Genomic DNA, 57,671 nt, shown 5'->3' on the forward strand with positions numbered 1-57,671 from the left:
CAACTGCTTGTTACGAGGACCAAACTCCGCAACAATCTTGCCAAAACCATCCCAGAAAGCATCGATGTCAGCCTCCGAGCCCTTTCCGATGGCCGGGAGCAGTTCGGTGTTGATGAACTCTAGGAGAATTGGAGCCACCGACAGGCTTCCAACCTTGATGTAATTTTCTGTAGTCATGTTTTCTCAATATCCTTTCTCATGGGATCGCGAATCAGTTGTGCTGATCTTCCGCTTTGTGGTGAGCGTTGACGCTGGTCAAGCGCATTCAATAGCTCCGCGGAAGACCTAGTACCTGGTGTGATACATAGTTCAGAATCATCTCCTCACTGACTGGTGCAGTCCGGAACAGCCTGGCAGGCCAGTACAGCTCCGACACTTCATAATCTTTGCTGAATCCATTGCCGCCATGAGTTTGGATTGCTCGATCCACGGCTTTTTCAGCTGCCCGAGCAGCAGAAAACTTTGCGTAGTTGGCAAGCTCTCCAGCATGCTCTCCTGTATCAGCCGCAGATGCAGCACGTGCTGTCATGTGACGCGCAAGCTCTACGTCGATCTTGGCTTCGGCAAGCGGATGCGCGACTCCCTGATGGGACCCAATGGGAGCACCCCACACCTCGCGGCTCTTGGAGTAGTCAATGGCCTTACTTAAGGCACGTAGGGCAATGCCGTTACAGAACGCAGCCATAAGAATTCGCTCTGGATTGAGGCCGTTGAACAGTGCCTTAAAACCGTTCGTTCCTCTTCCGACAACATCTGTCGCTTCTACACGAACATTGTCACAGTGCACTAACCACTGAGAGTCAGCACTAAAATCCTCGGTCTCAATCTTTGTCTTTGTGAGACCCGCCGTATCAGTAGGAACCAGGCAACAACACACTTGTCCGTCGTTTGCTTCATAAGCTTCTCGAGCAACAACAAGAACATAGTCAGCCTCATCTACTCCAGATATGAAGCATTTTTCACCATGTAAGCGGTACGTACCATCATTAGTCTTCTCCAGCTTTGTGCGGATTCTATGGGTATTGCTTCCCGCTTCAGGCTCTGTAATCGCGAAGGCACACTTTACCGTTCCACTAGCAATTCCAGGTAGAAACCTCTTCTTCTGATCATGAGTTCCAACTCCCAGTAGAATTGAGCCCACGATGCCCGGCGACATCACCAAGAGAACTGGCAGGTGCCCCTGCTCAGCCAACCGTTCTGCAACAATACTGAGTTCTAGGAGACCAGCCCCACCTCCTCCGTACTCCTCCGGAAGCCCTATTCCCACAAGGCCGGCATCAGCTAGGTCCTTCCACAATTCAGTCGCCGGTTCATCTGCTGCGATTTTCGCCCTTCTGTAATGGCGCCCGTACTTGCTCACTACTGTGTCCACGGTGCTACGCAGTAGATCCTCTGTAAGCCGATCCATTACCGAGCCTCTTCTTCGGTCAACACATTCTGTCCGCGTAAAGTTCCTACGCTCACTAACTCACCTGTGTCAGCACGTTTGATTTCCACTTTCCAGAGCTGCGTCATCCTTCCTTGATGCAAAGGCGTTCCTATCGCCTCAAGAACACCACCGCTCACGCTCTTCAGAAATTCGGTATTGTTCGACATTCCGACGAACACGGTTCGGCGCGAGCGCGTCAGCAAGTACGCAGCACCTCCAGCGGAAGCAACCGATTCAACAATCGAGGCAAACACTCCCCCATGAACGATGCCCGCGGGTTGATGAAGGCTGGTATCTACGTCAAGACTCACGTGTACGCGATTGGCGTCCACATGGACATATGTAAGATTGAGCTTCGCATCGAAGCCATCCTTAACGCTTTTATCAAGCAGATTTTGGAGATCAATGTTGCTGTGCATAATGTGACCTTCGATTTCTTGATCGAACTGTCGCAAAGCTACGACTTCACGCGTTCTAGGAATTGCTCTAATTTCTCACTTCGCTGATTAAGATTGTTCACTGTCCTTTCTTTGTAGAGTTGTCCCGCCTCTGCTGACAGTTGCTGCATCACCCGAGCTGCTTTCATTCTTTTCCGCTGGTAATCCATGAGGCGGTCTTGTATCAAGGCCAAACCTTGACCGCCGTCCAACAAGCAATGTGCTAAGACGTCCACGTCCATGAGAGCTTGGTTTGCTCCTTGCCCCAGGTAGGGCACCATTGCATGGGCAGCATCACCCACTAGGGCAACGTGTCCTCGCGTCCAGTTTTTTAGTGGGCTGAGGTTGGCCAAGCGCCAGCTAAAGCACTCACGCGAGTTCGCCAGCAACCTCAGTAATGCTTCATCCCAGCCTTCAAATTGTTCGAGCAACCATCCGGGATCTACGGGTTGTGACCACTCTGAATCTCCACAGAGCTCTGATTCCACGTAGCACGCAATGTTGAGGAAGTCGCCATGGCGAACGGGATATCCCAGGACAACCTTGCCTTCGCCCAACCATGCTTGGAATCGCTTAAACTTCGTTTCCTCTTCCTCTCGTGGAATCAAAGTTCGAATTGCTACCCCGTGCCCAAGGTCCAGATGATAATCGGGATCAATGAAGTCGCGAACAACGCTCCGGGCTCCGTCAGCCCCTATCACCACGTCGAAAGCATGAGCCACACCCTGGTCTGTTTCAAGGCAGGCTCCATGTTCTTCTTGCCAGACTCGGCTGACTCTCTGCCCTAACAGGAGCTGCACATCTTTCGGCAATCGTTCAAGCAATGCTGCATGAAGATCACCGCGATGGATGGAATAGGATTCTGCACCCTCACTCAGCCTTCCCATAATGTCGACATCGAGTGGTCGGCCATCCCAATGAGAAATTGACGATTCAGATACCCGAGCAGCCGAGACTAGAAGCTGGTCCAAATCCACAACGTGAGCTAAGACTTTCAAACCATTTGGTTGCAAAGTGAATCCCGCACCGATTGGCTCCAGAGAATTTGCCGCATCAAGGATGGTGACATTCAGCCCTCGCTCGCTGAGGATAGCGGCGAGCGTCAGCCCTGCAACACCAGCTCCAACAATCCCGATCCGCATGTCAGGATTCTCCGTGAGCCGCGACGTAGCTGTCACGGGCAAAAAAGGCTCCGATAAGGACCATCACGACAACGCCCAGTGCCATGTACACTCCAGCGCTTTCCAGCCCCTGTGCATCAATGAGGAATCCTCCGGCGAGTGGAACGATGCTGGCACTGGCGTAGGTGCCGAGACTCAAGACCGCCGTGGCTCCCGGAACATTGTCTGGTGTCACTTCTTGGTGAATCAATCCAAAGCTGCCGAGGTTACTGATTCCCTGTCCAGCACCCATCAAGATTGCGCTCAGGATGAGGATAGGAAGGTTATGGCTGGTGACCGCGAAAGCGAAGGAGATCATAGCCAGCACGATGAGCCCCAAAGAGAGGCGAATGTGCGCCATGCTCCGAAGCTTACGAACCATCGATTGTGCAATTGGGCTCATCGCGTACATTCCACCGGCCATCAGTCCTGCGCCTAGTGGACCCGTGGGTCCGCCGAGCCCCATCAGGAGGGTGGGGGATAGCGCCAAGACAATCGCAGCGGCGGTCATGCCTGGGCCGAACGCACCAAGGCCCGCGGCAATCGTCCTCACACTCTTGGATCCCAGGCCGCTAAACGGCAACCAGGATGTGACCTTTTCGCGAGTGGTTTCTGGCTCCGTTGTGATCAAAAGCAGAGACAAGGCCAGCAGGGCGGCCATGAGTACAAACACAGTCTTTGTGGGCCATGGCAACCATTGAGCAATAAATCCGGCGAATAGTGGTCCTCCGGCCAAACCAATGGCGATACCCATCGTCGCAATAAAGGTTGCTTTAGCCTTTTCAGCACTATCAGCCATGGCCTGAACAGCACTAGGCCCATGCACCAAAATCAGACCTGAGCACAACCCGGTGAGCACTCGAGCCACCAACAGCAGCGCGATATTCACACCGAAAACATAGAAGGCACAAGAAAGAATCCCTAAGACACAGGCCAGGATCTGCGTAGTGCGCCGTCCCCACAAGCGGCCCAGACTCGGCGCAAGGAGAAATGCCGGCGCCAAGCCGCCTAAATACATGACGAAGATCAGTGTCAGCATGCCCGAGGAAAAGCCGATGTCCTGCCGCCACAGCTCCATAAGCGGAGTTGCAAGATTTGGCAGCATGAATGCAGCAACCAAGGGCAGGGCATAGATGCTTAAAGGAAGTCTGCGATCATTCATACCTCAAGACTAACCCCCTCAGGAGGTTAGTTCAAGCATGTACACTGAACTTATGAGCAACACGGCCGCCACGACATCGCAGGAGTTGGACTTTGTTTTTCACGGAGCGCGACCCAGCCTGGACTTCGCAAACACACTTCGGAGACGAAAAGACCCCCTCTACCTCACTGTGGATCTTCTGCATGATGACCCAAGCCAGGACCCTTCCAGCCTCGCTCGCTGGATAGAGGCATGCCGAGACAACACAGCGTGGGGTAAAACTCTCCCCGGACTTCAGCACAACACGCCGTGCCCCTCATTCAATGAGATCGAACAGCTTCGACAATCAATTTTTGACCTCGCCGAAGCGACCTTAAGCAGCGGCGAACTAGTAGACCCCGCCCGTGCGAAGAACGCCGTTGACACTCTGAACACGTGGGCGCAGCACCAACCACAGCCTCAGCTGGATACCTTAGCGGACTCACGCACCTTCCGACTGCGGTCCAATATGACCCTCAAGGAAGTCCTGGGCTTCGTCGCCCGCGATGCCATTGAGCTTTTCGGAACATCTGACATAGAACGGCTTAAGGAGTGCGCGCACGAACGCTGCGGAATCCTGTTCGAGGATCGTTCCCAAGGCCGTAGACGACAATGGTGCTCCATGAAAAAATGCGGCAACCGCACGAAAGCAAACCGCTTTAGTCAAAACAAACGAACCCCCTAGCCTCCGCTCATAACGGACGCCAGGGGGTTTCGTTCAATGAAGCTTGTCTAGAGCTTAGGCGATGTTGTTCTTGGCCTTAAACTCCAAACGACGAGCATGCAAAATCGGCTCAGTATAACCAGACGGCGACTGCTCACCCTTCAAAATCAAATCCTTCGCAGATGGAAACGAAATTCCGGGGCGGCAGGATTCACCACTGGAGTTGAGCTCCAGCAGTATCACCTCTACTGGATAGACCTACGCCCGCTACTTAATACCTCTACGTAACACCAGAGGAGCTCCGCCGAGAGATGAGCGAGAAGCACAGCCGTGCACGGACAGCAGTGGCGATAGCATTTACGGAAGGCTACGGCCGAGGACATTTAATGTGAATGCGTCGACACACTTTAAGTCAGCGGGTGCTGGCTTGAGTGCGGGTCATCAATTCAGAATGAATCAGAGACGTGGCCCCGATCAGGATGCAACTTTTCTACCTCGCAGACCCTTTTAAATAGGGTCATGATTTCCTTGTTTGGCGCTCAAGGAAACCTGAAGGAAGGATCAAGGAAGCATTTATAAACTCGATACCGATAACTTTACCATTTTCATCAATGTCTATCTCAATTTCCCCTTCCATCCCTTCGGTAGTTATTGCTGATATCTGGCCTTCTGGAAGGACACCTGGCTGCGCTATAGTTAAATAGGCAGCATCAACTTCTGGGTCATAATCAAACTTCATCATTAGACTTTTGTAACAGTAATCACATTTCCGGTTGCGTCCGCTAGCGTGGCGTATCTGTAACCCACGTTAAGCCACAAGGCGGTACACACGGGAACCATCCTATAGACTCCATCGCCTATCTCGAAGAATTGTGCACCCAAGTCTCCCCGACCTGATGCGACAGATGCTTCGAGACTTCATCAACCAGATCCTGTCCACCCGCAGGGCGAACGACATGGTAGCCGCACTCGACATCAACAGCTTCTCAAAATCCCAGGTCTCAGACATGGCCAAAGAACTCGGGACCATGGTCGACGAGTTCCGAACTAGACCCATGGATTCTGGCCCGTACTACTACCTGTCCTGTGACGCGCTGACCATGAAAGTCCGTGAAGGTGGCCGGGTGGTGAAAACCAGCGTGCGTGTTGCTACTAGCGCCAACAATGATGGGTATCTCCAACTTCTGGGCATGCAGGTAGCCACATCAGAATCCGTTGAATTCTTTTCGAGAATCGCTCCCAAGGCCGTAGACGACAATGGTGCTCCATGAAAAATGTGGCAACTGCACGAAAGCAAACCGCTTCAGCCAAAACAAACGAACCCCCTAGTCTCCGCTCATAACGGACACCTGGGGGTTTCGTTCAATGAAGCTTGTCTAAAGCTTAGGCGATGTTGTTCTTGGTCTTAAACTCCAAACGACGAGCATGCAAAATCGGCTCAGTATAACCAGACGGCGACTGCTCACCCTTCAAAATCAAATCCTTCGCAGCCTGAAACGCCACAGAAGAATCAAAATCAGGCGCCATATCACGATACGCAGCATCCCCAGCATTCTGACCATCAACCTTCACAGCCATACGCTCCAAAGCATCAACAATCTGCTCCTCAGACACCACACCATGCTTACGCCAGTTCGCCAACAACTGCGAAGAAATACGCAACGTCGCACGATCCTCCATCAAATCCACATCATGGATATCCGGCACCTTCGAGCAACCAACACCCTGCTCAACCCAACGCACCACATAACCCAAAATGGACTGACAGTTGTTATCCAACTCCTCCTGAACCTCAGCCTCAGACCACGTCGCAGAACCCTCACCCACAGCAGCACCAGCAACAGGAACCGTCAAAATCTTACCCAAAGAATCCCGACGACCCTGCTCACGCAACTGCTCCTGCACAGCAAACACATCCACCTCGTGATAATGCGTCGCATGCAACGTCGCACCCGTAGGAGAAGGAACCCACGCAGTCGTCGCACCAGCCTTCGGCTGACCCACCTTCTGCTCCAACATCTCAGCCATCAACTCAGTCATAGCCCACATACCCTTACCAATCTGAGCCTTACCAGGCAGAGCATGAGCCAAACCAGCATCCACATTGTTGTCCTCATACGCCAACATCCACGCAGAAGACTTCATATCACCCTTACGAATCATCGGACCCGCAACCATCGACGTATGAATCTCATCACCCGTACGATCCAAGAAACCAGTATTAATAAACGCCAAACGGTTCTTCACCGCAGCAATACACGCATCCAAGTTCGCCGTCGTACGACGCTCCTCATCCATCACACCCACCTTCAAGGTGTAACGCTCCAACCCAAACAAATCCTCAATCGCGTTAAACAAATCATCCGTAAACGCAACCTCCTCAGGACCATGCTGCTTAGGCTTGACAATGTAAATCGAACCATTACGAGAATTCCGACGCTCATTATCCTCAGCCAGGCCAGGAATCGCAGCAGCGGTGGTGATCACACCATCCATAATGCCCTCGAAAATCTCCTCACCATCCTGATCCAAAATCGCCGGATTCTGCATCAAATGACCCACATTACGCACAAACAACAACGAACGACCATGCAAACGCACCTCATCACCATCACGACCCGTGTAAATACGGTCGTCGTTGAGCTTACGGGTGAAGGTCTTGCCGTTCTTCTCCAGCTTCTCCTCCAGGGTGCCGGCGTTCAGGCCGAACCAGTTGCGATAACCCAAGGTCTTATCGGTGGCATCCACTGCGGCAACGGAGTCCTCGAAGTCAATGATCGTGGACACAGCGGACTCCAGAATGATGTCCTTTACTCCGGCCTTGTCGGTGGAGCCGACGGGGGACTCAGGATCAATCTGGATGTCAATGTACAAACCATTGTTACGCAGCAAAATGCTGGATGGGTCAGCCACATCCCCGGCGTAACCCACATACGCCTCAGGAGCCTTCAAACCAACCTGAGCACCCTCAACCTCAGCAACAAACTCACCGGACTCCACCGAGTACTTCGTCACATCAGCGTGAGAACCCTCCGCCAGCGGCACAGCACGATCCAAAAAGTCACGAGCCCACGCAATGACCTTGTCACCACGAACCTTGTTGTAGCCCGTGCCCTTTTCAGCACCGCCCTCTTCAGAAATAGCGTTCGTGCCGTACAACGCGTCATACAGGGAACCCCACCGAGCGTTCGCAGCATTCAGAGCAAAGCGCGAGTTGAGCGACGAGATGACCAGCTGTGGGCCGTTGGTTTCAGAGATCTCTGGGTCAATGTTCTGCGTCTGAATCTCAAAGTCACCCGGCTCATCCACCAGGTAACCAATCTCCTTCAAAAACGCCGTGTACTTCTCAGCATCCTGCTCACCAGGATTCTCCGCGTACCACTTATCCAACGTGGCCTGGAACTCATCACGCTTCGCCAACAACTGCTTGTTACGAGGACCAAACTCCGCAACAATCTTGCCAAAACCATCCCAGAAAGCACTCTGATCAGACTCTGAGGACTTGCCAATTGCTGGCAGTACTTCGTTATTGACGAAATCGTACAGAGTCTTGGCGACTTGAAGGCCGCCGGCAGAAACGCGCTCGGTCTGCTGGGTAGAGGTCATGGTGACTCCTTCATCTCTGGGAAACTTACTCTCTTCAGAGTAGGTGACGGCAGTCACGTTCGGCATGCCCTTGGCTCTACTGGGCCCCATAATCACCCCCACCCCGGGCTAATCTCAGCGCGTTTTGGGGGTAATGAGCGGACAGCTGATTACACCCTGCGGGGGCGTCTCTGAAAACCATTGTCCCAGTAAGATCGGCACCTTGGGCATGCCAAGAGATACTGACATTCATAAGTAGGCCTGTCATTTTCCAGCATGTCAGCAGCGGATTTCTCCCACCCCCACCGCATTTACGCGGATTATCGAAGCATTGACCACGTGGCACAGGTTGGTAAGCTTTGTAAGCGACACCTCAGTCACCTCATTGAGTTAAGGAAGTGAACACTCTATGTCTAACGTAGGCAAGGCACGTACCGCTGCAGAGATCCAGAAGGATTGGGACGAGAACCCACGCTGGGCCAACGTCAAGCGCGATTACACTGCAGAGCAGGTTGCCGAGCTGCAGGGAACCGTTGTTGAGGAGCACACCCTGGCACGCCGCGGCGCTGAGATCCTGTGGGAGGCAGTCAACAAGGGCGACGACTCCTACATCAACGCTCTGGGCGCTCTGACCGGTAACCAGGCTGTTCAGCAGGTCCGTGCAGGCCTGAAGGCTGTGTACCTGTCCGGTTGGCAGGTTGCTGGTGACGCTAACCTCTCCGGCCACACCTACCCAGACCAGTCCCTGTACCCAGCAAACTCCGTTCCATCTGTTGTTCAGCGCATCAACAACGCGCTGTCCCGTGCAGATGAGATCGCTCGCGTTGAGGGCGACGACTCCGTTGAGAACTGGCTGGTTCCAATCGTTGCCGACGGTGAGGCCGGCTTCGGTGGTGCACTGAACGTTTACGAGCTGCAGAAGGCCATGATCAAGGCCGGCGCTGCTGGTACCCACTGGGAGGACCAGCTGGCTTCCGAGAAGAAGTGTGGCCACCTGGGTGGTAAGGTTCTGATCCCAACCCAGCAGCACGTTCGTACCCTGAACTCCGCTCGCCTGGCTGCTGACGTTTCCAACACCCCAACCCTGGTTGTTGCACGTACCGACGCCGAGGCTGCTACCCTGCTGACCTCCGACGTTGACGAGCGTGACCGTCCATTCCTGACCGGCGGCCGCACCTCCGAGGGCTTCTACAACGTTCAGAACGGCATCGAGCCTTGCATCGCACGCGCGAAGGCATACGCTCCATACGCTGACCTGATCTGGATGGAGACCGGTACCCCTGACCTGGAGCTGGCTAAGAAGTTCTCCGAGGCTGTTCGCTCTGAGTTCCCAGACCAGCTGCTGGCCTACAACTGCTCCCCATCCTTCAACTGGTCCGCACACCTGGAGGACGAGGAGATCGCTAAGTTCCAGAACGAGCTGGGCGCAATGGGCTTCAAGTTCCAGTTCATCACCCTGGCTGGCTTCCACTCCCTCAACTACTCCATGTTCGACCTGGCTCACGGCTACGCACGTCGCCAGATGTCCGCATTCGTGGAGCTGCAGAACAAGGAGTTCAAGGCTGCCGAGGAGCGCGGCTTCACCGCTGTGAAGCACCAGCGCGAGGTTGGTGCAGGCTACTTCGACAAGATCGCCACCACCGTGGATCCAAACTCCTCCACCACCGCTCTGAAGGGCTCCACCGAGGAAGGCCAGTTCCACTAAGAACTGCCTAGCCCCTCATCGTTAGGCTCTACCCGGCCACAGGCCGAGGCGAGAGCGTAACGGGAGAGCTCTTAAACAGGCGCCCTGCCTTGTCGAGTTGATGAGACTCGTCAGGCAGGGCGCTTCTGCATGTGAAGCCCCCTGCAGATTTGTGATGTGTCAACTATATTGGGATGCATGAGCAACCTCGAGTCCCAGCCCATCCAACGGGTCTGTACCTCCGGCGGCGAACCGGACACTCAGCGCGCCACTGAAAAACTCACCGCTGAGAGGCACACCACTGAGGGACAAACTACTAAGGGCCGCACTACGTCGACGAGCGACACCTATGCGGATGTGGAGATCATCACCCACCGGGAGGTTCCCCTCGGAGGACCTCGGGCGATGCCGGTACGCAGGACGCTTCCCCAGAAGAAGCGATCCCTCATTGGAGCATGGTGCTTCGCAGACCACTATGGCCCCTCCGATGTGTCCTCGACGGGCGGCATGGACGTAGCACCCCACCCTCACACGGGCCTGCAGACCGTCAGTTGGCTTTTTGAGGGGAAGATCGAACATATCGATTCCGGGGACAACCGTGGAATGGTGCTGCCGGGTGAAGTGAACCTGATGACCTCCGGGGCAGGCATTTGCCACTCCGAAACCTCTCCCTCTGACGTCACAACCCTGCACGGCGTGCAGCTTTGGTTGGCGCTGCCCAACAGCGTACGTTCAACGGCACCGCGCGCCCTGGACCACTATGCACCCACGCCAGTCCCTCTAGAGGGTGGCTCCGCGCTGGTCTTCATTGGTTCCCTCGCAGGGGCCACCAGCCCCATCGAGACCCACACCCCACTCCTGGGCGCGGAACTCACGGTAGATCCCCACAGCACCATCACTCTGGACGTAGACCCTGACTTCGAACATGGACTCCTGGTCGACGAGGGCAACATCGTACTGGAAAACACTCCCATCCCCGTCTCTGCGATCGGCTACACCGGAATCGGCGCCACGCGCTTAAGGATCCGCAATGATTCGGACTCCCCCGCACGCCTTGTGCTCCTGGGCGGCGAGCCGTTCCCCGAGGACATCGTTATGTGGTGGAACTTCGTAGGCCGCTCCAGCGAAGAAATCACCGAGTTCAGGGAGCAATGGCAGGCGCGCACCGAGCGCTTCGGTGAGGTGAAAAATTACGTGGGTCACGGAGGACCAGGCAAAAATGCGGATGGTCTCAGCTGGCTGCCTGCACCGAAGCTTCCCAACGGGAATATTAAACCCCGGACAAACCCAGTACCCCATGCGCGTGCAGGTATGCCAGAACCGGGCGAGCACACCGAGACAGTAACAACGAAAGAAAGCAGGTAACCCTTTGTCCCCTACAGATCGTCCTTACCTAGACAAGAGCCAGCCGGCCACCTACAAGGCAATGGTTGGGGTAACCAAGGAAGTAGGAAAGGCCAGCAAGGCTGCGGGCATCGACCGCGCACTCAGCGAGCTCATCAACATCCGTGTGTCCCAGATCAATGGCTGCGTGGCGTGCTTGAGCGTTCACGTCCCCGCTGCCCGGCGCGCCGGAGTATCCCCACTGAAACTGGACCTGCTTCCCGCATGGCGCGATGCGGAGGTGTTCACCGAGCGGGAGCGCGCGTGCCTCACGGTCGCTGAGGCTCTCACCGTCCCTTCAGCGGGCAGCGGCACGTTGAGTGGTCCGGCCTTAGACTCCGCACTCGCGGACGCAGCACAGGTGCTCAACGACGACGAGCTCGCCGCCGCGCAGTGGACGGCCATCGCGATCAACGCGTTCAACCGTATTTCTATCGCCAGCGGCCACCCGCCGTACACTGCCAATTACGGCGAGTAACCACCGGCGAGCAAGAAGCTGCTCATGCTACGCAGGGCCACCGCGCAGAAGCGGTACGTGCGATGCAGAAGCACTCCGTGTGATGCAGACGCGGACCGCACTTTTTAGAAGCGGATCTTACGATCGGACACCAGCTTGGAGTTCACAAAGCGCGTCATGAACGCTGGTGAGAAGTGGGACGCGGCGAACATCACCTTCGCCTGCAGGCCCACGGGGTGGTGCACCTTGGTAGGCGTCGAGCGCGACGCCTCCACCAGGTTCGCGACCTCCAAGGCAATATCATCAGCGGTCAGGCGAACACCCAGGCGCTTGGTTCCGCTGGTTTCCACACCGTCGAGCATGCCCGTCTGGGCGTACAACGGCCACAGGGACGTGACAGTGATGTCATCCTGATCCCACTCCAAATCCAGAGCTTCAGTGATGCCGCGAACCGCAAACTTCGTTGCGGAGTACACCGCCATGTCCGGGGTGCCGTAAATAGCTGCAGCAGAGGCAATGTTCACAAGCTTCGAACCAGCCTGCGCCTTCAAGTATGGGTGCGCCGCACGAGCGCCGTACAGCACGCCCTTCACGTTCACGTCCACCAAGGCGCTATCGCGCTTGTAGGAGCCCTCCTCCATGAACGGGCCTCCATAGAGAATTCCGGCGTTGTTCACGAGCACGTCCAAGTGTCCGCCGTGGGCGGAAACGAACTCCTCGAGGGCCGTGGACCAGGCGTCGGGATCGGTCACGTCCAGCGTGCCGGTGTGGATGTTTGGGTGGGTCGCCCAGGAAAAGTCGTCGGAAATGTCGAAGGCGCCGACGGTCCAGCCTCGATCTGCGAGGAGCTGTGCCGTCGCGCGCCCAATTCCCTGCGCCGCACCGGTGATAAATACGTTCTGTGTCATGACTATGAGTCTAGTATTCACACCAAAATTACGCGGCGACTATGGAAAACTTTTCCCGTTATTTCTCTGTGGCTCCCCAGCTAGAAGCGGAACAGGCGAGCCAGGAGATCGCCCAGTGGCCCGAGCAGGGAGAAGAACTGCGCCAGCAGGCCCTGCGAGCTACCCAGAGCAGTGGAGCCATCGGCCTTCTGCTGAGCGCCGGCCACGTCAACCATCAGCTCTCCGGCGGGCGAGCGCTCGCCGTCGACGGTTTCCGCCACGGAGATGGTGCGCCCCGTACCGGCAGGCAGGTAGCCAAGGTTGCACTCGAAGTGTCCCTGCTCATCAGCGGTGGCTACGCAGCGCGTACCACCTGGGCCCAGGGCCTCGATCCGCGCTTCGGGGGTGGCGGTTCCGGAAACGACCGCGTGCCGAGCGTTCGTCAGCTTCTCCGGGGACACGCTGAGGTCCTTCGGTGCCTTGGGGAGAGCTCGAACAATCTTCACTAGCTGGGCCTCGGTATCCGCGGCAAATAGGTCGTCGCTCTGAGCAAAGCGAGCGCTGATGTTCGCCGTTCCAGGAGCAGCGGGAGTCCAGGTACAGGTGGCTGTTCCGGATTCGTCGGTCTGCGCGGAGCAGACCTCCTCCCGGCCATTGAAGAAAGTGATGGTGTTGCCGGCCAAGGTAGCTGGTACCTCTTGGCCTTCCCTTGGTGTGGCTGCCAGCGTGGCTGCCAGGGGAACCTCCGCGCCAGCTTCCACTAGCCTGTCCACGGCTCCGAGGCTCAGGGAGGTCTTCACACGGTGGCCGTCCTGCACCACCGCGACCGGTCCGCCCGTGAAGAGGTTGGGGGCGTAGTTCTTATTGCCTGCTGACCAGCCAGTGCCGTATTCGTACCAGAATCCGGACTGTAGCTGCGCACCAGGCTTGCACGAACTCGTGACCTCATAGCTCACAGCCAGGGTGTACGGGGTGGCCTGGTTATAGGTCCAGATACCATTCGGCGATGTGGAACGAATGGTGGTGCTGCCAGCGGCTGCGGTCACGTTCGCATCGGGGACTGCCACCGCGTCCCGCGCACCCACCTGCACCCTGGCAGATCCAGGGATGTAGCGCAGGCAGGTATCGTGATTGTTGCGCCAAGTACGGATCGTCTCATTACCGATGGTGGTGACAAATCGCTGGGCATAGGTGAGGGTGTCGCCCACCACGGGGGTCGTGTTGCTGACGGCGCGAGTAAACACAGCCCTGCTATCCCTGTGAGATGCGGAGGCAGACTCCGCAGTGGCGGCTGGGCTGAGTACCACGGGCACAGCCGCCAGGAGTGCCGTTGCTGCGGCAAGAGTGGTGTTACGCATGAGTTATTCCTTGTGCTGATGGGCGCACCATGACGGTGCGCGAAGAAGTGTTGTGACGGTCACAGCAAGAGCAAGCGCCCTCTATAGGCGCCCCAGGGATCCGAAGGCATTCATTCCTGAGGAGCCGCCCGCACCTGCCGGGCTGCCCTGACCGGAGGACCCAGCGCTGCCCAACGTGCCATGGGTCTGCACTGTCGGCGCGGTGGTTCCCTCTTCGTAGCCCACGAACAGGTGAGGTTGCTTCGTGTCATCCTTAGTGCACATGATGAAGGCCGCGGCGTCGAAGTCCGTGCGGGCACCGGAGGTGGGCTGCGGCAGCGCCACGGAGAACTCCTGGGTCTCCTCTGGTGCCAGGGTGAAGGTGGGGATCTGACCGGCATGCCCTGCCACGCGGGCTTGGCTGTATCCCTCGGAGATCTCGGAACGGGCCTTGTTCGCCTGACCGGCAAGGCCACCGAACTCCTGGAAGATCGATGCCACCGATCCCAGGCCAAGATCCCCCAGCTTCCAGTTGCCGATGAGCGGAAGGCCCGAGATGTTCAGCGGCAGCGACGGCAGCTCCCGGTAGAGATTGTTTTTGTAGTACGTCTGAGACTTCAACACCACATCGGCTGGAGCAATGTCCCCGGCGCTTGGACCTCCAGCGTTGGGATCCGCAGCACCGATTCCAGAGCAGGTAAACGTATCGGAGGACGTGTTGGTGACGGAGCCGGTGATGGCGGTCGCGGCGGCGTCGGCAGCATGGACAGTCACCTGCAGGGCGGTGGAATCGCTCACGACAACCTTGCCGGAGTTGTTGGCCCCGGGGACAACATTCGCAGCAGCGGCAGTTCCGGCAAGTGGCCCGGCTGCGCTCAGGACGGCCGTTGCCGCGATGACGGTGGCGAGGGTACGGCGGGTGGTTTTCTGGCCGATGGTTAGGGTTGTGATCCTCATGGATGGCACCTCGTGTGTGTGATGAGCCCGCAGGCTCGTATGTGTGAGCCGGCAGGCTCAGGGCGGAAAAGATCGGAAGAAGTGGCTAGCAAGAAAGCCCAGGGGAAGACGGGCTGACGCGCTTAGGACGATCCCAGCGAGCTCAAGGAGCCCAGGGACCCCAGCGAACCGAAGGGGTTCTGAGGCTGACCATTCCCGGCCGGTTCGCGCGGGGTCAAGGCTCCCAGCGACCCCTGGGACCCCTGCGGAGCCTTCGGCGGCTCGGTCTTTTCATAGCCCGCGAACACGTAAGCCTGCTGCGGGGTGCTGGTGGTGTCCACGCAGTACAGCAAGGCGGCTGCCTGGAAGTCGGTGCGCGGCCCGGAAGCTGGCGCGTCCAGCGGGACGGTGATCTCCTTGGTTTCATCTGGGGCCAGGGTGAATGGCGTGATTTCCGCAGCCTGGCCAGCCAGGCGGGCCTTCTCCCAGTTGCGGAACAGCTCGGCGCGGGAATTGATGTCCTCGCCCAGGAGCCGGCCGATGAGCCCTTCCGGCACGAACTGCAGGAACTCGCCGATCGGGAGCGCGCCGATGAATGGGACGGTCAGGTTGTCCTTCGGAACGAAGGGCTTGGAGCGGTAGTACGCCACGGACTTGGACACGATGTCTGCCGTGGTCAGCACGTTCGGCACTTCGGCGGGCTTCTTCGCCGCATCCTTGATGGCGCCTGGGGCTGCGCAGCGGAAGGAGCTGTCGTAGTTGTTCTTGACGGTGACGGTGACGTTCTGGTCCTCTGCCGTGTTCGGGCCCACGGTGACGGTCACGCGGGGGCTGTCCGTGACGACGATTGTTCCTTCTGCGGATGCGCCGGGGAGCTGGCTCACGAGGTTGGCTGCGGAGGCGGCGGGCATACTGAGTCCAACAGCTGCGAGCACGGCAAGAGCCGCGCTGGCGATGCGGCGTGCTGTGAGGGTGGTGAGTCGCATAGAGTCCTCTTTCGGTCGGGGTGTCCACGCTTCGCGGCGTACGGTCAGCTGCGGGGCCGTGCTCTGCGAAGGTAGATGGGCGACACCAACGTTATAGTTTCTTGACACAATGTAAGTGTCCGCCACATTTCCCAACAATTATCTGTGTGTTTTTACCCCCTAAATAATCCCCCGTTGCCGCCCCTACCTGCATGTTTTATCCGACGCCGCCGCTCCACCGTTCCACGAAAACTCACCCGATACATGCGGATATAGATAAAAATACATAAAGAAACCGCCCCCACAGGAGGGAGGCGGTAGGGCGCACGGTGCGCGCGGTAATATCACCGCCCGGCGCTCACGGCATCACATGCTTAGAGGTTGATCATGTGACCCATGATGCCCTCGGCGGCTTCCTTCATAGCCTCGGACAGGGTTGGGTGGGTGTGCACGTTGCGGCCGATTTCCTCGGCGGTGAGGTCGAAGCGCTGTGCCAGGGTGAGCTCCGGCAGCAGCTCGGACACGTTCGCGCCGACCATGTGTGCGCCTAGCAGTTCGCCGAACTCGGCGTCGGCCACGATCTTCACGAAGCCAGCCGTTTCGGCCAGACCTGCGGCCTTGCCGTTGGCGGTGAAGGGGAAGCTGGCGGTCTTGATCTCGCGGCCTTCGAATTTCTCCTTGGCCTGGTCCTCAGTGTAGCCGAAGGAGGCCACCTGTGGGTTGCAGAAGGTGGCGCGGGGCATCATCATGTAGTCGCCCAGCAGCTCGGTCTCGGCGCCGGCGATCACTTCCGCTGCCACAACACCCTGAGCCTCCGCGACGTGCGCGAGCTGCAGCTTGGCGGTCACGTCGCCGATGGCGAAGATGTGGTCCACGCTGGTGCGCATCTCGTCGTCGATGTCGATGGCGCCGCGCTCGGTGAGCTTTACGCCGGTGTTCTCCAGGCCGTAGCCCTCGGTGCGGGGCGCGAAGCCGATGGAGACCATGACGCGCTCGGCCTTGAGCGTTTCGGACTTGGAGCCGTCGGCGGATTCGATATCCACCTCCACGCCCTTGGAGTCTCCCAGGTCGCGCACGGCGGTGGTCTTGTGGCCGGTCTTGAGGGTCACGCCCAGCTTCTTGTACTGCTTGGCGATTTCCTTGGAGACGTCCTTGTCCTCGTTGGGGAGCACGCGGTCCATGAACTCCACGACCGTGACGTCCACTCCGTAGTTCGCCAGCACGTAGGCGAACTCCATGCCGATGGCGCCCGCGCCGATGATGACCATAGACTCGGGGGCTTCTTCCTTCAGGATCTGCTCTTCGAAGGAAAGGATATTGCCGCCAATTTCCACGTCCGGCAGGGAACGGACAACGGAACCGGTGGCGATGATGGCGTTGTCGAAGGTGACGGTGGAGCCGGCGTCGTCCCCATCGGTGATCTCGATGGTGTGGTCGTCGGTGAAGGAGCCAAGACCATTGATTTCGGTGATCTTGTTCTTCTTCATCAGGTAGTGCACACCCTTGACGATGCTGGCGGAGACCTTGCGGGAACGCTTGTGGGCTACGCCGAAGTCGAAGGATACGTCGCCGGAGATGCCGAAGGTCTTGGCTTCGTGGTTGAAGATGTGGGCAACTTCGGCGTTTTTCAGCAGGGCCTTGGAGGGGATGCAGCCTACGTTGAGGCAGATTCCACCCCAGTACTGCTTTTCAATCACGGCAACTTTCTTGCCGAGCTGGGCTGCGCGGATGGCGGAGACGTAGCCACCTGGGCCCGCTCCGAGTACTACTACGTCATAATGTTCACTCACGCTTAACCAGCGTACGCGCCTGGGCGTTTATTGTCCTCCCTGGGAGGATCAAGGAAAACATTTCACCCCTCCCATCTATTTTGCCCCCGTAAGAGAAAAAAGCTGACAGAATACTGAATGCGCGGTAATATCACCGCCTGAGCAGTCGTTAAGGCTGTAGACAACGCTGTTGCTTACGCGGCTTAGGCCTCCACTGGAGCCAGCGTTACTGACACTCTTCATAGAGGACATCCCACATATAAATATAAGGACCTACACGATGAAGCGAAGCATTTTCCGCGTAACCGCAGCCACCCTGGCTGCGCTGGCACCAGTTTCCATCGCCTCCGTTGCACCTGCCACGGCCGGCACGCCTGTCGACCAGATCGCTGGCGATCAGTACTCCGGTACCGTTCCTGCCGGTGAGATCGTGGCCAAGGACGACGAGTTCTTCGCCGGCAAGTTCGAGGGCAATGACTCCATGAAGTGGGTTGACTCGAAAGGCGCAGAAAAGCCTATCCAGGCAGCCCCGTGGGTGGAGAAGATCAAGCAGTTCCGGAATATCCTTGCTCACACCGAGGACGAGAAATACGAATTCCGGCCGTTCGATAACGTCCACGTGTACGTCATCAAGTCCCACACGATGAATCGCCTGGTGCCGGTGGCCGTCATTCAGCCTCGCAACCCGGCTCAGCGGGATAACGCCCCCACCCAGTACCTGCTCAATGGCGCTGACGGCGGCGAGGGCGGAGCCAACTGGATCGTCCAGACGGACGTCATCGAGTACTTTGGCGGAAACCCCTACGAGAATCTCTACGGAGACCAGGGCCTGAAGTCCGGCACCCTTAAAGCCACCAAGTCCCCCGGCATCGGCGCGAACATCGTGATTCCTATGTCCGGAGCGTTCTCCTACTACACGGACTGGGTGAACGAAGAGCCAGAGTTGGGCGGAAAGCAACTGTGGGAAACCTTCATGACCCAAGAGCTACCGAAGGCCATTGAGCCCGCGCTGAAGGCCAACGGCAAGCGCGGTATCGCGGGTCTGTCCATGTCCGGCAGCACCGTCCTGAACTACGCCCAGCACCACAAGGGCCTGTACGACACGATCGGTTCCTTCTCCGGCTGCGCCTCCGCAACCACCGGCCTGGGCCCTGCCTTCATCGACATCACCCTGAACCGTGGCAACACCAACATGCAGACGATGTGGGGCGGCCCGTTCTCCGAGAGGGCTCGCTACAACGACGCTCTGCTGAATGCCGAGAAGCTCCGCGGCCAGGAAAACATCTACGTGTCCAACGCCACCGGCTTGGCTGGGCCGTATGACATCCTGTCCGCCCCGCGCATCCACAACGAACTTAGGGCCACCGCCACGGTCCTCGTGGAAGGTGGCGCAATCGAGGCAGCAACCAACGGTTGCACCCACGAGCTGGCGGCCAAGACGAACGCCCTGGGAATCCCTGTGACCTACAACTTCCGCCCACAGGGCACCCACCAGTGGGGCTACTGGCAGGATGACATGCGCGCCTACTGGCCAGTCATGACCAAGGGTCTGGGCACCGCCGAGTCCCACCCACAGCCGGAGAATGATCCTTACCAGGATGCTCAGGCTGGAACGCTGGTGGGCTCCGCCACGGAGCTGGGTCGTCAGTTCGGCTTGAGTTCTTAGGCCCTGCGGCAATCCCCTGCGGCTGGCCGCCACCCCACCAGCCCTCATGACTTCCGCTGTTTTCGGGCATGATAGTTGGTCTGCAGCGGAGAGCCCACTAGGCTGCGATGTGTGACTTATTCCCGTCCGCATCGCAGCTCTTCCATTTCTGGACCCCGGGACCCCTACACGGGGATTGACTACAACCTGGGTTTCCACGTCCTGCATTACTCCCTGGACCTGGATTACAACGTGGGCCCCAACCACCTCCAGGCCACCGCTGTGCTGACGGTCGAGAACTACCGGGCGCTCACCACGCTCAGCCTGGACTTAGCAAGCACGCTGAAGGTATCCAAGGTCAGCCTCCGTGTCTACGGAGGCGGACCGCGGGCGTCGGTTAAACGTTTCCGCCACAGCAACAACAAGCTACACATCACGATGGACGCGGAATTACCGGAGGACACGAGTTTCGACCTCAGCATCCGCTACAGCGGCACCCCTCGCCCCCTGCCCTCCCAGTGGGGCGACGTGGGCTGGGAGGAAACCACCCACGGCGCGCTGGTCGCCGGCCAACCCACCGGCGCCGCCTCCTGGTTCCCCTGCGATGACACCCCGGATGAGAAAGCGACCTACCGGATCGCGATCACGGCCAGCCGGGACACCACCGCCCTTGCCACGGGCCAGCTCAGCAGCGAACGCTCCCGGGGCGCGTCCACCACGCGCGTGTTCGAGGTGAACTACCCCATGTCCACCTACCTCGCCGCCGTGTACGTGGGCCCCTTCCAGCGCCACGAGCTGCCCGCCGCGACGATCGGCCGCAAGACCGTGCCGGTGTACGCGTGGCTTCCCGCCGGCACGCCGGAAGCCCGAAACATACGCGAAAAAGTCCAGAAGGACTTCGCCCAGCAGACCACCATGGTGGAGGCCTTCAGTCAGATGTTCGGCCCCTACCCTTTCCCGGAGTACGGGGTGGTCATCGCGGACGAGGAGCTGGAGATCCCTCTGGAGGCCCAGGCGTTGAGCATGTTCGGCTGCAACCACGCGGACGGCCAGGGCACATACGAGCGCCTCATCGCCCACGAGCTGGCGCACCAATGGTTCGGCAATTCCGTGGGTCTGGTGGAGTGGTCAGATATTTGGCTCAACGAGGGCTTCGCGTGCTACTCGGAGTGGCTGTGGTTCGAGCATTCCCGCGGCATCCCCGCTGCTCATCACGCGTGGGCTCACTACCAGGGACTGCGGGCCAAGCCGCAGGATATGGTGCTGGTGGATCCCGGCGCGCAGGACATGTTCGATGATCGCGTGTACAAGCGGGGTGCGCTGGCGGTGCATGCTGTGCGTGTACTGCTGGGCGACGAGGTCTTCTTCGATCTGCTGACACAGTGGACCAGCGACCACCGCACGGGACTGGTGGAAACCAGCGATTGGGAGAACATGGTGCGCCGCACGGTCGCTGGCCTACGCGACGTGTCGGATAATGCTGCCGATATGATATTCGACGCCTGGCTTCACTCCCCCCAGCTTCCCGCCTTCCCAGAGTCCCCGGATCATCCGCGCCCTGAGCTGGATGAGCAGGCGTTGCGTGATTTGCCGGCGGGGGAGTCCTGCAGCCTATGAAAGCGATGACGCTCGCCACGGTGTTCGTGGCACTTGCCGGCTATGCCGTGCTGACAGTTGCTGGCCGCGCGATGGATACCGCGGGCTACGAGGCCTTCATGGTCTATTGGAGCCTCTTCTTCGCGCTGACTGGTGTGCTGGACGGGTTGATGCAGGAGACCACGCGCGCGGTGACTGCGGCGCAGGATGCGCAGCGTCGCAGCGCGCAGGGCCAGTCCGCACAAGAGCGCAACGCGCAGACTCACGGTGCGCAGGCCTCCCCCGCCGCGCGCCCGCTCGTGGTGACGGCCATCATTGCTGGCGTGACGGGACTCTTGGCGTTGGCCACGGGGCCGTTGTGGGCGTCGGATATCAGTCCCCACCTCGAAGGATGGGGAGTGGGCCTGCTGGCGCTCGGCCTGCTCAGCTATGCCTTCCAGGCCACGGTCTGCGGCCTGCTGTCCGCGGCCCAGGCCTGGACGGCCTTCGCGGTGCTCATCAGCGTGGATTCCGGCATCCGCTTGGCGCTGGCGGCCGTGGCCTGGTGGATGGGGTGGGATCTGCTGGCGTTCCTCATCGTCACGGTGCTGGGCGCGGCGACGTGGCTCGCTGTCCTTGCGCTGTCTCCAGCCACGCGCACGTTGCTGCCGCGTAGGGCCGACGTGAGTTTCCGCCCTTTCCTCAGCCGCGTGCTGCAGGCCATGGTCGCCTCCGGTGCGAACGCGGTCATGATCACCGGATTCAGCGTGTTGTTGAAGTTCACCACGGATGCCTCCGTGGCCGGCGGCGCACTGGCCGCCACCATCACCGCTGTCACGCTGACCCGTGCCCCGATCCTGGTGCCTCTCCAACGCTTCCAGCCGGCGCTGATTGTGCACTTCACGAAGAATCGCTACACCATCCTCTCGGCGGCCGTGAAGCCCATTGCGGCTGTTCTTCTGCTGGGTGGTGTGGGCAGCGTGGCCGCCTACTTTTTGGCCCAGCCGATCATGCGCCTGTTCTTCCGGGAGGAGCTGATCTCTGACCAGTGGGTCCTGGCCGCCCTCACCCTGGCCTCCGCGTCCACCGCAGTGCTGATGATCACCGGCAGCGCCGCCCTTGCCGCGGATAAGCATGCGCTCTACTCCCTGGGCTGGATCATCTCCACCGTCGCTGCCGTGATGGTGCTGAGCTGGGACGGCACACCAGAGTGGCGCTCCATCCTGGCACTCGGCGTGGCCCCGCTGATCGGAGTGATCGTTCACCTCACGGTGCTCACGCTCTCAGCGCGGCGCGCAGCAGCGCACGCCACAGCACCCGCCCGCGGCGCAAACACACCTGCAGCAGCACCCGCACCCACCCCCACGACCACCCAGGACCTCACACAACCATGACCACTCTCGCCCCCGTCTCCGTCCTCCTCACCACCTACCACCGCACCCGCCCCGAAGACCTCACCTGGGCCTTGCGCAGCCTGCAGGAACAAACGCTGCCCGCCGCCCAGGTAGTCATCGTCGCAGACGGCCCCATCGGAGAGGACCTGCGCCACATCATCGAGGACTTCACCACCACCTACTCCGCCACCGGCGGCACCGCCCACAGCGTATTCACTCCCCGCAACCAGGGCAGCGCCGCCGCTTCCAACGAAGGACTGCCCCACTGCACCGAAGAGTTCATCGCGCGCCTAGACTCCGACGACCTCGCCGCCCCCACCCGCTTCGAGAAGCAGATCCAGTTCCTGCGCGGTAACCCCACCATCGATGTCCTGGGAACATCGGTGGCTGAGTTTGATGACGCGCTGTGGGCGTCGTGGATAAAAAATAAAGACGCACACACCGCAATCCACACGCTCACGCAGATGGGCACCACGTCCCGCGTCCTTCCGGAAACGCACCGGCAGATCGTGCGCTACGCCCGGATCAACTCGCCGCTGAACCACCCCTCGGTGATGATGCGGCGCGAGGCGCTGGAGGAGGTCGGCGGTTACCAGCCCGTCCACCTGATGGAGGATTACGACCTGTGGGCGCGCATGATCGCCGCCGGGAAAACCCTGCACAATCTGCCTGAGCCGCTGACGTACTTCCGGGCGTCGGAGGCCATGTTTGACCGCCGCACCGGCAAGGATATGTTCGCGGCAGAACGCGTCATGCAAGCCAACCTGCGTCGCTACGGACTCATCAGCCGGCCACGGGCTATATTGAACCTACTTGCCAGAAGCCTGTACCGCGCGCTCCCCAGAACAACACTGACACGCGTGTACAGCATCCTCTTCCACCGCTGAAACATGACACACACTGACACACACTCCCATGAGCAGCCCGCCGCGGGGCGCAGCAACGTCCAGGGCAACCACGCCCGGCGCGACAACCGCGACGTGTGGCTGATCATTCCCTGCTACAACGAAGCAACCGTGATCGGCGACGTCATCCGCAACGCCCTGCCCACCTTCCCCAACATCGTGGCCGTCAACGACGGATCCGCCGACCACTCCGCCACAGAGATTCACCGCGCCGGCGCCCACCTCACCAACCACCCCGTGAACCTCGGCCAGGGCGCAGCGATCCAAACAGGTGTGGAATACGCGCGAAGTCAACCGGGTGCCCGTTACTTCGTTACCTTCGACGCCGACGGCCAGCACCAAGTCAAAGACGTCGTCCGCATGCTGGAACGCCTGCGCACCGAAGAGGTGGACATCATCACCGGCACCCGTTTTGGCGGGCAGGACAACTCCCAAGTACCGCTGCTGAAGCGGATCGTGCTGAAGACCGTGGTGCTGCTGTCCCCCACCACGCGCAAGCTGGGACTCTCCGATGCCCACAACGGGCTGCGCGTGTTCAACAAGCGCGTGGCGGACGACCTGAACCTGCGTATGAACGGCATGAGCCACGCCTCCGAATTCGTCACGGCGATGGTGGACAATCAGTGGCGGGTCTCGGAGGAGCCGGTCGATATTCTGTACACGGAATACTCCATGTCCAAGGGGCAAAGCCTCCTCAACGGTGTGAACATCGTGGCCGATGGGTTTATCGCAAGAAAGTTGCCGTGATCGAGAAAAAGCTATGAGCATTGGAACAACCCTCATTCAGCTGATCCTGCTGGTGGCCGTGATCGGCCTGGTCCTGTACTTCCTCCAAAACCGACGCAAGGCGCGCGCCAAGGCAGGCGTGAAGATTGGCTTTGTGCTGTTTCTTCTGGCCAGCGTGTGGGCTATCATCCGTCCCGACGACTTGACCGTGGTGGCGCGCTGGATGGGGGTGTCCCGCGGGACGGATCTGCTGCTCTACGGACTGATTGTGGCGTTCATGTTCGTCACGATGTCCACGTACATTCGGCTGCGCGAGCAGGAGCTGCGCTACGCGCGGCTCGCGCGCTCCATTGCGCTGCAGAACGCCATCCCGCCAGAGGCTGGCGCGGTCAGCACTGTCCCGCCAGAGGCTGGCGCTACTGGGAATCCTGAGGATTCTCCGGCAGAAACTTCTTCGAGTTAGCCGTCACCACCACGAAGAACAGGGCCGCCATCACAGCACCGAAGCCCAGCATCATCGGGTAGGTGAACCAGTCGTTCAGGCGGCGCAGGATCATCGGGAAGAAGAAGCCGATGTAGGTCACCGTGTAGAAAATAGCTGTCAGTCCACCCAGGTCATCTGGGCCGGCGAGGCGCTGGACCTCACCCAACCCGGAGATCAGGCAGATACCGTAGGCCAGTCCCAGGAGAACAGCCACGGCCAGCACACCCCAGCTGGTGACGTTCTCGGACACATAGGCCGCCAGGGCCATGCCGATAAAGGCCAGCACGAGTCCGAGCTGCGGACCGCGGGCATCCCGCGGGCTGGTGTAGAGGTGCACGAACTGCTGCACGATAAAACCGGTGGCCAGGGACAACGCCGTCACCAGAGCGGAGAAGGCGATGGGGTACTCCACGCCCTTCTGGGCCAGGGACGGCATGATGGCGTAGGCCACGCCGGCGGAACCGAACACCCATGGGGCGATGGGCAGAACCACCAGCAGGAAGCGAGGGTGGCGAGCAGTGGGTACCAGCAGGTCAGACCACAGGGAGCCCTTGACCTTCAGGTGCGCGCTCTGCCTGGTTTCTGGCACGGACAGCAAACCGAACATCGCCACGGCGGCAAGAATGGCGTGGATGACGTAGGTGGTCTGGCCCGGCGCTGGCCCCCATTCCGCCAGGGATCCGGCCAACGCCGCGCCCAGGGCGAAGCCACCGGTCAGGGACATGGTGGCGCGCTTAGCACCGGAGTTGGGGCGCGCGGAGGGATCCAGCCGGGGGTTGGATAGCTCCTTGATCCACGAGCCACCGGCAGTCATGGCCGAACCGATGGCGATACCGGACAGCACGCGGCCGGTGAAAATCAACGGCTCATTAACCTCACCGACGGCGATCAGCAGGCTGGCGACCAGTGCGATAAGCGGCGCTGGCAGCATCACGATCTTGCGGCCGAAGCGGTCCGAGAGCGGACCGGACAGCAGCAGGGACACTGCGATTCCGGCTGCGTAGCACGCCAGGAGGGACTCCACGAACACGGCTCCGAAGACATGTTCCTGGCGGTAAAACACCATCATGGGTGTGAATTCGTTGCCTCCCCAGGCCACAATGAAGACCGCGAAGGCCACCAAGATCCAGTAATTCTTGGGGCGCCGCTGCTGCTTCGCAGTGGTCGTGTGCTGGCTCGCATTCTGGGGCGTGTCATGTGCCGCAGCAGTGTTGTTTCTGCTGCTGTTGTCACTCTGTTCGTGGTGTTGTGTCATAAATCTTTGCTCCCACCTCGTCAACTAAATTTTAGTCAGGCCTTCCTCACTGTAGTGTTTCGCATGTAACCTTGTGCCATGACTCACAATAATAATGTCACTAGTTCTTCACCACAGACCCCTTTGGGGGAGAAAAGCACTAGCGCCTCCACCCGCGGCAACCAGTCGAAGGGCTCTGTGCGTCGCTCCCAGAAGGCTCCCGCCAAGCTGAATGTCCAGGAGGATCCGCAGCTGCTGGCGCAGGTCACCCAGGACCTGCAGACCGTGTTGGACGGCAGCTTCCCCGAAGCTCGCGCGATCATGCGTGACACCCTCAGTGATCCAGACATGCTGCCCCGCGTGGACCTGAACCTGGAAGACTCTCGCGCCTACATCACGGACAAGCTGCCGGCAATCTTGGAGTCCGGCCTTCCGCAGGATTCCTTCCGCAAGGACCAGGGCGGCACGGGCGAGACCGGCCGCTGCCTGACCTCCATCGAGATGCTGGGGCACGTGGATCTGTCCCTGATGGTGAAGTCTGGGGTGCAGTGGGGCCTGTGGGGTGGCGCCGTGGGCAACTTGGGCACGGAGCGCCACAAGCAGCTCGTGGAGGATCTGATCAATCTGAAGGCGTTGGGTTGTTTCGCGATGACGGAGCGCGGCCACGGTTCGGATGTGCAGTCGCTGGAAACCACGGCGCACTATGACCCGGACACTCAGGAGTTCATCATCAACTCCCCCACCTGGTCCGCGGAGAAGGCCTACATCGGTAACGCTGCCCGCGATGGCCGTTTCGCTGCGGTGTTCTGCCAGCTGTTCACCCCGGGTGTGGAGGAGTCCCACGGCGTGCACTGCATCGTGGTGCGTATCCGCGAGGATGATGGCTCGGCCGTGGAGGGCGTGCGCATTGGCGACCATGGCTACAAGGGTGGCCTGAAGGGCGTGGATAATGGCACGTTGTTCTTCGAGAATGTGCGTGTGCCGCGTGAGAATCTGCTGAACCGTTTCGGTGATGTGGATGAGCAGGGTAACTATTCTTCCCCGATCGAGAACCCGAATCGTCGTTTCTTTACGATGTTGGGCGCGTTGGTGCGTGGACGTGTGACCGTGGGTGCTGCTGCGGGTGCTGCTGCCCGTTCCGCGTTGGCGATTGGTGTGACCTATGCAAACCGACGCCGACAGTTCGCTCCCGATGACAGCCTCCCAGAAACGCGCCTGATTGAATACCGCCAGCATCGCCTGCGTCTGATTCCACGCGTGGCGCGCGCGTATGCGCTGCAGTTGGCGACGAACCACTTGATTGCGCGTATACATGAGCTGGAACAGTTGGGACTGGATCCTGCGACGGCCGATAAGGAGCAGCAGAGCAACCAGCGTGAGGTGGAGGCGCACGCAGCGGCGTTGAAGGTGGCGAACACGGCGCATGCCACGGACACCATCCAGGAGATGCGTGAGGCGTGTGGTGGTGCCGGCTACATGGCGGAGAACCTTCTGACTACGTTTAAGGCGGACTCGGATGTGTTCACCACCTTCGAGGGCGACAATGTGGTGATGCTTCAGCTGGCCGCGAAGGAGCTGATGACGGGCTTCGCCAAGGAGCTGAGCTCCATGTCCAACCTAGAGATGGTGCGTTTCGGCTTGGATAACTTCAGCTCGTTGTTACGCCGCCGCACGGCTGCGGACAAGATTGTGCAGAACTTGATGGATACGTTCTCCGATTCGGAGGAGACGTCCCTGTTTGACCCAGCGACGCAGGTTAAGCTGCTCACCGAGCGTGAGGACCGCTTGATGCTGTCCCTGGCGCGCCGTCTGCGTGCGGCGAAGAAGGCGCCAGTGGACGAGGCGGCGAAGATTGTGGACCGCGCCCAGGATCACCTGCTGACGGTGGCTCAGGCGCACATCGACCGCATCTTGTTCGAGGCACTGCTGGAGGCGGAGTCCAACCTGGACACGGAGGAAGCCACCGAGGTGTTCGAACAGGTTCGTGACGTGTACTTCATGGATCTGGTGGTGAGGAATGCCGCCTGGTACTTGGAGCAGGGCATGCTGTCGGCTCAGCGCACGAAGCAGGCTCGCGCGTCTCTGAACGATCTGGTGGATTCTTTGGGACCGTGGTCCCAGGTGTTGGTGGACGCGTTTGGTGTTCCCGCTCCTGTGCTGGATCTGAACCTGCAGCAGACCGATGAGAACGCCGTTCCACGGTGGAAGTCCCACCCAGCGCAGGGCCAGGAGCAGTAGCGCGCTGAGCGCCGCCGAGCCAGCACACCGCAGACTCTGCGCAGCCAGCACAGCGACGCGGCAGCGCAGCGCGGGGCGTGTGTCTGCCGCCCCCGCGCTGTTCGAGCAGGTAGATTAAAGCGCGATGACCGCGAAAGATTCCGATGTAAGCTCCTTCATCCTGCCGGCCGAGGGCGGCTCCACCATTGCCACGCTGTCGCCTCAGGAGTATTACCGGCAGGTCAGCAAGCCTCAGCGTCGGCTTCAATGGAAAGCCTGGCCGCTGATCGCCCGCAGATTATTCGTGGAGACCTTCTTTAACGGCTTAATGGACCGCGGCGCCACGCTGAGCTTCTTCACACTGCTGACCACCGTGCCCACCCTCACGGCGTTTTATTCCATCGTCACCCTGGTGCTCTCCCACAATAAGGAGCAGGTCACGGACATCACGAACGACTTCATCAGCACCAACGTGCCGGATAATTTCGAGGGCAATGCCCACCGCGCCATTTCCCTGATCATCGGATCCACGCAGCAATCGCTCATTGCGCTGGTTGTGTCCGTACTCTTCGCGCTGTTTTCCTCTTCGGCCTATGTGCGCGCATTTTCTCGCAATGCCAATGGCCTCTATGGGCGGGCCGAGGGGCGCAGCATTGTCCGGACGTGGCTGACCATGTGGGGACTGACCATTGCCCTGGTGATCGGGTTGGTGATGATCGCCATCGCGTTTTTCTTCAGTCAAGATATTCTGCAGCCGCTGCTGGGAAGGTTCTCCGAGCCGTTGCATATTGAAAGCGCCAGCGCCTTCATCCTGGATACGTTCCTGCCGGTATGGGTGTATGTGCGCTGGCCTGTGATTTTCGGCGCCTCGATCATCTTGATCGCCCTGCTGTACCACTTCGCACCCAATGTCCGTTACGGGCGCGTGCGTTGGCTGACCAGCGGTTCTGTGTTCGCGTTGGTGTCCATCACCGCAGTGGGACTGCTGGTGCGGGTGTACTGGCAGAACTTTTATAACGTGGGGTCCTATGGAGCGCTGGGTGGCCTTATTGCCGGCTTCATCGGCCTGGTGATCGCGAACACTCTCCTTCTCCTGGGATTGAAGTTGGATGCGGAGATCACCCGGGCCCGGGAACTTCAGGCGGGGTTAGACTCCTCGGTCATGATCGTGGCGCCGCCGCGATCCGAGGCGGCGCTGCAGGACCTGGTGAAACTCGAAGAGTCTTTGAAGGAGTCCGCCGAGACGTTCCAGAAGGAGCTGTGACGCGCGAAGCCTCGGCCGCCTAGCCCATGTCCGTGGCGACGGGGCACACCACGGGTGTGCCTTCATCATCGAGCACGCGGGCCCGCAGGCCGTAGACCTGTTCTAGCAGGTCGGCCCGCAGAACCTGGGCGGGAGTGCCGTGCTCAACCACCTGGCCATCGGCAAGCACAAGCAATTGGTCGCAGTACCGCGCAGCCAGGTTGAGGTCGTGCAAGACCACCAGAGCCACGGCGTCACGCTTGCGGACTTCCTGGCGGGTGAGCTGCAGCAGCTCAACCTGGTGGCGCAGGTCCAGGGCGGAGGTGGGCTCATCCAGCAGCAGCACGTGGGGGCGTCGCACCAACATCTGGGCCACGGCCACGAGCTGGCGCTGTCCACCGGAGAGCTCACGCACACTGCGCTGCGCCAGGCCGGCTATGCCCAGCCGTTCCAGGGCCTCGGCACTGGCGGTCAAGGGGTCCTCGACGGCACCGCGGGCAGAAATGACCACGGACTCAAAAACCGTAAGGCTCGCGCTGGAAAGCACATCCTGGGGCACATAGCCCAGCGCGCGTTGGCGAGCCCGGCCCTTCAAAACAGTGCCGTCGAGCTCCACCTGGGCCTGGCCTGAGGCAACGGGGCACACCCCTGCAACGGCTTTAACCAGGGTGGACTTGCCGGCAGCATTGGGTCCCACAAGGCCGGTGACCGTCCCGGGCTCACCACAGTCAGCGCTGATCCCGCGGAGAACTTGGCGTCGACCATAAGAGACATGCAGATCTGTAATGGTTAACATCGACTACCCCCAGGCTCCGCGCTTGCGGAAGAGCACCAGCCCCACGAAGAAGGGCACACCCACCAGGGCGGTAATAATGCCAATCGGGATCGCTATGCCCGGAACCATGCTGATAGACACTGCGTGCGCCCCGGCCAACAATATGGCGCCACTAGCCATGGCAGCTGGGGCAAAGTAGCGCTGGTCCTCACCCACCAACATGCGCGCAACATGCGGGCCGACCAGGCCCACAAAGCCGATGATGCCGGCAAAGGCCACCGCGCTGGCCGCCAGCAGAGAGGCGACCACCAGCGTGGATACCCGGAGGCGAGTGACATTAACGCCCAGTGCCGCGGCGCGAGCATCACCCAGACGCAGCGCGGTGAGCTTCCAGCCGTTAATCACCGTGAACGGGATGGCCAGGGCTAGGGATGCCGCAATAATCCCATTGGCCGCCCAGTTCGCGCGCTGCAGCGACCCCATGGTCCAAAACACAATTTGTTGCAGTGCCTCGGTGGTGGCGCGGTATTGCAGCAACGAGAGCATGGCCTGGAAAAGGAAGACCAGAGCGATGCCCAGCAGGATCATCGACTCTGCACTAGCGGACTTCCACACCGCCGCACCTGCCACGATGGCCACAGCCAGCAGGGCCGATGCCCACGCCACTGCCGCCAGATTAAACTGCGGGTGCGACACTAAGGACCACCCCAGCACGATGGAGGCAGCGCCTCCGAAGGCTGCGGCCGCCGAGATGCCCAGGGTAAATGGCTCCGCCAGCGGGTTGTCCAAAATAGTTTGCATGTGGGCGCCGGATAGCGACAGCGATGCTCCGATGAGTACCGCCATGGCCGATGCCGGTAGACGCAAAGTCCACAGCACCGTGCGGGTGGTGCTATCCACGCTATCCGGACGGAAGATGCCCTGGGCGACATCACGCACGCTTAAGTCCACTGGGCCAATGATTGTAGCCACCACAAAGGCCACCACTGCTCCCAGAGTCAGCGTCACAATGATGGCCACCTTGCGGGCACTGGCTCGTCGATACTGCGCAATAATCGCGTCTTGATTAAGCGTTTGAGTCATTGCTGCCTCCTTTTGTGCAGGCCAGTGAGCAGGCCTGCGCATTAGCTGTGGGAGCCGTTCAGGGTGGCAAAGAAGGTGCCGGAGAGCTCAAATGGCAGCCACTGCTTGTGGAAGGCGGCAAAGTCCGCCTCCGGGTCCAGGTCCTTAAACTCCTCCGGGTGCAGCCACACGGCAAATTGCTCCAGGGCAAAGACGTTGAACGGGGAGTCATAGAACTGGTGGTAGACCGCGTGCAGGTCGCCTTCCTTCGGTGCGCGCAGCTCGTTAAAGCCAGGGGTAGCCAGCAGGCCCTTCAAGGTCTTAGTGGCCGTCTCTGGGGAAGCGCCGTAACCGAGTTCCACGTGTGGCAGGACCTCTGGCTTATCCGGATCCTTGGCCCAGGATCCACCGGTAGCAATGATGTGCTCAGGGTTTTGCTCAACGACCTTCTCTGGGGTGAGGTCACCGGATTCGGTGTCCAAGAGAGAATCGGCAAGGTTGGTGCCACCTGCAGCCACCACCAGGTCGCCGAGGTTGGATTCCTTGACCGTGGCACAGCAGTCCTTCAGGCCAGCAGCACGCCACAGGAAGGTGGTGGGCTTGTCCTTGAGCTTCGCCGCACGCTGGGAAATCTCTTCGACCTTCTTGGTGTAGAACTCCGTGTACTCCGCGGCCTTGTCCTCGCGGTCAAAGAGCTTGCCGTAGACCTCAATGGACTTCGGGGTGTTCTCCAGAGGCTTTTGCCTAAAGTCCGTGAACACGTACTTCAGGCCTGCCTGGTCCATCTTGTCCAAAAAGCCGTTGGATTCTGCGGCCTTCTTGTGGTCGAGGGTCATCACCACTACGTCCGGCTTGAAGGACAGCAGGTTTTCGACCGTGACATCCCCCTTGGCGATGTGACCCACCCGTGGCAGGTCCTTGTAACCGGCGTTTTCTTCCGCAAACTTGGCCTCGTAGCTCGGTGCGGCACTGTGGAAGTCATTACCCACCGCAACCACGTTGTGCAGCGGCTCATCCTTATTCAGCAGCGAGGTGGCAAACAGTCCGCGACCTTCTGCCAGCAAGATACGCTCTGGGCGCTTCTCAAAAGCCACGTCGCGCCCGGCCACGTCCGTGACGTGGAAGCCTGCCTTGGTGTCACTTCCGGACATAGCCTCACTGCTTGCAGGGTCCGAACCCGTCCCACCTGAGCAGGCGGCCAGGGACACCGCAAACAACAATGAACACAATGCTGCAGTCCATCGTCGCGGACTGCTTACTAAACGCAAAGACATACGTGCGTACTCCATCCTGTGTACTTCAACATGGCCCATCTGCGGACCAAACAAAGCCAAACGTCAATTTAGGGCAGGGTTAGCTTACAGAACAGAGTGCGTGGTGGGAATAGGTACCAAAATTTGGGGGTGATCCGTCGTGAAGGTTATGAACAAGGTTTCATTTGCAATAGGAATTATCCTTATACGGAGACATCCTTTTCCGCCCTGTGACTACTGGACCGCGTCACTGACGCAATTTTTTCAAAGAATCGCTCAGTGAGCGCCGCCGGAATCGATGCACATCAAGGGAGGGCTACTTATTATTTGTTTGGCGCGCCACGCTGAGGAGGCATGTGAAGAAGAAAAACAAACGAAAACCCCGCCACGGAAGCAGAAATGCCACCACTAACTCCGTCTTGAACCCCTAAAAAATGAAGGCACAGATAGACAACAAACGACAGGGCTACAGAAATCGCTAATTTTGTAAAAAATTGTGTCAGCGTGTTATCTTTTATCATTCTGAAACTCCTTGGTTTACACTCTCAACGACCGCCATAATCACACTCATACCTGCTCCACTATGCTTTCACATACAAAGTGCACGCTTTTAGAACTTGATACTACTGCCCTAAAGAAGTTGCATAAATTAAGTGTACCCTAAGCTAGCCGTCCCAACAACCAAAGGATGATAGTGGCCTCTCGTTAGTAGAGCACCAGAACATCAAGTTTGATCGCTACAGACTTTTAGCGTTCTCCCGACCGTGGTCTTCGGCGATAGCGCTATGCCACCGGCGGACGCTTCATCATCACCGGCTGGTGACGTTGTCAGCCATGCTGGCAGTAAGCACTCATAACCCGCATAGCCCCCGTGATCCATGCCTCACATGCACGAAGGCCACGTCCTTGGACGTGGCCTTCAACGGAGCCGCTTGCGAGAATCGAACTCGCGACCTTTTCATTACGAGTGAAACGCTCTGCCGACTGAGCTAAAGCGGCGTGCCAGCATAGTCTAGCCGAAACACTCCCCTACGTACAAAACCAGCCGTCACCACCCGGGTCACGGACATCCACAGCCACAGAAACCCCTGGTAGACACCTACAAAGAACAGCACTCACGCAGACGCCCCGCCAGCGCATTCAGCGCCACCACGGCGGGAACGTTCACGCCGGAGTTCAGCGTCTCCCGGCATTCCATCACCGCATCAATACAGTGCAGCAACGCCTCCGGGGAGTTCCGGCGCGCCAGCTCCCGCGAGGTGCCCTCCATATCCGGGTGTTGGAAACCGCCCACCGGCTGCACCTTTCCGTCCTGTGCAGCACCGCCAGCGCTGGAAACGTCCGCTCCGCCGTCTGGCGCCACGCCATCAGCGCCAGCGCCAACAACCGCCCCTACCGCCAACATCATCGCGTCCCGATACAACCCCGCCACATCAATCAGCGCCAGATCCAAGAAGTCCGCCGTCTGCCGCGCACGCCTGCGCTTATGCTCCCGCTCCAGCTCGTCGAACTGTCCCTTCGACCCACGCATCAGCTTCGCAGCCCCGCGCCCCTTCGTTCCCACACCCAGGGACGCCTCCAGCGACGCGATCTCCCGCGCCTCCACAGCAGCCAAGGAACTCACGGCCTCCTCTTCCGCTCGTTTCACCAGCTCCGCCGTGAACGCGTACGCCCCCGCCGGCTCATAGATCATCCCCGGCAGTTTCAGCGCAGCGGCCCGCTTCGCTCGCGCCTTCTCCTCCCGCACCAGGTGCCGCGCGCGCCCAATATGGCCCCCAGCCACGGAGGCCGCCCAGTGGGCTTGTTCCTCTGTGAGGGTGAGCTGGGCGTCGGATAAAAGGACGGATTTCACGGCCTCCATCGACGGGGTGGGGACGTACACGTGGCGGCAGCGTGACCGCAGCGTAATGGCAATATCGTGCCGATCCGTGGATGGCGCGCACAGGATGAACACCGTGTGCTCGCTGGGCTCCTCCACGGACTTCAGCAACGCATTCGCCGCCTGCTCGTTCAGCCGATCCGCGTCCTCCACAATGATGACCCGACGCCGTGCCACCGATGGCAACGTCGCCGCCTGCCGAACTACCTCGCGGATCTGCGCCACGGGGATGATCGACCCCTCGGTCCGCACCCAGACGATATCCGGGTGGGAGTCGGTGTGAGCGCTCCGGCACTGCTCACAGGTGCCGCATCCGCCCTGGGGACACACCAACGCCGTGGCGAAAATCTTCGCTGCGACAGTGCGCCCGGAACCAGGTGGCCCCGTAAACAGCCACGAGTGTGTCATCGCCCGCGGGTCGGCAACGGCACGCTCCACGACCTCCCGCACGCTGGGGGAAGTGATGCCGTTGAATACAGTGTCAGTCACACTCGACAGTCTAGTCTTGGTCTCCTACATCGTCAGCTAGGCTTAGGAACATGAGTCAATTCGTCCAGTACCTGAAATGGTCCATGAAGACCGCATGGCCCCTGTACGCATTGACGATTCTGTTCACCAACGGCCTGGGAGCCATGGGCGTGGCGACGTTCCTGCGCTTCCTCATGCCGCTGCCCAGCGCGCAGCTGGTGACGGACATTAACACCACCACCGCCACGCTCTACGCGGCGTATTTCGCGTTCGCGTTGGTGGCCGGGGTGATCACCACACTCATTTTCTTTGCGCCGGTGCTGCGCTGGCAGCGCAACCCCAGCGCTTACGACCCGAACATGATGCGGGACCTGGTGCTGCGCATCCCTACCCTGCAGACCGTGACTGGTGCGGTGCTGTGGGGCATCGGCGTGGCGATGTTTACCGTGGTGGCCGCGCATCAGACCACCCAGTGGGCCATCGCCGTGGCGATCACGGGTGTGCTCGGCGGCCTGATGGTGCAGCTGATGACGTACATGGAGGCACAGCGCCTGGTGCGTCCTGTGGCCGCCCGGGCCCTCATGGCCGGCGCGCCGGATCACTCCAAGATCCTGCCGGTGGGCCGCCGGCTCATGCTCACGTGGGCGCTGACCACCGCCGTGCCCGTGGTGGGCATGCTGCTCGTCCTGTGGGGTGATGACAGCGGGTTCTTCGCCTCCGCCGCCCCCGGTTGGAGCCCCAACGTGCGCCCGGCGTTGATCGCCCTGGCGGGCACCACGCTCATCAGCGGCATGTTCGGCACGTACCTGTTCGGTATGTCCATCGCGGACCCTATCCGGGAGCTCCAATACGCCATCAACAACGTGCGCCGCGGCTCCGTGGACACGGTGGTGCGGATTTATGACTCCTCGGAGGTCGGCGTGCTCCAGGCTGGCTTCAACGAGATGATGCGCGGGCTGCGCGAACGCCAGCGCGTCTCTGACCTCTTCGGGCGCTACGTGGGCACCGAGGTGGCTAAGCGTGCCCTGGAGGAAAAGCCAGAGCTGGGAGGCGAAACGCGGCACGCAGCTGTGTTATTCGTGGACGTTGTGGGATCCACCAGCTATGCGAAGGAGAACACACCAGAGCACGTGGTGAAGGCGTTGAATGAGTTCTTCGACCGCGTGGTGGACGTGGTGCACCGCAACAAAGGAATCATCAATAAGTTCGAAGGGGACGCCGCCTTGGCGATGTTCGGCGCGCCACTCCCCCTCGACGACGTGGCGGGGCACGCGATGGCCGCCGCCCGTGAGCTGCGGGCGGAGCTGAAGGACTTGGAGTTCGAAGCGGGCATCGGCGTGGCCGCGGGCACCGTGGTGGCCGGGCACATTGGCGCGAAGGACCGCTTTGAGTACACGGTCATTGGCGACGCAGTGAACACCGCGGCCCGCATCACGGACCTGGCTAAGGACACCCCGGGCCGCTGCCTCACCACCGCCGCCACCCTGCGGGAGGCGAACGAGGCGGAGCAGGCGCGCTGGACCTTGCTGAAGTCCGTGGAGCTGCGCGGGCGCCGGGAGATGACCCAGCTGGCCCGCCCGATCCGCCCGACCCTGGCGGATCGGGACGGCGAGTAAGCCGCAGCGAGTACGCAGCCGCTTACAGCGACCGCGCAATCAGCTCCTTCATGATTTCATTCGTGCCACCGTAGATGCGCTGCACGCGCGCATCCGCGTAGGCACGGGCAATGGGGTACTCATTCATGAAGCCGTAGCCGCCGTGCAGCTGCAGGCAGCGGTCGATAATCACCGCCTGCTTGTCCGAGGCGATCAGCTTCGCCATGGACGCACGCGCGGGATCCAGGGTGCCCGCAATCAGCTCAGAGATGCACAGGTCCACCAGGGTGCGCACAGCCATGGCCTCCGCCACGCACTCGGCCAGCTCAAACTTGGTGTTCTGGAAGTCGAAGATGGATCGGCCGAACGCCGTGCGCTCCTTGGTGTAGGCGATGGTCTCGCGCAGGGAGGCCTCGATGGCTCCCATGCATCCCACGGCGATGCCCAGGCGTTCCTGCCCCAGCTGCTGCATCAGCTGGTAGAAGCCTTGTCCTTCCTCGCCGCCGAGCAGGTTCTCCTTTGGTACTCGGACGTTGTCGTAGAACAGCTCGGCGGTGTCCTGTCCGCGAAGTCCCAGCTTGTCGAGCACTCGGCCGCGGGAGAATCCTTCGCGATCTGCTTCCACGAGCATCAGGGAGATGCCCTTGGCACCGGAGCCTTCGTCGCCCGTGCGCACCACGGTCAGGATCACGTCGGCTTGCGCGCCGTTGGTGATGAAGGTCTTGGATCCGTTGATGACGTATTCGTCGCCGTCCAGCCGGGCGGTGGTCTTGATGCCCTGCAGGTCCGATCCTGCGCCGGGTTCTGTCATGGCGATGGCGAATACGGTCTCGCCGGTGGCTGCCTTGGGCAGGAACTTCTTCTTCTGTTCTTCGGTGCCGTAGTGGACGATGTAGGGGGCGGTGATGGCCGAGTGGATGGTGTTGCCCCAGCAGGTGTCGAAGATGCGGGCTTGTTCCTCGATCACCACAGCTTCGTGGCCGTAGTGGCCGCCGCCTCCGCCGTATTCTTCCGGAATGGACAGGCACAGCAGGCCTGCTTCGCCGGCTTTGTTCCAGAATTCGCGGTCAACGTGCTTTTGCTGGATCCAGCGTTCCTGGTGTGGGGCGGCTTCGCGCGCGAAGAACTCGTGCGCGAGTTCCCGGAGGCTGTCGAGTTCCTCGTTCATCCAGGGGCTGCGGTGGTCATCGAGTGCGGACATGTGTTGTCTCCTTGATTGTTGTGAATCTGTTGATGGGGTGACGCGGCTACTTCGTGGGCTGCGTATGGTGCCGAACTGCCGCGATGGGGATATTTTTCTCCGACGCCACAGCGTCCCATTCCGCCGCCGTCCTCTGCGCGATGGCGTGCTGGTAGTGACGGTGCTGGAGGCCGAACGTGGGGCCTGCGTCCATGGAAGGCTGGGCGTCGCCAAAGTCCATAACCTCGGCGCAGGCGGCGAGGAAATGGGGTTCGAGTGCGGCGACGGCCACCCACTGGCCGTCTTTGGCCTGGTAGAGGTTGTATTGGGGCAGCGCGCCGCCGAGGAAGGTGCCGGGTCCGGACAGCCCCCAGCGGGCGACGTCCGAGAACTCTTCGGCCATGTCAGCTAGGCCCACTTCGTGGTAGGACCCCACTCCTGTGCTGGTGGCGGTCCAGAGGCCCGCCAGGCCTTCGGAGACTGCCCGTTCGGCCCCGGCGAGGTCGGCGAGGGGAACCGGCGGCATGACCGGGGTGTTATCAGGGCCCAGGGGCAGGGTTCCAGCGTGGGCTTCGTAGGTCAGGTCGTGGCCGGCTTGATCGGCGTGTTCGCCACCGTGTCCCACGATCGCGACCTGCACCAGGTGGGGGTAGCGTTCGTGGAGCTCGCCCCAGCCAAGCCCGAGGCGGGCGAGGGAGGCGGGGCGGGAGCTGGTGAGGAGAAGGTGGGCGTCTGCCAGAAGCTCGTGGAGGCCCTGGATCCCGTGGGGGTCCTTGAGGTTTAGCTCCACGACCTTCTGGCCTGCTGTGAGGTGTTTGTAGTAGGCGGGTGCTTGGGCTTTCATGGGGTCAGCAGCGGGCCCTGGGCCTTCCACTTTGGTGACGTGGGCGCCCAGGTGGGCAAAGCGTTTTGCTGCGATGGGTCCTGGAAGGTTGGGGGCCAGGGTGACCACGTTGAAGGCTGGCACCGCGTTCGGCACATCAGTCATAGGTTGACGGTAGCAATGTGCCGGCAGCTGAGGTGGGGAAATCAGAAAATTTCCTTTTCCTCAGCTTTCCAACCAGCTCCCCGCGAGCCGCCGCCGTTCTCCCCGCGAGCCGCGGCGTTAACCAGCTGCTAGTGCGAGCGCGAGATGGTCCGCTTCGTCAGCGTGGGCGCGCCAGACTTCGTGGCGGACTTCTTCGCCGTTTTCTTGGCCGCCTTCTTCGCGGTCTTCTTCGCGGCCTTCTTCGCGGTCTTCTTCGCGGCCTTCTTCGCGGCCTTCTTCGCCGCCTTCTTCGTGCTCTTCCGGGAGGACTTCGTGGTCTTCCCCGCGGCCTCATCGGCGGCTTCCTTAGCCCGTCGCTCGGACAGCAGCTCGTTGGCACGGGCATCCGTCATCGTCTCCGGGGTATCGCCCTTGCGCAGGGAGGCGTTGGTCTCTCCATCCGTGACGTAGGCGCCGAAGCGGCCGTCCTTCACGCTCATGGGCTTGCCGGAGACGTCATTGTCGCCCAGCTGCTTCAGTGGCGGCTGGGCGGCAGCACGGCCGCGTCGCTTCGGCTCCGCGTAAATGCGGCGCGCCTGATCCAGCGTGATGGTGAACAATTCCTCTTCGCTGCCCAGCGAGCGGGAATCGTTGCCTTTCTTCAGGTACGGGCCATAGCGGCCGTTCTGCGCGGTGATGACCTCGCCATCGGATGGGTCCGTGCCCACTTCGCGCGGCAGGCTCAGCAGTTTCAGTGCCTCTTCCAACGTCACCGTGGCGGGTTCCATCGTCTGGAACAGGGACGCGGTCTTTGGCTTCAGCGTCTCCTCCACGATCTCCTTGACCCGCTTGGCCTTCTGGTTCTGCGCGGTTTTCGTCTCGCGGCTGAGCGGCTTCTTGCCTTCGGCGGCGCGCTCGGCGTCCTGCTGGTCGCGTTCCGCCTCCCACGTCTTTTCCGCCTCCGCGGCGACCGTCGCCTCTTCATCCTCGCCGAGGATTTCAGTGACGTACGGGCCGTAGCGCCCCTCGCGCGCCACGATCTTTCGACCCGACGCCGGGTTCACACCCAACTCGCGTCCCCCCTGAGGGGTAGCGAACAATCGCTCGGCTTCCTCCAGCGTGAGCTCGTCCGGCGTCATGGACTCCGGCAGGTTCGCGCGCTGCACTGTCGGCTCCGCCCCGTCCTCGGAGGACGCAGCGGGGATGATCCGCTCCAGGTACGCGCCATAGCGGCCCACGCGCACCACGATCGGCACACCGTTATCGTCGTTGAACAGGTGGAGGGAATTGACCGCGCGGGCGTCGATACTCTCCAGGCGGTCCCCCACGATCTGCTGCAGCCCGCCCTGGCGAGGAATCGCGGCGGTCGGGCCCTCCGGGCGGTCCTTATCGCCGAAGTAGAACGCCTTCAGCCAGGCCTCACGATTCTCATCACCAGTGGCGATGGCGTCCAGTTCGTCCTCCATGGCGGAGGTGAAGTCGTAGTCCACCAGCGCCCCGAAGTTCTGCTCCATCAGGCCAATCACCGCGAACGCGGTCCAGGATGGCACCAGCGCATTGCCACGCGGCAGCACGTATCCGCGGTCCTGGATGGTGCGAATGATCGAGGCGTACGTGGACGGGCGGCCGATGCCCAGCTCCTCCATTCGGCGCACCAGTGAGGCCTCCGTGTAGCGAGCCGGCGGGTTCGTGGAGTGGCCATCCGCAGTGATGGTGCGCGCCACCAGGTCGTCCCCGGCGGCCATGACGGGCAGACGCTTTTCCGCGTTATCGGCTACGTCGCGGCCCTCGGCGTTCTGGGACACCTCCACGTAGGCCTTCAAGAAGCCCGGGAAGGTCAGGGTGCGGCCCGTTGCGGAGAACTCGCAAGCATCCCCACCGGCGCTGTTGCCACCGATGGTCACCTTCATGGAGGTGCCGCGAGCGTCGGCCATCTGGGAGGCAACGGTGCGCTGCCAGATCAGCTCATAGAGCTTGAACTCCTCGGCATCCAGCTGGGAGGACAGCTGACCCGGCGTGGAGAAAGTCTCGCCGGCAGGGCGGATCGCCTCGTGCGCCTCCTGGGAGTTCTTGACCTTACGGGAGTACTGGCGTGGCGCATCTGCCACAAACTTCGCACCGTAGAGTTCCTTGGCTTGGGCGCGCGCGGCGTCGATACCCGCCTGGGACAGCGTGGTGGAATCCGTACGCATATAGGTGATGTGACCGTTTTCGTACAGGCGCTGGGCGATGCGCATCGTGCGTTCCGACGTGAAACGCAGCTTCCGCCCGGCCTCCTGCTGCAGCGTGGAGGTCATAAAGGGTGGGTATGGGCGGCGCGTGTAAGGCTTCTCCTCCACCGACAGCACGGCCATCGGCTGGTCCTTCAGGCCCTCCGCCAGCTCATGAGCCCGGGCCTCGTTCAGCACCACGGCGTCCGTCTTCAGAGCGCCGTCGTCATCAAAATCGCGGCCCTGGGCAACGCGCTTGCCATCCACGCTCACCAGCTTGGCTTCAAAGGAGCGCGGATCCTGCGTGTGGTCACTCTCCTGGCCGACGCGGAGCGCGTCCGCCCCCAGTGCTAATTCCGCAGACAGGTCCCAGTAGTTCGCGGAGACGAAGGCCATGCGCTCCCGCTCACGCTGCACGATCACACGCGTGGCCACGGACTGGACACGCCCCGCGGACAGGCGCGGCATGACCTTCTTCCACAGCACCGGGGAGACCTCGTAGCCATACAGACGGTCCAGCACGCGGCGGGCCTCCTGGGCATCCACCAGATCATAGTCCAGCTCGCGGGTATTCTCCGCGGCCTCCAGGATCGCGCTCTTGGTGATCTCGTGGAACACCATGCGGCGCACGGGAACCTTCGGCTTGAGCACCTCCAGCAGGTGCCAGGCGATGGCCTCGCCCTCACGGTCGGGGTCTGTTGCCAGGTACAGTTCGTCGACCTGCTTGAGCTTGGCTTTCAGATCGCTGACCTTCTTCTTTTTGTCAGCGCTGACCACGTACAGGGCCTCGAATCCCTTATCCACGTTCACGCCCAGGCGCGCCCAGGGTTCCTTCTTGTACTTGGCGGGCACGTCGGCGGCGCCGCGCGGCAGGTCACGAATGTGGCCCACAGAGGCCTCAACGATGTAGTCATCGCCCAAATAAGGCTGAATCTTGCGGGCCTTCGTTGCAGACTCGACAATTACTAGTCGCTTCACCATATGGGTGGCTCACTCTTCCTCACCGTGCGGAACTGAAGGAGTTTTCTTCCTTATATATTGCATGCACTTCACACGCACTCTTGGCCGTCACAATAACCGAAAATGCTAAGCAATACATTTTCCCTCACCATCGTGTTACCCCGTTCCCCCCTCGGCCTCTCCCTCTCATGGGGTGCTGACCTGCTCTTTTCACGATTTCACGTGGTGGGACACGCGGGGTAGCCGAAGACATAGCAACAGGCCACGCCCACCGGGATGGTGGGCGTGGCCTGTTGCTCGTGTGTCCTCACACGATGAGCGGGAGACTACAGAGCAGTCACGCTCTGAGCCTGAGGACCCTTGGAGCCAGCGCCGACCTCAAATTCAACGCGCTGGTCTTCTTCAAGGGAGCGGAAACCGCCGCCCTGAATCTCGGAGTAGTGCACAAAAACGTCATGAGATCCATCGTCTGGTGCGATGAAGCCGAAGCCCTTTTCTGCATTGAACCATTTCACGGTTCCTTGTGCCATTATGTTCTTACCTAACTGTTGGAGAATCTCCGAAATCCCTTGCGGAGGTGGAGACGTTGTCCATCTTGCCACGTTTGACCGCGCAACCTCTCAACTACGAAGGACCCAGGTGCCAGATTTCAGCCCCGCTAGCCCACCCCGTCAGCCCTCCCACTTTGGCGATGAGCTACTCCAGGAGCTACAGGCACACATGAAAAACTCCACGCTCACGCACGTTCGCCACGAACCGGCGCGCCCATCCCAACCCGTCGATTGGCCACAGTGGACACATCCGGATCTGGTGGCGTACCTGCAGGAATCCGGGATTAACCGCCCGTGGTCCCATCAGGCGCAGACTGCGGATCTCGCGTTTCATGGCCAGGACGTGATCGTGTCCACGGGCACGTCCTCCGGGAAGTCTTTGGCCTACCAATTGCCGATTTTGTCCGTCCTGGGGCAGAAAAATAGCACGGCCACAGCGTTATATATCTCACCTACCAAAGCACTGGCTCAGGACCAACGCGCAAGCATTGCGCGTCTGTGCCGGGGGGCGCACGATGTTACGGAGGCCGTGGACGTCGGTAAAAAAGGCAACGGGAAGGCGCAAGAGGCGGACGATCTAGGCAGCATCATGGTGGCTACCTACGACGGCGACACTCCGCAGGACAGTCGGCGCGTTATCCGCGAGCAGGCGCGCATCATCGTGACGAACCCGGACATGCTGCACGCGTCCATTGTGGGGCGCCCGCAGGCGTGGACCCGCCTGCTGAAGACCGTGCGGTTCATTGTGATTGATGAGTGTCACGTCTATCGCGGCGTGTTTGGCGCGCACGTTTCCATGGTCCTTCGCCGATTGTTGCGACTGGCTCACGCGCAACCCACGGTGATTCTGGCCAGCGCCACCAGCGTGGACCCGGCAGCGCACGCGCGCAGGTTGACGGGACGGACGGCGATCAGCGCCGTGACCAAGGACGGAGCGCCATCCGGCGAACGCACGATCGCGCTATGGGAGCCAGGGCTGCTCCCGGACAAGAAGGGCGAGCATGGCGCACCGGTACGCCGCGCGGCGAACACGGAATCCGCCGAGATCATGGGCAGGATTATCGCGCAGGGTGCGCGTACTTTGTCGTTCGTGCGCTCGCGCCGCGGGGCTGAGCATGTCGCGATGGGGGCGGCGGAGCAGCTCTCCTCGTTGGGCCGATCCCAGGACGCGGTGCGGGTGGCGGCCTACCGTGCGGGATACACCCCGGAGGATCGTCGGGATCTGGAGCGGCGCTTGGACAACGGCGAACTGCTCGGCGTGGCCTCCACCAATGCGCTGGAGTTGGGCATTGACGTAGGAGGCTTGGATGTTGTGGTGACCAGTGGTTTCCCTGGGACAGTCGCGAGCTTCCGGCAGCAAGCGGGACGCGCGGGGCGCAGAGGCCAGGGAGCCTTAGTAGTGCTGGTGGGGGCAGACGACCCGATGGACACGTACCTCGTGCACCACCCAGAGGCATTGCTGGATAGGCCCGTGGAGAATACGGTGTTTGATCCGTCGAACCCTTATGTGTTGGCGGACCATCTAGTGTGTGCCGCGGCGGAAAAGCCTTTAGCATGGGAGGAGATCGAGGCCTGGGGTGCTACTCGAGTGGCCGAGTTTCTCTTGCGAAAGGGGCTGCTCCGCCGGCGGCCGCGGGGCATTTTCGCGGACGTGGAGGCCGCGAAGAGCATCCATGGTTCCGTAAGCATCCGCGGTGGGGCGGCGAAGCAAGTGGCCATCGTCGATAGTTCAACAGGGCGATTGTTGGGGACAGTGGATAGCTCCCGAGCGATCAGCGACGTGCACACCGGCGCCGTGTACGTGCATCAGGCAGAAACGTATGTGGTGGAGCAGCTAGACCTGCAGGAGAATGTGGCATGGGTCAAAGAGTCCATGCCGGAGTACTCCACCAGCGTGAATAAGGAAACGGATATTCGTGTGCTCACCACACGGTCAACGATCAAGCTGGACGAGGGCGTGTGGTTGGCGGATGTGGATGTGGAGGTATCCCATCAGGTCACGAGCTATCAAAAGCGACTACCCGATGGAGAGGTACTAGATGTAGTACCACTGGATGTGCCGCCGGAATCCCTGCGTACACGTGCGGTGGCTTACACGATAGATCCGTGGGTGCTTGAGGATCTTGGGTTGCCCGAGCCCGTATGGCCGGGAACGTTGCATGCTGCGGAGCATGCAGCGATCGGTTTGCTGCCCCTCACGGCCACGTGCGACCGCTGGGACATTGGCGGGGTGTCCACTGTGTTGCATGCGGACACGGGGTTGCCCACAGTGTTTGTGTATGACGGCTATACGGGCGGGGCAGGCTTTGCAGAACAGGGCTTTCGGAAGTTCTCCTCATGGATTCGCGCCACACGTGATGCAGTGGCCGCGTGTGAATGTGAGTCCGGGTGCCCGTCGTGTGTGCAATCACCCAAATGCGGAAATGGCAACGATCCCTTGTTCAAGAGCGGTGCGTTAGTGTTGTTGAGTTATTTGGCGGATGTGGCTGAGTAATTTGGCGGATTGGCTTGCCTGCAATTGTTCTTGCAGCAGCTCTGCCACACACGCGGTCTCACCAACGTACAACACAGTTTCTCTGTCAACACCCCTTGACACGACCCATCCCTCTGATAGCATTTAAAGGCAAAAGAACTGCTGTTCATGTGCCATATCACCAGTGGCACTGTAACCTGCACGCGCTTAACCCTGGCGCATAATCCCTGTTTCCTGTACCCCTCGAAAAAGAATAGCCTTCGACTACTATGTTCCAATATCACAATAGTAAGTACCGCACCTTCTGGCTGGTCCTCTCAATCGCCATCGCCGCTGTAGCTCTTTTCGGTGCATTGCCTTGGACTCCCGTAGCCGCTAACAGCACTGGCCTCCTGTGGGCCATCTTCATCCTCATGGTCGTGCAGTCCTACTCCCTCTATAAGGAAGGCAAGCAGTCCGAGCAGACAACATAATCCCGCGCTTTCCTTCCTTGACCATCCTCTTCTCAAGCACAGTGAGGGAACAGATTGATGATTATGGATTGAAGTGCCCCGGGTTTTGCCCCCCTCCCGGCTGGCGCCTTGTCTTCTATTCTTTTGCAGCCGGGGTTACCGGCCCAAAACTCTTGCTCAACTTCAGTCGATGCACGGTACTCCAAGCTTTGGTGAAGCCGTGACTCGTCCCACCAATTCACCTATTCACACGCCGCGATCTCAACGTCGACAGCGTCCGCGTGCCTCCGGGTATACATGAGTTCATTCTTTGTACGACCCGTTAACATTTTCGACCTGAGCATTTTTCGTAACAATCACCAACTGTGCCGGCAAAAGTCGCAATCCCATATTCAGCCAACCACTGGCTGTAAATGACGCTAACGTACTGGCCCCTTAGTCTTCAGTGGTGATTCAACCAGCAGTTTCCCTAGCGAAGTCACTCATAGGCTGCATTGTGAAGCTTACAGGCACTTATCCCACGGCGGTTTGACTGCCGGCACCCGCGAGAAGTAATGAACCCACCGGCACGGCGCCTCATTCAACGTCAAACAAATAAACTCAACCGAGAAGCGATCCAGATACTCATCGATGAACTGGATCACTTCCGACGTTGTGGGTCGCAAGCTGACGAGAAAAAGTCGAGGCAGCCTTCAACAACTCGTTGGTGTCACGCAACACCCGATTTTCGCGCCGTAGCCCGACGTTTTCAGCAACAAAACCTTCAAGCAGTGGTGCAGCTACTCGGCCTTCACGAGGTTCGACCTCGCGCATTGATGGGCTGTGTGCCATGAGACTCCTAGCTGTGAGGCTAGCGCCTGACATGCGGTCTGCATCGACATATTGTCCATCGCGATGCGGACTTCGATGAGACGGAGCACCCGATCTTTCGCGTCTTGATCAAATCTTTTTAGGCCTTGTCCATATTTTCCCATCTTCTCACACGGAACAAAACCTGAAACAATTCAATCCTTACCGGTACGCTTGGCCGCTTGTACTGCGGCTCACTTCTAGCACATAGATCGGGACACTGCCAACAGTCATGTCATTCGCTTGATGCTCTAGCTCGCCTTCTGCTGGGCGCATTAATTCGAACTTTTCCGCTCGCGTTGCTTCACAGCGAAGAAGGCGGCTGCTTTTAACAGAAACTCGTAATCCAGCTGTGATTCAGCTAATTCACGGGACAGCCTAGCGTTTTCTGCACGTAGGTCAGCAAGACTCCTGTCATCATCCAAGCCCACGCGTTCTCGCTCGTTTTTGACCAATCTACACAGCAGCCCGTTCGAAACGCCGTTCTCTTCAGCAAATCGGCTAGTTAGTATTTCAGAATCAATGACAAGCAGAGCCTTCCGACAGAGCTTAAGGGGTGTACTTCTTCCTCTAATGTCTATTCACACTGAAAACCCTCTCTCGGACACAAAATTCGCATTCCTCGGGCGTCCATTAAACGAGCGGTAGCCTTACTAACGAAAGTAAACCTTGCTGCACATTAACAATCACTTACATGAAGAGCATGCTAAGCACAACATAGAAGCATAATGCCACCAGAAGTCCGGCGATGGCCAGAAGAATCGGATTAACCCCTTCTTCCTTACCGCGCTTTTCCGCCAGATAATCAACATACAGTGTAGATAGAATACCGGTAGACCCGGAGACCATCAGCAATGCAGGTATCACTCCACTATGAAACTTTAAAACGGCAGATCCGATTAATAGCACCATAGAGATGATCCAGAGGCCGAGCATCGGATGAAACATGCGCCTCATTCTTGCTTTAGACATAGTTACCTCATTGACAATTCACTTAACTTTTAGCAACTCCTAACAGCTCCTCCCTTAACACTGCGAACCCACACCCCACCAGAAAGCGCCCACCGCCGCTCCCGCAGCAGCACCTGCAGGACCGCCCACGGCTGCTCCCCACAGAGCAGAATGAGCTATACCAGCAATACCTGTTGCCACTTGGCATGAGTTAGGCTTCTTCCTTAATGCTTCAGCCCCCTCTTCCGCATCCCCATTCTGTACATAACTTCTTAGTTCACTAAGCTTAAATTGGTAATTCTCGCCATTATCCGCCGTAATCCGGATAGAGTCAGCCACAGCATCAACTTCCACTGTAGCTTTTACTCCATTCTCCAGGATGATATTCTGAGTTGCAAAAGAATTGTAATCACCAATAATTTCGCCCTCAACGATCTTGTTAGCAGAAGAAGGTGTTTTAACATTACTGTAAGTTTGCTCGAAATTACCACTAGGACCGGCAGTCGCAACAGGGGTTAACAGCGCAAAACTCAAAATGGAGGCAATGGTCGGCGCAGAAAGCTTATACAACTTAGACATACAGAAAACCTTCCTATCTCGAATGAATCTGTTCACTAAACGAACATACCAGACCGAAAGTTCATACACAAGAATCACGTAGAACTTGTGATCAAAACTCCTGTTGGGTAAGCATTCCCGAATTGCTAGCTGGCGTCGCTGCCGCACGCATTGTGCCGAGAATATGCGATCAAAGAAGTGCCGAAACGTCGATGGACAACCCCGTCAGGAACGTTTGACTCCATATTTCTAGCCAAGCCAACGTGCGGGCTACTTGGGATCAAACTAAAGAGGTCATAGAGTTCCACACCAAGCGTTTTCCCGAAATAGCGACCTATCTGGAGAAGTCTTTGGATAGAATCCTCACATGCACCTAAACTATTAGGACAAGATTCTGGTTCGACAACCTGGCTGAGTCGCTCAACAGGGAAATACACCGGCCCACCGGTGTTGTGGAAATCTTCCCTAATCGGGATGCCGTCATCCGGCTGGTCGGTGCAGTAATGGCGGAACAGCATGATGATTGAATCAAGCACAAGCGCTACATGTCACTGACCAGCCTGACGCACGCCAAAGACATCATCACCGCTGGCGTCATCGACAACCGATACCTCCAAGGAGCAAACAACCGTGGCATGATCACAGCCCACCACCATCGCCGTACAGGACACTGAATCCAGCCCTAACACTGTCCCTAATTCAGAAAGGACAGATACACCACATCCCCGTACTTGCCCCTCAGTCCTCACCGAAGGCACAAGCAGAACAAGTCGTCCAGGAAATGATCAATGCCCTGGAGGGCGTGGTAGACAACACGGGGGCAGTTACGCGTTCGAAGACCGATCAAAGAAAAGACGCGGCATGGTGCCACGGTTCCCCTGGAGTTCTTCTCGGCTTCACGATCGCTTTGGAAAATGGATTTCGAACAGCCCCGGAAGTTCTCCACAATCTAGCCCGATATGTCCGTCAGTGTGGCGTCGGTCATATTTCAACGGTATGCCATGGAGACCATGGATCACTACGTGTTCTGAAACGGTACGCAGAGTTAGTGGACGATGAGGCACAGGTGGCGTCGATGCACAAAGAGATCGTGAACCGCTCAAAATACATCGCAATAAGGAAAAGGACTGACTACGAGGACAAGTATTCCTCCACGGACTCCCTCATGCTCGGAAGAGCGGGGGCCATCCTCACGCTACTCCACGAGCTTGATCCACGAGAATACCCGGACGTCACAAGCCTGGGAATATAAAGACAAACTCCTTGCACCGCATTGAGACTCACATAGGCGGCGAAGTTGCGAGGCAATTATCGTCCGAACCAACAAAGCAACCGCCGTCAGGAGGGTTCCTAGATCAAGTTCGACAAAAGCGCCGCCGTCATCATCAAGGCAAACAACGATGACCCACGCGGTACACGTATCTTCGGCCCAGTGACTCGTGAGCTTCGCGAGAAGAAGTTCATGGAGATCCGCGTCTCCTGGGATGCTTCTGCAACCATGAGGGGTGAATACCACCGGCCAACACGCGAAAGATTCACCCCTAAAATCATCCCACTTCCCCACCGTTGACGTTATAGTCACCGTATGATGATCTCCTTTTCTCTTCGACGCCGAGGTTCACGTATCACCGCTTCCCTCGCCGCGGCATCAGTATTGTTCACGGGAGTTGCTGCGCCTGGCGTGGTGAGCCCTCCTAGCGCCCAGGCTCAGTCTTCTGAGTTTTTCGGTTCCATTGCCGACATCACGCCAGGCAGTCTGGTGAAGTCCACGCCTGCGATGGCGGATGTGCGCCCTTATTCCAAGCCCACGGCCGATTCCGGTTTGCGTATCCCGAATGCATCCGAAGCGCAGGGTCGCACGGGTGTGCCGTTGGGTGAGGTGGACTTGGATCCGATGGTGGGCCTGGCGCAGGCGGCTGTTCAGAAGCGCTTCGTGTATTCCACAACGAATCAGCATGGTGAGGTTGCAACCAGTACGGGAGCAGTGTTCCTCCCGGCTGGCCCTGCTCCTGAGGGCGGCTGGCCTGTGTTGGCGTGGGCTCACGGCACCGTGGGTTTGGGAGACCAGTGTGCGCCATCGATCAACCAGCGAAGCCCTCGGGATGCAGAGTATCTGAATCACTGGCTGTCCCAGGGTTATGCCATTGTTGCGACTGACTATGCTGGCCAGGGCACTCCTGGGCTGATGAGTTACTTAAACGGACAGGCCGAGGCGGACAGCGTGGTGGATTCCGTGATCGCGGCGCGCGCCTTGGGCAGCATGGCCAAGGACGGCTCCTCGTTGCTGTCGCATCGCTGGGCAGTCATCGGACAGTCGCAGGGCGGCGGTGCCGCATTGCAGGTGGCGCGTTTGGCAACGCAACGCAGCACCCCTGCGGGTCTTGATTTCCGCGGAACCGTTGCCACGGGCGCACCCGCATATGTGGAGGAGATTGTCGCTGCGGGAGGCCCTACATTCCCGCCGGTGACGCTTCCCACTGGGCTGAATGTGTACGCGCTGTACATCCTTGCTGCCCTGCGGGAGGCGCGTCCCGATATTGATGTGAACTCCGCACTGAACGAGCAGGGTCGGCGCATGGTGGACGCCGCCGAAACCGCATGTTTAGGTGAGCTTTCCGAGGCCATGAAGGGCGTGAATATCGCCCATGGGTTCTCCAAGCCGTTGCGTTCTGTGCCGGGTCTTGTGGACGCGGCACGGTCCATGATGGCCACCCCGGCGTATGGGTATGACCGCCCCGTGTTTGTGGGCCATGGGCTGAAGGACATGGATGTTCCCACACCCATCGGGCTGTTGCTGAACACCGATATGTGGTTCCAACAGTTCAACCTGGATGCCCGCGCCCGCAACACGCGTGTGGAGGTGCGCTGGTATCCCACGAATCACGGGGACACGGTCTTTGCCTCAGTTCCTGATTCCACTCCTTTCCTCCGCTCGATTTTCAACTAGCGCGCTGGGGCATCCGGCACGCTAGAGCCCAGTTCGCCGGGGCCACCCGGCGCGCTGGGGTCACTTGGCTCGCTAGGCCCGGCAACGGCGCCCGCCATGCGGCCCCACCGAGAGACCTCCACACGAACATCCTCACCAATGACCTCACATGCTTCTAAGGTCGCATGGTTCTGGTCAGCGAAAGCGGATGCCGTGGCACAGGGGTCTTCGGTGTCTCCAGTGGACAGCGCTGTTGCGGCAGCGATGGCGGTCATATCTGCGGCAAGCTGTGCCTCCTGGGCGGCGGACAGCAGCTTCACGCCAGAGATAATTCCTATGCTCAGTGCGATGAGCCCAAGGATGATGCTGGCTCCATATGTTGTGCTCATCGCGCTGGCCCTTCTAGCTCGCGCGGTAGATCCCCGTCGGGTTCTGCCGCGCGGGGCTCTGTAATGGTCACGGCTTCGCCATGCACATCGAACAGCGCTGCGTGCCGAGTCACCTGGACCCGCACTGCCTCGAGGTCCCCCACTGTGGTTGCGGAAACTGTGACCCGCGCATCGGGACTGCGCGCGGCGACTACTGCCGTTCCGTTGTTGCCCAGCGCTTCGGCGCGAGCAGCGTCCCGAGCCAGGCTGGTCACCGCCGCATGCTGTGCCAGAGTGATGAATCCTCCCACTAGCGTTCCCGCGGTCAGGGTCAGGGCGCTCAACACCACAGCGCCTTCGATTGTGTTCATGGTGCCGTTGTCACTTTCTGCTACTTGCCACCCTCGTTAAGGGCTCGTTCGAAGATTCCGCGCAGTGCATCTTCCACGGCTCCAGAGGTGACGACCGTATAGAGCAGCGCTCCCAGTGCGGCTGCTGCCACACAGCCCAGGGCGTACTCAATGGTGGACATGCCACCCTCGTCGTCGATGTGTTCCCGGCAGGCTTTCAGAGCACGTGCCCACATCCGAACGATGAGATTGGGATGGAAGAGCGCTGGGTCCACGTAGTGGTTCTCGTCAGGCGTGGGCTCTGCCGAAACCGGCTCAGCCAGCGCAGTCTTGCTCACAGCCAGTTCAGCCAGAGCAGGCTGCCCCAGAGCAGGCTTGGTCATGACGTCTTCGGTCGTCACGGGGTCAATCGTGATGGACATGGTGTCCTTCCTTTCAGTGTGTGTGGTTGATATGTCAAAGAGATCAGAGGCTGCGGCCATGCACGGCATGCGCGCGCCATGGATGCGTCACGGATGCACCATGGATAGATCCACGGGTAAGTCACAGCCCTGCGAGTCCAAGCGCCAAGGGAATAAGTCCCGTCACTACAAAGGCCGGAAGGAAGCAGAGAGTCAGTGGTGCTGCAAGAACCACCAGCATCTTTTCTGCCGCCTCGGTTGCCTTATCCAGGGATAGTTTCCGCAGGTATTCCGCATGGTGTGCCATAGCATCCGCCAGCATGGCCCCTGAGGTGGACTGTTGCGCGGCCATCCGCGCAATCGGCCCGTAGAAGGGGTCTTCTGCCAACTGTTCCCATGCGCTCGCTCCCGCACCGAGGTGAAGAAGCGCGGGTATTACCCGGACTGTCGAGCGGAACCCGTCCTCCTCCGGCACGCAAGCGCTGGTGCTGACGGCAAGCTCCCAGGCGTGGACAAGCGGAGCGCCTGCACGCAGTGCTGCGGCAACGAGGTCCAGCACGCGTGCTGCGCCAGTGGGATCGTGGGGCCCGGCGCGCCGCCCCACTCCACCGAGCACGGTGGCTGTGAGCGCCTCGGCCCACAGGACCCCGGCACAGGCCAAGAGTGTTCCCACTAGGCCGAAAAGGCTTCCCAGGATGGACTGCGTATAGAAGCTGACCGTCCCCAACCCTAGGGACTGCCCGAGAATCACAGCACCCGGCGGCAAGCTCAGCAGCACCACGACCGTCAGGCGGGCACCACCCATAGCGCTATGTGTTTTCGAATGATGCGCTAGCCGCGCCTCCAGGTCGCGACAGAACGTATCCAGCAGATCGCCCAGGCCTATTCCGTGTTCGGCGGCAAGAGCCCACAACACCAGGAAGCGTTGTTCGGCCTCTCCCCCGCCATCGGCAGGGTCGATGGCACCTCCCATCTCGTGGATACACGCAGTCGTGCGCATCCTGTGGGCAAGTTCCTGTCCGCGTTCCTGCGCACGCTCGCTGGACTGCATCGTGCTGCAGGCCGCATGGACTGCGGTGGGGATGCGCGCACCCGCGTGGCAATCCCTGGCCACCAGGCGTGCAAACTCAAGGAGCACGTCGATCCCCTGTCGCGCGCTGCGATCGTCGATTATTCTGCGGCCTACTTTCCATCCCACGTACCCCCACAGGCTTGCGCAGAACATCCATATCAGCACAGTCATGGGGCACTCCTCTCGCTATCGCGCTGAGCTCGCTGCCGCTGGATTCGTCCCACAACATCGCCAGCATCCACAGATGACTGATGAATGCTCCACACCGGCTCCACCGTCAGGACAGGGGCGCCGTCCCCGCTGTGGGAAGCATGCAGCGTGGAGATGTCTGTAAGCTTCCGGCCCTGCGGCGTGCGTTCCACGTGCAACAGCACGTCGATGCCGTCGAGGCTTTGCCGCACCAGGGAGCGCGGAGGCATGTCAGCCATCGCCCCCAAGGCTTCAAGCCTTCCCGGTACTGCCTGGGGGTCGTTAGCATGCAGGGTCCCAGCGCTTCCTGGATGCCCGGTGTTCAGTGCAACCAAAAGGTCAGCTATTTCCGCGCCACGGATTTCCCCCACGATGATCCGGTCGGGTCTCATGCGCAGGCACTGTGTCACCAAGCGCCCCATCGGAATATCGCCAGCCCCTTCGGCATTGGCCCGACGCGCGGTCATGGCAAGACAATGCGGATGCTCGGCAATAATCTCAGGGGTGTCTTCCACCAGGATCATGCGTTGGTTGTCAGGGACCTCCCCCAGAAGCGCTGTGAGTAGTGTGGTTTTTCCTGCTCCAGTTCCGCCGCTGATGAGGATGTTCATCCGCTGCCGAACGAGCTGTCGCAGCACCATCCCTAGTGCAGGTGACATCATGCCGTCCCGGACGAGGTCTGCAACATGGCTATGCCCTCGGTGCAGTGCTCGCAGGCTGATGCTTGCCCCACCGTCCATGGGTGGCGCGAGGGCCGCGTGGACGCGTACGCGTCGAGCAGGGATCCCCTCCGGCAGGTCTGTGAGCACTCCGTCGGCAAAAGGCATGGCATTGTCCAGCCGAGCACCACACCGAGCTGCCAGTCGCACCGCCAATTCCCGAGCCTGCCCTGGCGGCACGGAGGGCATCTCCGCTATCTCTAGCCCCTCACCGCGGTCAATCCAGATGCTCCCATCGGGATTGACCAGCACATCGGTGACGTCGGGATCCATGAACAGCTCCGTCAGGATCCCCAGGCCGGAAAACTCGCGATGGAGCGTCCGCAGAAATTCGACGCCCCCAGCGCCGCCTTCACCTCCGCCGTCCTGCTGGGCGTGCCCGCCGAACTCAACCAGGTCTTCGGGGCCTACGTGGCTAATTCCGCGCTCAGCTAGGGCTCGGCGTACGGCGTCGATGCTCATGGTGCTCATGCCGCACCGCCCTCGTCGGTAGCGCGGGCCGCATCGTCACCGCGGAGCGCGTCGTCACCGCGCGGCACGTCTGCTCCGAGCAGCTCCTTCACGAGCAGCGTGTGGTCCTTCTTCCATTCCTGGACCAGACTGTCTGCCGACCTCACCAAGGAATGCCCGTCATGGAGGAAGTGCTCCGGCTCCCCCTTGTTCAGCGCTCGGGCCACCGCGGCATCCGAGCGCACTGTGCGCATGCGGTAGCGCTGCAGAATCACCGGCATGAGCGAGTGCGGAACGTCCGATCCGGCGAAATCTCGCACCACTACCAGGGGATCCACGCCCCACTGATCGGCCAGGCGGTCGCACAGTCTCTTCGCGTACATCAGGCCTGGCACGGTGGCTATGGTGACGACGACGTGGGCGTCGGGGACCATGCCTGAGAGATCATCGCTGGAGTTGCCACCCGGTTCTCCAAAAATTGTCAGAAAATCGTCGCTGCCTGGCCTCAGAGTCCCACAGTCGGCAACACACGCGGCGCTGTCCAACAGTGCTGGCTGCTGCCACTGTGTCCCGGCCTGGCCAATAATGGGTATCTTCCCGATCCTCGGAGCACGAGACAGCAACTGTATGTAGTTGCACTCCAGCAATGTGCGCACCCCCAACTCCGACACACTATGCTCCTTGCCCAGGGCGATATCGACGCCGAGAGACTGCGGGCTGGCGTCGAGCACTACGGAGGGATAATCGCCACTCAGCGCATGCGCAAGGCACACGCTGAACACCGTGGTGCCCGCGCCACCCACGGCACCATAGACAGCAATCAGGGGCAGGTCATGCATCCCCACCAGGCGAGCAAGATCCAGCGCACCACCCTGGGACAACGGGCGTGGCACCTGCGTGGAATCAGGGGCCACATCGATCGCGCGAATCCGCGGATGGTGCTGCAGCGGATTCGGACGGTCGTGGATCACAATGGCCGCAGCACCTCCGGCTCTGCGGCGAGCGCCACTGCTCCGCACATCATCCAGGCCTTCGAGGGCTGCATGGATCCGGTCCACGGCCTGCGGAGTTGCGGCGGAGAGAAGCGTACGGCCCGTGGCCGCCGCGATCATCTGTGCTTCTTCCAACCACTGCGCGTCCTGCACATCCACGATGACCGGACGTGCGTCCGCTGCGCGTGTGTTCGTTGTGCGTATCTCCGCTGCGCGCGGGCCACGCTCCTGCACCTGTGGTGTTGCGGCATGACGTGCCATCACGTTCCCCCAAACGTTGGTCGATCGTTACTGTCCCGCTGCCATCCCCTTATGCGGCAGCGAGCCTTATGAACTTGAGTGACAGGTTCCAGTCTTGCCCATCGTCAAGTAACTACGGAAGGGGTACGTGGAAATCTGTGGATAACTCGTCATAGCGCCCCTTTTTGAGCCAGTTGGCTGTGAATAACACATGTGCAGCACCACCCGTCCATCACGCACGCACCACCCGCGCGTTACACAAGTGACAGCAATGGCGCATGTGACTGATGTGACATAGAATACGAATCGTGCACCCAAAAAATGTCACCACCACACACCCCACGAAAGTGCTGGCGATTTTCGACCTCGACAAGACGATCATCAACACCAGCGCCTCCCTGGCCTACGGCCGCCCCTTGGCCGAACGCGGGCTCATCACCACCACCGAAGTGATCCGCATGATCGCCATCCGCAGCAGCTTTATGCTCACCACCCACGACCAAGAAGACCTCAACGCCACCAAAGAAGCGCTGGCCTCCATGATCAAGGGCCGCGAAGCCGAACCCCTCAAGACCGTGGCGCGCGAAGCCCTTCACGACGTCATCATTCCCTATATCTACGCCGAAGCCCACGAGCTGCTGGAATGGCACCGCGAACAGGGCCACACCATCGCCATCGTCACGGCTTCACCATCCGTGGTGGTGGAACCGATCGCCGAAGAATTAGGCGCAGACATCCTCATCGCCTCCGAGCTGGAGGTAGAAGACGGCCTCTTCACCGGCAACGTCACCCTGTTCAACAAGGGCGTGACAAAGGTGCATCACATCCAGGACATCGCCCAGGAACACGGCTTTGACCTCTCGCAGTCCTACGCCTATTCGGACTCCGGCACCGACGTACCCATGCTGGAGCTCGTCGGCCATCCCACCGCCGTGAACCCCGACCGCGCACTGAAGAAAGTTGCCGCCGAACGCGAGTGGCCCATCGTGAACTTCCGACGCCCCGAGCCGATCACCCAGAGCAACGTGGCCGTCCTCGCCGGCGCCGGTGCCACCCTCGCCATCCTGGGCGCGGTGGCCACAAGCGTGACCCTCTGGCTGTTCAATCGGGATTCCTCGTCCAGCGATGGCTCAGGCCAGGCGGACGTGACCCCGGACGCAGCCTAGCGCTACACACACGCGCTAGGCTTTCGTACAATCGCTAGGCCTTCGCATCCGCGATGGACTTAGCCTCCAGCGTTCCCTCGGCAAGTCCCTCGGCGTGGAACACGATCCACTCGGCCACGCCCTCAGCCGTGCCAGACGCAAATCCCTTCGCTTTGGCCTCATACTCATCCCGATGGCGGTTCCACCACACCTCCGGCACGCCCAAACCGCGCGGATCCAGCCCGGTGGAAATCGTCGCCAAACGCGAACACGCGCGCGCCGTCACGCCGTTGGCATCCGCAAAAGGCTGCAGTGCCAGCAACTCCCCGTGAATCACCGCCGTCAGCACTACGGCGTTCACCTTCGTGCCGCCAGTGATGAAGGATCCCAGCAACTGCAGGCGACCATCCGCGTCCCTCCGCGGGCGCCCTGGCACCAAAAACTCGGCGGATTGCGCTGCCTTTTTGCGGAAGTCCTCGTCGCTCATCTGCGGGCTCGCCACGGAATTGATTTTCGCAATGACCTGCAGCGGTGCGCGTCGAAACGTTGTCTGCGTCTCCGTGATCCCATCCGGCGCCAGCAGCTCCGCCGCGCGCAACGCACCCGCCAGGATGGGGTCGTTGACCTGCCCATCCTCCGGCAACCAGGGGGTTCCGCCGTCAATTTGAGCCGACGCCCTAGCTCCCCTCAAGACAGCCTCCGACCCCGTCACATCCCAGCCACGCAGGTTCGCCTTGTGGCGATGGACACGGGAAATAAAATCCACGGCTTTGTCCACGGCCTCGGGCACGCCCGGCAGCTCTGCCAGAGGTGCCAGTGGGTCGGGAGCGGACGCTGTGCTTGAGTTTTTTTGGCTCATGCACCGCAAGTTTAGTCAACCAATAAGGCAAAACCTCCGCAGGTCTGGCAAAATGGGTGAGGTTAGCTGAAATTACAGGAGAGACTAAGTGAGCAACAACGACCAGAACGGCATGTTCACCGACCGCGATAGCTTCAACCCAACCGTGAATAGCATCCCGCTGTCCGACGTTGATACCCGCGCAAAGGGCCAGGGCAGCATCGGCGATCTGGTGAAGGACGCTTCGTCCCAGATCTCCTCCTTGGTGCGCTCTGAGATTGAGCTTGCCAAGACTGAGGTTGCTACCTCCGCCAAGAAGGCTGGCATTGGCGTAGGCCTCTTCGCCGCAGCCGGCATCATCTTGGCGTACAGCTCCTTCTTCTTGTTCTTCACCATCGCCGAGGGCCTGGATAACTTCATGCCACGCTGGCTGGCATTCCTGATCGTGTTCCTCTTCATGATCGTTCTCGTGGCGATCCTGGCTCTGGTGGGACTCAAGCAG

The 57,671-nt window shown here is 60.1% G+C and carries 50 protein-coding genes, 1 tRNA gene and 3 pseudogenes (2 of these 54 running past the window's edge); 21 read left to right on the plus strand and 33 right to left on the minus strand.

The window, feature by feature from the left end:
- From GC425_RS05240 to GC425_RS05260, 5 genes are all read right to left on the minus strand, one after another.
- Positions 1-177, minus strand: partial view of a malate synthase G gene (locus GC425_RS05240; protein WP_257822314.1) — the beginning only. It extends 2,037 nt beyond the left edge of the window; the window shows 177 of its 2,214 coding nt (coding positions 1-177); it begins with the start codon at positions 175-177; its stop codon lies off the left edge, out of view.
- An 88-nt stretch (positions 178-265) separates the two neighbouring features.
- Complete coding sequence (locus GC425_RS05245) at positions 266-1,408, minus strand: acyl-CoA dehydrogenase family protein (protein ID WP_151843605.1); 1,143 nt, start codon at positions 1,406-1,408, stop codon at positions 266-268.
- Complete coding sequence (locus GC425_RS05250) at positions 1,408-1,848, minus strand: PaaI family thioesterase (RefSeq protein WP_151843604.1); 441 nt, start codon at positions 1,846-1,848, stop codon at positions 1,408-1,410. Before GC425_RS05250 ends, GC425_RS05245 begins: the two co-directional genes overlap by 1 nt.
- A 38-nt stretch (positions 1,849-1,886) precedes the next feature.
- Complete coding sequence (locus tag GC425_RS05255; RefSeq protein WP_151842331.1) at positions 1,887-3,008, minus strand: NAD(P)/FAD-dependent oxidoreductase; 1,122 nt, start codon at positions 3,006-3,008, stop codon at positions 1,887-1,889.
- A 1-nt stretch (position 3,009) separates the two neighbouring features.
- Positions 3,010-4,188 (minus strand): MFS transporter, encoded by a 1,179-nt coding sequence (locus tag GC425_RS05260; protein ID WP_151843603.1) that lies wholly within the window; start codon positions 4,186-4,188, stop codon positions 3,010-3,012.
- A 52-nt stretch (positions 4,189-4,240) separates the two neighbouring features.
- On the opposite strand from GC425_RS05260, the gene GC425_RS05265 reads away from it, so the two are divergent.
- Positions 4,241-4,891 (plus strand): CGNR zinc finger domain-containing protein, encoded by a 651-nt coding sequence (locus GC425_RS05265; RefSeq protein ID WP_151843602.1) that lies wholly within the window; start codon positions 4,241-4,243, stop codon positions 4,889-4,891.
- 496 nt (positions 4,892-5,387) lie between these two features.
- Here GC425_RS05265 and GC425_RS05270 read toward each other — a convergent pair whose 3' ends face one another.
- On the minus strand, positions 5,388-5,612 hold the full coding sequence (locus GC425_RS05270) for a DUF2283 domain-containing protein (protein ID WP_231699644.1): 225 nt from the start codon (positions 5,610-5,612) through the stop codon (positions 5,388-5,390).
- A gap of 190 nt (positions 5,613-5,802) precedes the next feature.
- Here GC425_RS05270 and GC425_RS05275 point away from each other — a divergent pair.
- Positions 5,803-6,084, plus strand: a pseudogene (locus tag GC425_RS05275) (transposase); the annotation flags it as partial.
- 169 nt (positions 6,085-6,253) lie between these two features.
- On the opposite strand, the gene glcB reads toward GC425_RS05275, so the two are convergent.
- Positions 6,254-8,476 carry a malate synthase G gene (glcB, locus tag GC425_RS05280; RefSeq protein WP_257822318.1) on the minus strand — a complete coding sequence of 741 codons (2,223 nt, stop codon included), beginning with the start codon at positions 8,474-8,476 and terminating at the stop codon, positions 6,254-6,256.
- A 388-nt stretch (positions 8,477-8,864) separates the two neighbouring features.
- Between glcB and aceA the strand changes: the two genes are divergently transcribed.
- The 3 genes from aceA to GC425_RS05295 all read left to right on the plus strand — a co-directional run bounded on the left by aceA (position 8,865) and on the right by GC425_RS05295 (position 12,000).
- Positions 8,865-10,160, plus strand: a complete 1,296-nt coding sequence (gene aceA / locus GC425_RS05285) for an isocitrate lyase (protein ID WP_151843600.1) — start codon at positions 8,865-8,867, stop codon at positions 10,158-10,160.
- Positions 10,161-10,337: 177 nt separating this feature from the next.
- Positions 10,338-11,504 (plus strand): pirin family protein, encoded by a 1,167-nt coding sequence (locus tag GC425_RS05290; protein ID WP_151843599.1) that lies wholly within the window; start codon positions 10,338-10,340, stop codon positions 11,502-11,504.
- A gap of 4 nt (positions 11,505-11,508) precedes the next feature.
- Positions 11,509-12,000 (plus strand): carboxymuconolactone decarboxylase family protein, encoded by a 492-nt coding sequence (locus GC425_RS05295; protein WP_151843598.1) that lies wholly within the window; start codon positions 11,509-11,511, stop codon positions 11,998-12,000.
- A gap of 104 nt (positions 12,001-12,104) precedes the next feature.
- Here GC425_RS05295 and GC425_RS05300 read toward each other — a convergent pair whose 3' ends face one another.
- The 5 genes from GC425_RS05300 to lpdA form a co-directional block, all read right to left on the minus strand.
- On the minus strand, positions 12,105-12,887 hold the full coding sequence (locus GC425_RS05300; RefSeq protein WP_151842338.1) for an SDR family oxidoreductase: 783 nt from the start codon (positions 12,885-12,887) through the stop codon (positions 12,105-12,107).
- A gap of 80 nt (positions 12,888-12,967) precedes the next feature.
- Positions 12,968-14,224 carry an Ig-like domain-containing protein gene (locus GC425_RS05305; protein ID WP_151843597.1) on the minus strand — a complete coding sequence of 419 codons (1,257 nt, stop codon included), beginning with the start codon at positions 14,222-14,224 and terminating at the stop codon, positions 12,968-12,970.
- Positions 14,225-14,305: 81 nt separating this feature from the next.
- The gene (locus tag GC425_RS05310; protein WP_151843596.1) at positions 14,306-15,160 is read right to left on the minus strand and encodes a hypothetical protein; all 855 of its coding nucleotides are present in this window, start codon (positions 15,158-15,160) and stop codon (positions 14,306-14,308) included.
- A gap of 122 nt (positions 15,161-15,282) precedes the next feature.
- The gene (locus GC425_RS05315) at positions 15,283-16,125 is read right to left on the minus strand and encodes a hypothetical protein (RefSeq protein WP_151843595.1); all 843 of its coding nucleotides are present in this window, start codon (positions 16,123-16,125) and stop codon (positions 15,283-15,285) included.
- 353 nt (positions 16,126-16,478) lie between these two features.
- Positions 16,479-17,894, minus strand: coding sequence for a dihydrolipoyl dehydrogenase (lpdA, locus tag GC425_RS05320; RefSeq protein WP_151843594.1), 1,416 nt, complete (start codon positions 17,892-17,894; stop codon positions 16,479-16,481).
- A 259-nt stretch (positions 17,895-18,153) separates the two neighbouring features.
- Here lpdA and GC425_RS05325 point away from each other — a divergent pair, with 259 nt between their 5' ends.
- From GC425_RS05325 to GC425_RS05350, 6 genes are all read left to right on the plus strand, one after another.
- A complete protein-coding gene (locus GC425_RS05325) occupies positions 18,154-19,539 on the plus strand; it encodes an alpha/beta hydrolase family protein (RefSeq protein ID WP_151843593.1) in 1,386 nt (461 codons plus the stop codon).
- 111 nt (positions 19,540-19,650) lie between these two features.
- Positions 19,651-21,135: a M1 family metallopeptidase gene (locus GC425_RS05330; protein ID WP_151843592.1), complete on the plus strand. Its 1,485-nt coding sequence runs from the start codon at positions 19,651-19,653 to the stop codon at positions 21,133-21,135.
- On the plus strand, positions 21,132-22,487 hold the full coding sequence (locus GC425_RS05335) for a hypothetical protein (RefSeq protein WP_192930337.1): 1,356 nt from the start codon (positions 21,132-21,134) through the stop codon (positions 22,485-22,487). Before GC425_RS05330 ends, GC425_RS05335 begins: the two co-directional genes overlap by 4 nt.
- Positions 22,484-23,374, plus strand: a complete 891-nt coding sequence (locus tag GC425_RS05340) for a glycosyltransferase (RefSeq protein WP_151843591.1) — start codon at positions 22,484-22,486, stop codon at positions 23,372-23,374. Before GC425_RS05335 ends, GC425_RS05340 begins: the two co-directional genes overlap by 4 nt.
- Positions 23,375-23,377: 3 nt before the next feature.
- Positions 23,378-24,139, plus strand: coding sequence for a glycosyltransferase family 2 protein (locus GC425_RS05345; protein ID WP_151843590.1), 762 nt, complete (start codon positions 23,378-23,380; stop codon positions 24,137-24,139).
- Positions 24,140-24,152: 13 nt separating this feature from the next.
- Positions 24,153-24,581 (plus strand): DUF2304 domain-containing protein, encoded by a 429-nt coding sequence (locus tag GC425_RS05350; protein WP_151843589.1) that lies wholly within the window; start codon positions 24,153-24,155, stop codon positions 24,579-24,581.
- Here GC425_RS05350 and GC425_RS05355 read toward each other — a convergent pair.
- Positions 24,535-25,857, minus strand: coding sequence for an MFS transporter (locus GC425_RS05355; RefSeq protein WP_151843588.1), 1,323 nt, complete (start codon positions 25,855-25,857; stop codon positions 24,535-24,537). The two genes, GC425_RS05350 and GC425_RS05355, sit on opposite strands and share 47 nt — an antisense overlap.
- Before the next feature lie 78 nt (positions 25,858-25,935).
- Between GC425_RS05355 and GC425_RS05360 the strand changes: the two genes are divergently transcribed.
- The gene (locus GC425_RS05360; protein ID WP_151842349.1) at positions 25,936-28,074 is read left to right on the plus strand and encodes an acyl-CoA dehydrogenase family protein; all 2,139 of its coding nucleotides are present in this window, start codon (positions 25,936-25,938) and stop codon (positions 28,072-28,074) included.
- 124 nt (positions 28,075-28,198) lie between these two features.
- Entirely contained in the window at positions 28,199-29,317 is a 1,119-nt protein-coding gene (locus tag GC425_RS05365) for a YihY/virulence factor BrkB family protein (RefSeq protein WP_151843587.1), read from the plus strand.
- A gap of 19 nt (positions 29,318-29,336) precedes the next feature.
- Here GC425_RS05365 and GC425_RS05370 read toward each other — a convergent pair whose 3' ends face one another.
- The 6 genes from GC425_RS05370 to GC425_RS05395 form a co-directional block, all read right to left on the minus strand.
- Positions 29,337-30,092: an ABC transporter ATP-binding protein gene (locus GC425_RS05370; protein WP_151843586.1), complete on the minus strand. Its 756-nt coding sequence runs from the start codon at positions 30,090-30,092 to the stop codon at positions 29,337-29,339.
- Between the two features lie 3 nt (positions 30,093-30,095).
- Positions 30,096-31,154 (minus strand): iron ABC transporter permease, encoded by a 1,059-nt coding sequence (locus GC425_RS05375; RefSeq protein WP_192930336.1) that lies wholly within the window; start codon positions 31,152-31,154, stop codon positions 30,096-30,098.
- 41 nt (positions 31,155-31,195) lie between these two features.
- Positions 31,196-32,284 (minus strand): ABC transporter substrate-binding protein, encoded by a 1,089-nt coding sequence (locus GC425_RS05380; RefSeq protein WP_151843584.1) that lies wholly within the window; start codon positions 32,282-32,284, stop codon positions 31,196-31,198.
- A gap of 425 nt (positions 32,285-32,709) precedes the next feature.
- Positions 32,710-32,907, minus strand: coding sequence for a hypothetical protein (locus tag GC425_RS05385; RefSeq protein ID WP_151843583.1), 198 nt, complete (start codon positions 32,905-32,907; stop codon positions 32,710-32,712).
- A 405-nt stretch (positions 32,908-33,312) separates the two neighbouring features.
- Positions 33,313-33,385: transfer RNA gene (locus tag GC425_RS05390), tRNA-Thr, on the minus strand.
- A gap of 100 nt (positions 33,386-33,485) precedes the next feature.
- Positions 33,486-34,754 (minus strand): DNA polymerase III subunit delta', encoded by a 1,269-nt coding sequence (locus tag GC425_RS05395; RefSeq protein ID WP_151843582.1) that lies wholly within the window; start codon positions 34,752-34,754, stop codon positions 33,486-33,488.
- A 50-nt stretch (positions 34,755-34,804) separates the two neighbouring features.
- On the opposite strand from GC425_RS05395, the gene GC425_RS05400 reads away from it, so the two are divergent.
- Positions 34,805-36,349 (plus strand): adenylate/guanylate cyclase domain-containing protein, encoded by a 1,545-nt coding sequence (locus GC425_RS05400; protein ID WP_151842914.1) that lies wholly within the window; start codon positions 34,805-34,807, stop codon positions 36,347-36,349.
- A 22-nt stretch (positions 36,350-36,371) separates the two neighbouring features.
- Here GC425_RS05400 and GC425_RS05405 read toward each other — a convergent pair whose 3' ends face one another.
- The 4 genes from GC425_RS05405 to GC425_RS05420 all read right to left on the minus strand — a co-directional run bounded on the left by GC425_RS05405 (position 36,372) and on the right by GC425_RS05420 (position 42,175).
- Positions 36,372-37,529: an acyl-CoA dehydrogenase family protein gene (locus tag GC425_RS05405; RefSeq protein ID WP_151843581.1), complete on the minus strand. Its 1,158-nt coding sequence runs from the start codon at positions 37,527-37,529 to the stop codon at positions 36,372-36,374.
- 46 nt (positions 37,530-37,575) lie between these two features.
- Entirely contained in the window at positions 37,576-38,496 is a 921-nt protein-coding gene (locus GC425_RS05410; protein ID WP_151843580.1) for a CoA transferase, read from the minus strand.
- A 128-nt stretch (positions 38,497-38,624) separates the two neighbouring features.
- Positions 38,625-41,666 (minus strand): type I DNA topoisomerase, encoded by a 3,042-nt coding sequence (topA, locus tag GC425_RS05415; protein ID WP_257822332.1) that lies wholly within the window; start codon positions 41,664-41,666, stop codon positions 38,625-38,627.
- Positions 41,667-41,971: 305 nt separating this feature from the next.
- A complete protein-coding gene (locus GC425_RS05420) occupies positions 41,972-42,175 on the minus strand; it encodes a cold-shock protein (protein ID WP_151842910.1) in 204 nt (67 codons plus the stop codon).
- Positions 42,176-42,365: 190 nt separating this feature from the next.
- Here GC425_RS05420 and GC425_RS05425 point away from each other — a divergent pair, with 190 nt between their 5' ends.
- The gene (locus GC425_RS05425) at positions 42,366-44,690 is read left to right on the plus strand and encodes a DEAD/DEAH box helicase (protein WP_192930335.1); all 2,325 of its coding nucleotides are present in this window, start codon (positions 42,366-42,368) and stop codon (positions 44,688-44,690) included.
- 1,055 nt (positions 44,691-45,745) lie between these two features.
- Here the strand turns inward: GC425_RS05425 and GC425_RS05430 are convergent.
- From GC425_RS05430 to GC425_RS05445, 3 genes are all read right to left on the minus strand, one after another.
- A complete protein-coding gene (locus tag GC425_RS05430) occupies positions 45,746-45,952 on the minus strand; it encodes a hypothetical protein (protein ID WP_231699643.1) in 207 nt (68 codons plus the stop codon).
- 708 nt (positions 45,953-46,660) lie between these two features.
- Complete coding sequence (locus GC425_RS05440) at positions 46,661-46,918, minus strand: hypothetical protein (RefSeq protein WP_151843574.1); 258 nt, start codon at positions 46,916-46,918, stop codon at positions 46,661-46,663.
- 78 nt (positions 46,919-46,996) lie between these two features.
- A complete protein-coding gene (locus GC425_RS05445) occupies positions 46,997-47,500 on the minus strand; it encodes a hypothetical protein (protein ID WP_151843573.1) in 504 nt (167 codons plus the stop codon).
- A gap of 380 nt (positions 47,501-47,880) precedes the next feature.
- Between GC425_RS05445 and GC425_RS09955 the strand changes: the two are divergent.
- From GC425_RS09955 to GC425_RS05465, 4 genes and pseudogenes are all read left to right on the plus strand, one after another.
- Positions 47,881-48,003, plus strand: a pseudogene (locus tag GC425_RS09955) (transposase); the annotation flags it as partial.
- A complete protein-coding gene (locus GC425_RS05455; RefSeq protein ID WP_257822337.1) occupies positions 48,003-48,731 on the plus strand; it encodes a lanthionine synthetase LanC family protein in 729 nt (242 codons plus the stop codon). The pseudogene GC425_RS09955 and the gene GC425_RS05455, both read left to right, overlap by 1 nt.
- Positions 48,732-48,780: 49 nt before the next feature.
- Positions 48,781-48,950, plus strand: a pseudogene (locus tag GC425_RS05460) (uL14 family ribosomal protein); the annotation flags it as partial.
- A gap of 210 nt (positions 48,951-49,160) precedes the next feature.
- Positions 49,161-50,426: a lipase family protein gene (locus GC425_RS05465; RefSeq protein ID WP_257822339.1), complete on the plus strand. Its 1,266-nt coding sequence runs from the start codon at positions 49,161-49,163 to the stop codon at positions 50,424-50,426.
- Here the strand turns inward: GC425_RS05465 and GC425_RS05470 are convergent.
- From GC425_RS05470 to GC425_RS05495, 6 genes are all read right to left on the minus strand, one after another.
- Entirely contained in the window at positions 50,423-50,794 is a 372-nt protein-coding gene (locus GC425_RS05470; RefSeq protein WP_151843571.1) for an Rv3654c family TadE-like protein, read from the minus strand. The two genes, GC425_RS05465 and GC425_RS05470, sit on opposite strands and share 4 nt — an antisense overlap.
- Positions 50,791-51,144, minus strand: coding sequence for a hypothetical protein (locus tag GC425_RS05475; RefSeq protein ID WP_151843570.1), 354 nt, complete (start codon positions 51,142-51,144; stop codon positions 50,791-50,793). Before GC425_RS05475 ends, GC425_RS05470 begins: the two co-directional genes overlap by 4 nt.
- Before the next feature lie 20 nt (positions 51,145-51,164).
- Positions 51,165-51,545 (minus strand): DUF4244 domain-containing protein, encoded by a 381-nt coding sequence (locus tag GC425_RS09890; RefSeq protein WP_308240241.1) that lies wholly within the window; start codon positions 51,543-51,545, stop codon positions 51,165-51,167.
- 121 nt (positions 51,546-51,666) lie between these two features.
- On the minus strand, positions 51,667-52,767 hold the full coding sequence (locus GC425_RS05485; protein WP_151843569.1) for a type II secretion system F family protein: 1,101 nt from the start codon (positions 52,765-52,767) through the stop codon (positions 51,667-51,669).
- On the minus strand, positions 52,764-53,975 hold the full coding sequence (locus GC425_RS05490) for a TadA family conjugal transfer-associated ATPase (protein WP_257822342.1): 1,212 nt from the start codon (positions 53,973-53,975) through the stop codon (positions 52,764-52,766). The genes GC425_RS05485 and GC425_RS05490 overlap by 4 nt, the downstream gene beginning before the upstream one ends.
- On the minus strand, positions 53,972-55,207 hold the full coding sequence (locus tag GC425_RS05495) for a hypothetical protein (protein WP_151843567.1): 1,236 nt from the start codon (positions 55,205-55,207) through the stop codon (positions 53,972-53,974). The genes GC425_RS05490 and GC425_RS05495 overlap by 4 nt, the downstream gene beginning before the upstream one ends.
- A 287-nt stretch (positions 55,208-55,494) precedes the next feature.
- Here GC425_RS05495 and GC425_RS05500 point away from each other — a divergent pair, with 287 nt between their 5' ends.
- On the plus strand, positions 55,495-56,352 hold the full coding sequence (locus GC425_RS05500) for an HAD family phosphatase (protein WP_231699640.1): 858 nt from the start codon (positions 55,495-55,497) through the stop codon (positions 56,350-56,352).
- A 34-nt stretch (positions 56,353-56,386) separates the two neighbouring features.
- Here GC425_RS05500 and GC425_RS05505 read toward each other — a convergent pair whose 3' ends face one another.
- Positions 56,387-57,190: a Fic family protein gene (locus GC425_RS05505; RefSeq protein ID WP_151843565.1), complete on the minus strand. Its 804-nt coding sequence runs from the start codon at positions 57,188-57,190 to the stop codon at positions 56,387-56,389.
- Positions 57,191-57,302: 112 nt separating this feature from the next.
- Here GC425_RS05505 and GC425_RS05510 point away from each other — a divergent pair, with 112 nt between their 5' ends.
- Positions 57,303-57,671: the 5' portion of a phage holin family protein gene (locus GC425_RS05510; RefSeq protein WP_151842940.1), read on the plus strand. It continues 132 nt past the right edge of the window; 369 of the gene's 501 nt are visible here — the first part of the coding sequence; it begins with the start codon at positions 57,303-57,305; the stop codon falls past the right edge of the window.

The sequence above is a fragment of the Corynebacterium sp. zg254 genome, from assembly GCF_024701495.1.
GTDB lineage: Bacteria > Actinomycetota > Actinomycetes > Mycobacteriales > Mycobacteriaceae > Corynebacterium > Corynebacterium zhongnanshanii.

Excerpts from the sequence above, each read along its gene's own strand:
- GC425_RS05245 (WP_151843605.1), bottom strand. The coding sequence starts at position 1,408 with ATGGATCGGCTTACAGAGGATCTACTGCGTAGCACCGTGGACACAGTA.
- GC425_RS05250 (WP_151843604.1), bottom strand. The coding sequence starts at position 1,848 with ATGCACAGCAACATTGATCTCCAAAATCTGCTTGATAAAAGCGTTAAG.
- GC425_RS05255 (WP_151842331.1), bottom strand. The coding sequence starts at position 3,008 with ATGCGGATCGGGATTGTTGGAGCTGGTGTTGCAGGGCTGACGCTCGCC.
- GC425_RS05260 (WP_151843603.1), bottom strand. The coding sequence starts at position 4,188 with ATGAATGATCGCAGACTTCCTTTAAGCATCTATGCCCTGCCCTTGGTT.
- GC425_RS05265 (WP_151843602.1), top strand. The coding sequence starts at position 4,241 with ATGAGCAACACGGCCGCCACGACATCGCAGGAGTTGGACTTTGTTTTT.
- GC425_RS05270 (WP_231699644.1), bottom strand. The coding sequence starts at position 5,612 with ATGATGAAGTTTGATTATGACCCAGAAGTTGATGCTGCCTATTTAACT.
- glcB (WP_257822318.1), bottom strand. The coding sequence starts at position 8,476 with ATGACCTCTACCCAGCAGACCGAGCGCGTTTCTGCCGGCGGCCTTCAA.
- aceA (WP_151843600.1), top strand. The coding sequence starts at position 8,865 with ATGTCTAACGTAGGCAAGGCACGTACCGCTGCAGAGATCCAGAAGGAT.
- GC425_RS05290 (WP_151843599.1), top strand. The coding sequence starts at position 10,338 with ATGAGCAACCTCGAGTCCCAGCCCATCCAACGGGTCTGTACCTCCGGC.
- GC425_RS05300 (WP_151842338.1), bottom strand. The coding sequence starts at position 12,887 with ATGACACAGAACGTATTTATCACCGGTGCGGCGCAGGGAATTGGGCGC.
- GC425_RS05305 (WP_151843597.1), bottom strand. The coding sequence starts at position 14,224 with ATGCGTAACACCACTCTTGCCGCAGCAACGGCACTCCTGGCGGCTGTG.
- GC425_RS05310 (WP_151843596.1), bottom strand. The coding sequence starts at position 15,160 with ATGAGGATCACAACCCTAACCATCGGCCAGAAAACCACCCGCCGTACC.
- GC425_RS05315 (WP_151843595.1), bottom strand. The coding sequence starts at position 16,125 with ATGCGACTCACCACCCTCACAGCACGCCGCATCGCCAGCGCGGCTCTT.
- GC425_RS05325 (WP_151843593.1), top strand. The coding sequence starts at position 18,154 with ATGAAGCGAAGCATTTTCCGCGTAACCGCAGCCACCCTGGCTGCGCTG.
- GC425_RS05335 (WP_192930337.1), top strand. The coding sequence starts at position 21,132 with ATGAAAGCGATGACGCTCGCCACGGTGTTCGTGGCACTTGCCGGCTAT.
- GC425_RS05340 (WP_151843591.1), top strand. The coding sequence starts at position 22,484 with ATGACCACTCTCGCCCCCGTCTCCGTCCTCCTCACCACCTACCACCGC.
- GC425_RS05345 (WP_151843590.1), top strand. The coding sequence starts at position 23,378 with ATGACACACACTGACACACACTCCCATGAGCAGCCCGCCGCGGGGCGC.
- GC425_RS05350 (WP_151843589.1), top strand. The coding sequence starts at position 24,153 with ATGAGCATTGGAACAACCCTCATTCAGCTGATCCTGCTGGTGGCCGTG.
- GC425_RS05355 (WP_151843588.1), bottom strand. The coding sequence starts at position 25,857 with ATGACACAACACCACGAACAGAGTGACAACAGCAGCAGAAACAACACT.
- GC425_RS05360 (WP_151842349.1), top strand. The coding sequence starts at position 25,936 with ATGACTCACAATAATAATGTCACTAGTTCTTCACCACAGACCCCTTTG.
- GC425_RS05365 (WP_151843587.1), top strand. The coding sequence starts at position 28,199 with ATGACCGCGAAAGATTCCGATGTAAGCTCCTTCATCCTGCCGGCCGAG.
- GC425_RS05370 (WP_151843586.1), bottom strand. The coding sequence starts at position 30,092 with ATGTTAACCATTACAGATCTGCATGTCTCTTATGGTCGACGCCAAGTT.
- GC425_RS05375 (WP_192930336.1), bottom strand. The coding sequence starts at position 31,154 with ATGACTCAAACGCTTAATCAAGACGCGATTATTGCGCAGTATCGACGA.
- GC425_RS05380 (WP_151843584.1), bottom strand. The coding sequence starts at position 32,284 with ATGTCCGGAAGTGACACCAAGGCAGGCTTCCACGTCACGGACGTGGCC.
- GC425_RS05385 (WP_151843583.1), bottom strand. The coding sequence starts at position 32,907 with ATGATAAAAGATAACACGCTGACACAATTTTTTACAAAATTAGCGATT.
- GC425_RS05400 (WP_151842914.1), top strand. The coding sequence starts at position 34,805 with ATGAGTCAATTCGTCCAGTACCTGAAATGGTCCATGAAGACCGCATGG.
- GC425_RS05405 (WP_151843581.1), bottom strand. The coding sequence starts at position 37,529 with ATGTCCGCACTCGATGACCACCGCAGCCCCTGGATGAACGAGGAACTC.
- GC425_RS05410 (WP_151843580.1), bottom strand. The coding sequence starts at position 38,496 with ATGACTGATGTGCCGAACGCGGTGCCAGCCTTCAACGTGGTCACCCTG.
- topA (WP_257822332.1), bottom strand. The coding sequence starts at position 41,666 with ATGGTGAAGCGACTAGTAATTGTCGAGTCTGCAACGAAGGCCCGCAAG.
- GC425_RS05420 (WP_151842910.1), bottom strand. The coding sequence starts at position 42,175 with ATGGCACAAGGAACCGTGAAATGGTTCAATGCAGAAAAGGGCTTCGGC.
- GC425_RS05425 (WP_192930335.1), top strand. The coding sequence starts at position 42,366 with ATGAAAAACTCCACGCTCACGCACGTTCGCCACGAACCGGCGCGCCCA.
- GC425_RS05430 (WP_231699643.1), bottom strand. The coding sequence starts at position 45,952 with ATGGCACACAGCCCATCAATGCGCGAGGTCGAACCTCGTGAAGGCCGA.
- GC425_RS05440 (WP_151843574.1), bottom strand. The coding sequence starts at position 46,918 with ATGTTTCATCCGATGCTCGGCCTCTGGATCATCTCTATGGTGCTATTA.
- GC425_RS05445 (WP_151843573.1), bottom strand. The coding sequence starts at position 47,500 with ATGTCTAAGTTGTATAAGCTTTCTGCGCCGACCATTGCCTCCATTTTG.
- GC425_RS05470 (WP_151843571.1), bottom strand. The coding sequence starts at position 50,794 with ATGAGCACAACATATGGAGCCAGCATCATCCTTGGGCTCATCGCACTG.
- GC425_RS05475 (WP_151843570.1), bottom strand. The coding sequence starts at position 51,144 with ATGAACACAATCGAAGGCGCTGTGGTGTTGAGCGCCCTGACCCTGACC.
- GC425_RS09890 (WP_308240241.1), bottom strand. The coding sequence starts at position 51,545 with ATGTCCATCACGATTGACCCCGTGACGACCGAAGACGTCATGACCAAG.
- GC425_RS05485 (WP_151843569.1), bottom strand. The coding sequence starts at position 52,767 with ATGACTGTGCTGATATGGATGTTCTGCGCAAGCCTGTGGGGGTACGTG.
- GC425_RS05490 (WP_257822342.1), bottom strand. The coding sequence starts at position 53,975 with ATGAGCACCATGAGCATCGACGCCGTACGCCGAGCCCTAGCTGAGCGC.
- GC425_RS05495 (WP_151843567.1), bottom strand. The coding sequence starts at position 55,207 with ATGGCACGTCATGCCGCAACACCACAGGTGCAGGAGCGTGGCCCGCGC.
- GC425_RS05505 (WP_151843565.1), bottom strand. The coding sequence starts at position 57,190 with ATGAGCCAAAAAAACTCAAGCACAGCGTCCGCTCCCGACCCACTGGCA.